This window comes from Flavobacterium celericrescens (assembly GCF_011392075.1).
GTDB lineage: Bacteria > Bacteroidota > Bacteroidia > Flavobacteriales > Flavobacteriaceae > Flavobacterium > Flavobacterium celericrescens.
Genome location: NZ_JAAJBV010000008.1, coordinates 1 through 57,671 on the forward strand (window position 1 = coordinate 1; position 57,671 = coordinate 57,671).

Annotated in this window: 52 protein-coding genes and 1 tRNA gene; 31 read left to right on the top strand and 22 right to left on the bottom strand. The window is 31.1% G+C overall.

Going from position 1 to position 57,671, the window contains the following annotated elements:
* Both G4L40_RS10585 and G4L40_RS10590 read left to right on the top strand, forming a co-directional pair.
* A partial coding sequence (locus G4L40_RS10585) for an HYR domain-containing protein (RefSeq protein ID WP_166237170.1) occupies positions 1-2,648 on the top strand: 2,648 nt, incomplete at its 5' end.
* Positions 2,649-2,677: 29 nt separating this feature from the next.
* Positions 2,678-3,562: a PorP/SprF family type IX secretion system membrane protein gene (locus G4L40_RS10590; RefSeq protein ID WP_166237171.1), complete on the top strand. Its 885-nt coding sequence runs from the start codon at positions 2,678-2,680 to the stop codon at positions 3,560-3,562.
* Between the two features lie 121 nt (positions 3,563-3,683).
* Here the strand turns inward: G4L40_RS10590 and G4L40_RS10595 are convergent, their stop codons facing one another.
* The 3 genes from G4L40_RS10595 to G4L40_RS10605 form a co-directional block, all read right to left on the bottom strand.
* Complete coding sequence (locus tag G4L40_RS10595; protein ID WP_166237172.1) at positions 3,684-5,354, bottom strand: RluA family pseudouridine synthase; 1,671 nt, start codon at positions 5,352-5,354, stop codon at positions 3,684-3,686.
* A 77-nt stretch (positions 5,355-5,431) separates the two neighbouring features.
* Positions 5,432-7,600 carry a S9 family peptidase gene (locus G4L40_RS10600; protein WP_166237173.1) on the bottom strand — a complete coding sequence of 723 codons (2,169 nt, stop codon included), beginning with the start codon at positions 7,598-7,600 and terminating at the stop codon, positions 5,432-5,434.
* Positions 7,601-7,704: 104 nt separating this feature from the next.
* On the bottom strand, positions 7,705-8,907 hold the full coding sequence (locus G4L40_RS10605) for an aminotransferase class I/II-fold pyridoxal phosphate-dependent enzyme (protein WP_166237174.1): 1,203 nt from the start codon (positions 8,905-8,907) through the stop codon (positions 7,705-7,707).
* A gap of 173 nt (positions 8,908-9,080) precedes the next feature.
* On the opposite strand from G4L40_RS10605, the gene G4L40_RS10610 reads away from it, so the two are divergent.
* Positions 9,081-9,533, top strand: a complete 453-nt coding sequence (locus tag G4L40_RS10610) for an Lrp/AsnC family transcriptional regulator (RefSeq protein WP_207785372.1) — start codon at positions 9,081-9,083, stop codon at positions 9,531-9,533.
* Between the two features lie 101 nt (positions 9,534-9,634).
* On the top strand, positions 9,635-11,038 hold the full coding sequence (gene lpdA, locus G4L40_RS10615) for a dihydrolipoyl dehydrogenase (protein WP_166237176.1): 1,404 nt from the start codon (positions 9,635-9,637) through the stop codon (positions 11,036-11,038).
* Between the two features lie 225 nt (positions 11,039-11,263).
* Here the strand turns inward: lpdA and G4L40_RS10620 are convergent, their stop codons facing one another.
* The 6 genes from G4L40_RS10620 to katG form a co-directional block, all read right to left on the bottom strand.
* Positions 11,264-11,863, bottom strand: coding sequence for a hypothetical protein (locus G4L40_RS10620; protein ID WP_166237177.1), 600 nt, complete (start codon positions 11,861-11,863; stop codon positions 11,264-11,266).
* A 257-nt stretch (positions 11,864-12,120) separates the two neighbouring features.
* A complete protein-coding gene (locus G4L40_RS10625; RefSeq protein WP_166237178.1) occupies positions 12,121-12,498 on the bottom strand; it encodes a DoxX family membrane protein in 378 nt (125 codons plus the stop codon).
* Between the two features lie 100 nt (positions 12,499-12,598).
* On the bottom strand, positions 12,599-12,856 hold the full coding sequence (locus G4L40_RS10630) for a DUF6952 family protein (RefSeq protein WP_166237179.1): 258 nt from the start codon (positions 12,854-12,856) through the stop codon (positions 12,599-12,601).
* A gap of 84 nt (positions 12,857-12,940) precedes the next feature.
* A complete protein-coding gene (locus G4L40_RS10635) occupies positions 12,941-13,249 on the bottom strand; it encodes a thioredoxin family protein (RefSeq protein WP_166237180.1) in 309 nt (102 codons plus the stop codon).
* 75 nt (positions 13,250-13,324) lie between these two features.
* On the bottom strand, positions 13,325-13,960 hold the full coding sequence (locus G4L40_RS10640; RefSeq protein ID WP_166237181.1) for a peroxiredoxin: 636 nt from the start codon (positions 13,958-13,960) through the stop codon (positions 13,325-13,327).
* A gap of 251 nt (positions 13,961-14,211) precedes the next feature.
* Entirely contained in the window at positions 14,212-16,392 is a 2,181-nt protein-coding gene (gene katG / locus G4L40_RS10645) for a catalase/peroxidase HPI (RefSeq protein ID WP_166237182.1), read from the bottom strand.
* Between the two features lie 235 nt (positions 16,393-16,627).
* On the opposite strand from katG, the gene G4L40_RS10650 reads away from it, so the two are divergent.
* Complete coding sequence (locus G4L40_RS10650) at positions 16,628-18,559, top strand: amino acid permease (RefSeq protein WP_166237183.1); 1,932 nt, start codon at positions 16,628-16,630, stop codon at positions 18,557-18,559.
* Between the two features lie 315 nt (positions 18,560-18,874).
* On the opposite strand, the gene G4L40_RS10655 is transcribed toward G4L40_RS10650, so the two are convergent.
* Positions 18,875-20,503 (bottom strand): acyl-CoA carboxylase subunit beta, encoded by a 1,629-nt coding sequence (locus tag G4L40_RS10655; protein ID WP_166237184.1) that lies wholly within the window; start codon positions 20,501-20,503, stop codon positions 18,875-18,877.
* Positions 20,504-20,662: 159 nt separating this feature from the next.
* Here G4L40_RS10655 and G4L40_RS10660 point away from each other — a divergent pair, with 159 nt between their 5' ends.
* Both G4L40_RS10660 and G4L40_RS10665 read left to right on the top strand, forming a co-directional pair.
* The gene (locus tag G4L40_RS10660; RefSeq protein WP_166237185.1) at positions 20,663-21,304 is read left to right on the top strand and encodes a DUF47 domain-containing protein; all 642 of its coding nucleotides are present in this window, start codon (positions 20,663-20,665) and stop codon (positions 21,302-21,304) included.
* Positions 21,305-21,328: 24 nt separating this feature from the next.
* Positions 21,329-22,660: an inorganic phosphate transporter gene (locus G4L40_RS10665; RefSeq protein WP_166237186.1), complete on the top strand. Its 1,332-nt coding sequence runs from the start codon at positions 21,329-21,331 to the stop codon at positions 22,658-22,660.
* Here the strand turns inward: G4L40_RS10665 and G4L40_RS10670 are convergent.
* Positions 22,653-23,315: a spermidine synthase gene (locus G4L40_RS10670; protein WP_166237187.1), complete on the bottom strand. Its 663-nt coding sequence runs from the start codon at positions 23,313-23,315 to the stop codon at positions 22,653-22,655. The two genes, G4L40_RS10665 and G4L40_RS10670, sit on opposite strands and share 8 nt — an antisense overlap.
* Positions 23,316-23,372: 57 nt before the next feature.
* On the opposite strand from G4L40_RS10670, the gene G4L40_RS10675 reads away from it, so the two are divergent.
* Both G4L40_RS10675 and G4L40_RS10680 read left to right on the top strand, forming a co-directional pair.
* Positions 23,373-23,933, top strand: a complete 561-nt coding sequence (locus tag G4L40_RS10675) for a 1-acyl-sn-glycerol-3-phosphate acyltransferase (RefSeq protein ID WP_166237188.1) — start codon at positions 23,373-23,375, stop codon at positions 23,931-23,933.
* Positions 23,934-24,037: 104 nt separating this feature from the next.
* Positions 24,038-25,072, top strand: coding sequence for a hypothetical protein (locus G4L40_RS10680; RefSeq protein WP_166237189.1), 1,035 nt, complete (start codon positions 24,038-24,040; stop codon positions 25,070-25,072).
* A 52-nt stretch (positions 25,073-25,124) separates the two neighbouring features.
* Here G4L40_RS10680 and G4L40_RS10685 read toward each other — a convergent pair whose 3' ends face one another.
* Positions 25,125-25,586, bottom strand: coding sequence for a helix-turn-helix domain-containing protein (locus tag G4L40_RS10685; protein WP_166237190.1), 462 nt, complete (start codon positions 25,584-25,586; stop codon positions 25,125-25,127).
* A gap of 301 nt (positions 25,587-25,887) precedes the next feature.
* On the opposite strand from G4L40_RS10685, the gene G4L40_RS10690 reads away from it, so the two are divergent.
* Genes G4L40_RS10690 through G4L40_RS10700 form a run of 3 tightly spaced genes read left to right on the top strand, consistent with a single transcriptional unit; the run spans position 25,888 to position 28,133 of the window.
* On the top strand, positions 25,888-27,042 hold the full coding sequence (locus G4L40_RS10690; RefSeq protein ID WP_166237191.1) for a M14 family metallopeptidase: 1,155 nt from the start codon (positions 25,888-25,890) through the stop codon (positions 27,040-27,042).
* Between the two features lie 57 nt (positions 27,043-27,099).
* Complete coding sequence (locus tag G4L40_RS10695) at positions 27,100-27,579, top strand: Lrp/AsnC family transcriptional regulator (RefSeq protein ID WP_026726210.1); 480 nt, start codon at positions 27,100-27,102, stop codon at positions 27,577-27,579.
* 44 nt (positions 27,580-27,623) lie between these two features.
* Positions 27,624-28,133, top strand: coding sequence for a DinB family protein (locus G4L40_RS10700; protein ID WP_166237192.1), 510 nt, complete (start codon positions 27,624-27,626; stop codon positions 28,131-28,133).
* 36 nt (positions 28,134-28,169) lie between these two features.
* Here G4L40_RS10700 and G4L40_RS10705 read toward each other — a convergent pair whose 3' ends face one another.
* The 4 genes from G4L40_RS10705 to aroB form a co-directional block, all read right to left on the bottom strand.
* Positions 28,170-28,529 (bottom strand): DNA primase, encoded by a 360-nt coding sequence (locus tag G4L40_RS10705; RefSeq protein ID WP_166237193.1) that lies wholly within the window; start codon positions 28,527-28,529, stop codon positions 28,170-28,172.
* An 87-nt stretch (positions 28,530-28,616) separates the two neighbouring features.
* Positions 28,617-29,591 carry a deoxyhypusine synthase family protein gene (locus G4L40_RS10710; protein ID WP_166237194.1) on the bottom strand — a complete coding sequence of 325 codons (975 nt, stop codon included), beginning with the start codon at positions 29,589-29,591 and terminating at the stop codon, positions 28,617-28,619.
* A gap of 14 nt (positions 29,592-29,605) precedes the next feature.
* Positions 29,606-31,012 (bottom strand): type III PLP-dependent enzyme domain-containing protein, encoded by a 1,407-nt coding sequence (locus G4L40_RS10715; protein ID WP_166237195.1) that lies wholly within the window; start codon positions 31,010-31,012, stop codon positions 29,606-29,608.
* A 294-nt stretch (positions 31,013-31,306) separates the two neighbouring features.
* Entirely contained in the window at positions 31,307-32,374 is a 1,068-nt protein-coding gene (gene aroB, locus G4L40_RS10720) for a 3-dehydroquinate synthase (protein WP_166237196.1), read from the bottom strand.
* Between the two features lie 94 nt (positions 32,375-32,468).
* Here aroB and G4L40_RS10725 point away from each other — a divergent pair, with 94 nt between their 5' ends.
* Complete coding sequence (locus G4L40_RS10725) at positions 32,469-33,635, top strand: proline dehydrogenase family protein (protein WP_166237197.1); 1,167 nt, start codon at positions 32,469-32,471, stop codon at positions 33,633-33,635.
* 343 nt (positions 33,636-33,978) lie between these two features.
* On the opposite strand, the gene G4L40_RS10730 is transcribed toward G4L40_RS10725, so the two are convergent.
* From G4L40_RS10730 to porX, 5 genes are all read right to left on the bottom strand, one after another.
* Positions 33,979-34,053 (bottom strand) — tRNA-Val (locus G4L40_RS10730).
* An 82-nt stretch (positions 34,054-34,135) separates the two neighbouring features.
* The gene (locus tag G4L40_RS10735; protein ID WP_166237198.1) at positions 34,136-34,522 is read right to left on the bottom strand and encodes a DUF4258 domain-containing protein; all 387 of its coding nucleotides are present in this window, start codon (positions 34,520-34,522) and stop codon (positions 34,136-34,138) included.
* Positions 34,523-34,596: 74 nt separating this feature from the next.
* Positions 34,597-35,793, bottom strand: a complete 1,197-nt coding sequence (locus G4L40_RS10740; RefSeq protein ID WP_166237199.1) for an alanine dehydrogenase — start codon at positions 35,791-35,793, stop codon at positions 34,597-34,599.
* A gap of 90 nt (positions 35,794-35,883) precedes the next feature.
* Positions 35,884-36,297 (bottom strand): tRNA (adenosine(37)-N6)-threonylcarbamoyltransferase complex ATPase subunit type 1 TsaE, encoded by a 414-nt coding sequence (gene tsaE / locus G4L40_RS10745; RefSeq protein WP_166237200.1) that lies wholly within the window; start codon positions 36,295-36,297, stop codon positions 35,884-35,886.
* Positions 36,298-36,338: 41 nt separating this feature from the next.
* A complete protein-coding gene (porX, locus tag G4L40_RS10750; RefSeq protein ID WP_166237201.1) occupies positions 36,339-37,892 on the bottom strand; it encodes a T9SS response regulator signal transducer PorX in 1,554 nt (517 codons plus the stop codon).
* 135 nt (positions 37,893-38,027) lie between these two features.
* Between porX and G4L40_RS10755 the strand changes: the two genes are divergently transcribed.
* The 8 genes from G4L40_RS10755 (at position 38,028) to sucD (ending at position 45,558) form a co-directional block, all read left to right on the top strand.
* Entirely contained in the window at positions 38,028-39,263 is a 1,236-nt protein-coding gene (locus tag G4L40_RS10755) for an HD domain-containing protein (RefSeq protein ID WP_166237202.1), read from the top strand.
* 121 nt (positions 39,264-39,384) lie between these two features.
* Positions 39,385-40,404 carry a UDP-3-O-(3-hydroxymyristoyl)glucosamine N-acyltransferase gene (lpxD, locus tag G4L40_RS10760; protein ID WP_166237203.1) on the top strand — a complete coding sequence of 340 codons (1,020 nt, stop codon included), beginning with the start codon at positions 39,385-39,387 and terminating at the stop codon, positions 40,402-40,404.
* Between the two features lie 18 nt (positions 40,405-40,422).
* Positions 40,423-41,811: a bifunctional UDP-3-O-[3-hydroxymyristoyl] N-acetylglucosamine deacetylase/3-hydroxyacyl-ACP dehydratase gene (locus G4L40_RS10765; protein ID WP_166237204.1), complete on the top strand. Its 1,389-nt coding sequence runs from the start codon at positions 40,423-40,425 to the stop codon at positions 41,809-41,811.
* 6 nt (positions 41,812-41,817) lie between these two features.
* Positions 41,818-42,606 (top strand): acyl-ACP--UDP-N-acetylglucosamine O-acyltransferase, encoded by a 789-nt coding sequence (gene lpxA, locus G4L40_RS10770; protein ID WP_166237205.1) that lies wholly within the window; start codon positions 41,818-41,820, stop codon positions 42,604-42,606.
* Between the two features lie 34 nt (positions 42,607-42,640).
* Positions 42,641-43,207 (top strand): elongation factor P, encoded by a 567-nt coding sequence (gene efp, locus G4L40_RS10775; protein WP_026725820.1) that lies wholly within the window; start codon positions 42,641-42,643, stop codon positions 43,205-43,207.
* Positions 43,208-43,306: 99 nt separating this feature from the next.
* A complete protein-coding gene (locus tag G4L40_RS10780; RefSeq protein ID WP_166237206.1) occupies positions 43,307-44,248 on the top strand; it encodes a UDP-3-O-(3-hydroxymyristoyl)glucosamine N-acyltransferase in 942 nt (313 codons plus the stop codon).
* Entirely contained in the window at positions 44,238-44,600 is a 363-nt protein-coding gene (locus G4L40_RS10785; protein WP_166237207.1) for a hypothetical protein, read from the top strand. The genes G4L40_RS10780 and G4L40_RS10785 overlap by 11 nt, the downstream gene beginning before the upstream one ends.
* Before the next feature lie 85 nt (positions 44,601-44,685).
* Positions 44,686-45,558 (top strand): succinate--CoA ligase subunit alpha, encoded by an 873-nt coding sequence (sucD, locus tag G4L40_RS10790; RefSeq protein WP_166237208.1) that lies wholly within the window; start codon positions 44,686-44,688, stop codon positions 45,556-45,558.
* 64 nt (positions 45,559-45,622) lie between these two features.
* On the opposite strand, the gene G4L40_RS10795 is transcribed toward sucD, so the two are convergent.
* A complete protein-coding gene (locus G4L40_RS10795) occupies positions 45,623-46,807 on the bottom strand; it encodes a cytochrome-c peroxidase (RefSeq protein ID WP_166237209.1) in 1,185 nt (394 codons plus the stop codon).
* Between the two features lie 138 nt (positions 46,808-46,945).
* Here G4L40_RS10795 and fabG point away from each other — a divergent pair, with 138 nt between their 5' ends.
* The 10 genes from fabG (at position 46,946) to G4L40_RS10845 (ending at position 57,585) form a co-directional block, all read left to right on the top strand.
* Positions 46,946-47,692 carry a 3-oxoacyl-[acyl-carrier-protein] reductase gene (gene fabG / locus G4L40_RS10800; protein ID WP_166237210.1) on the top strand — a complete coding sequence of 249 codons (747 nt, stop codon included), beginning with the start codon at positions 46,946-46,948 and terminating at the stop codon, positions 47,690-47,692.
* 73 nt (positions 47,693-47,765) lie between these two features.
* Positions 47,766-49,793, top strand: a complete 2,028-nt coding sequence (locus G4L40_RS10805) for a hypothetical protein (protein WP_166237211.1) — start codon at positions 47,766-47,768, stop codon at positions 49,791-49,793.
* An 84-nt stretch (positions 49,794-49,877) separates the two neighbouring features.
* On the top strand, positions 49,878-51,836 hold the full coding sequence (locus tag G4L40_RS10810; protein WP_166237212.1) for an LTA synthase family protein: 1,959 nt from the start codon (positions 49,878-49,880) through the stop codon (positions 51,834-51,836).
* A 155-nt stretch (positions 51,837-51,991) separates the two neighbouring features.
* Entirely contained in the window at positions 51,992-52,429 is a 438-nt protein-coding gene (locus tag G4L40_RS10815) for a thioredoxin family protein (protein WP_166237213.1), read from the top strand.
* Positions 52,426-53,409: an FAD:protein FMN transferase gene (locus tag G4L40_RS10820; RefSeq protein WP_166237214.1), complete on the top strand. Its 984-nt coding sequence runs from the start codon at positions 52,426-52,428 to the stop codon at positions 53,407-53,409. The genes G4L40_RS10815 and G4L40_RS10820 overlap by 4 nt, the downstream gene beginning before the upstream one ends.
* Positions 53,410-53,411: 2 nt before the next feature.
* Positions 53,412-53,621, top strand: coding sequence for a DUF4266 domain-containing protein (locus tag G4L40_RS10825; protein WP_166237215.1), 210 nt, complete (start codon positions 53,412-53,414; stop codon positions 53,619-53,621).
* A gap of 9 nt (positions 53,622-53,630) precedes the next feature.
* Entirely contained in the window at positions 53,631-55,070 is a 1,440-nt protein-coding gene (locus G4L40_RS10830) for a DUF3570 domain-containing protein (protein ID WP_166237216.1), read from the top strand.
* Between the two features lie 10 nt (positions 55,071-55,080).
* A complete protein-coding gene (locus G4L40_RS10835) occupies positions 55,081-55,740 on the top strand; it encodes a response regulator transcription factor (protein WP_166237217.1) in 660 nt (219 codons plus the stop codon).
* Positions 55,733-57,133 carry a sensor histidine kinase gene (locus G4L40_RS10840; RefSeq protein ID WP_166237218.1) on the top strand — a complete coding sequence of 467 codons (1,401 nt, stop codon included), beginning with the start codon at positions 55,733-55,735 and terminating at the stop codon, positions 57,131-57,133. Before G4L40_RS10835 ends, G4L40_RS10840 begins: the two co-directional genes overlap by 8 nt.
* Before the next feature lie 74 nt (positions 57,134-57,207).
* A complete protein-coding gene (locus G4L40_RS10845; RefSeq protein WP_166237219.1) occupies positions 57,208-57,585 on the top strand; it encodes a hypothetical protein in 378 nt (125 codons plus the stop codon).
* Positions 57,586-57,671: the final 86 nt, after the last annotated feature.

Consider the following 57,671-nt stretch of genomic DNA (forward strand, 5'->3'; position numbering starts at 1 on the left):
TCGTAGCACCAATTGCTATCAATACAACTACTAATACAGGTTGTACAACAACAGGCTTGGTATTAGGAAATGCTGTAACTACAGACAATTGTTCGGTAGTTAGTGTAACAAATGATGCACCAGCAGCCTTCCCATTAGGAGTTACCACAGTAACATGGACGGTAGTTGATGGCTCAGGAAATACAGCTACAGCGACACAGTTAGTTACAGTAAGTGATGCTACTTTACCAACCATCACTGCACCAGCTGCAGTTAATGTAACTACGGATACAGCTTGTACAGCAACAGCAGTAGTATTAGGTAATGCAGTAACAGCAGACAACTGTTCGGTAGCAAGTGTAAGTAATGATGCACCAGCAGTGTTTGCATTAGGAACTACTACAGTAACATGGACAGTAGTTGATGGCTCAGGAAACACCGCTACAGCGACACAATTAGTGACAGTAACGGATGCAACAAATCCAACAATTACAGCACCATCAGCTATTACTTGGCCAGCAAACATTGGATGTTTTGCAGTGAACGTGATGTTAGGTACACCAGTAACTACAGACAACTGTTCCGTAGTAAGTGTAACTAATAATGCTCCTTTTGTATTCCCTATAGGAAATACAACAGTAACATGGACAGTAACTGATAATTCAGGAAATGTATCTACCGCAACACAAATCGTAACAATTGTAGATACTGTAGCTCCATTTATCGTAGCTCCAATAGCTATCAATACAACAACAAATTCGGGTTGTACAGCAGTAGGATTAGTATTAGGTAATCCAGTGGTATTAGACAACTGCTCGGTAGTTAGCTTAACGAATGATGCCCCAGCAGCCTTCCCATTAGGAGTTACCACAGTAACATGGACAGTAGTTGATGCATCTGGAAATATAACAACAGCTACACAATTAGTAACAGTTATTGATACTACTTTACCAACAATCACCGCACCAGCTGCTGTGAATACAATAGCTAACTCGGGTTGTGCAGCAACAGGAGTAGCTTTAGGTACACCAGTAACAGCAGACAACTGTTCGGTAGCAAGTGTAAGTAATAATGCTCCTACAGCATTCCCATTAGGAACTACTATAGTAACTTGGACAATTGTTGATGCATCAGGTAATGTAAATACAGCGACACAATTAGTAACTGTTACAGATACAACGATGCCAATCATTACAGCACCAACAGCTATAACTGTAGCGACAAACAATGGATGTTATGCCGTAAATGTTGTATTAGGAACACCAATAACTTCAGATAACTGTTCTGTGGTAAGTGTGACTAACAATGCACCAGCTTTATTCCCATTAGGAACTACAACAGTAACTTGGACAATAGTAGATGGTTCTGGTAACACAGCAACTGCTACTCAAGTAGTAACGGTAGAAGATAATGAGTTACCTACTATCGTAGCACCAATTGCATTAAATGTAACTACAAACACAGCTTGTACAGCAACGGGAGTTGTTTTAGGTAATCCAGTAGCAACAGACAATTGTTCTGTAGTTAGTGTGACAAATAATGCACCGGTAGCATTCCCATTAGGAGCTACAACTGTAACTTGGACGGTAGTTGATGGTTCAGGAAATATAGCAACTGCTACACAATTAGTAACAGTGACAGATGCAACAGTTCCAACAGTATTAACACAGCCTATTACTATTGCTTTAGATATCAATGGTCAGGTAAGTATTACAGCAGCAAACGTTAACAATGGTTCATTCGATAATTGTGCAATAAGTACAATGAGTGTAAGCCCATCAAGTTTTACATGCGCGAATGTAGGAACTAATATAGTTACATTAACAGTAACTGATGTTAATGGTAATACTGCAACAAATACAGCTATTGTAACTGTTATTGACGCAATTTTACCAACAGTTATTACTCAAAATATTAATATAGAGTTAGATAGTTTTGGGGATGCATCAATTACTGCAGATATGATTGATAATGGATCATTTGATAATTGTGGAATTGCAAGTATTTCGGTAAATGTTTTAGACTTTAATTGTAATGATTTAGGTGCTAATACAGTAATATTGACAGTAACTGATGTTAATGGAAATATAGCAACTGGAACAGCAATTGTTACTGTAGTGTCTACAGCAGATGATAATGATCAAGATGGAAGCAATGATAATTGTGATGATGATGATGATAATGATGGAATAGCAGATGAAGATGATAATTGTCAATTCGTTAATAATCCAGACCAAGCAGATAATGATCAAGATGGTATGGGTGATATTTGTGATGACGATGATGATAATGATGGAGTATTAGATACAGAAGATAACTGTCCATTTATATACAATCCTGGTCAAGAGGATAGAGATAATGACGGTATTGGTGATGTATGTGATACTATTGAGATCAATATTTCGGAAGCTATTACTCCTAATGGAGATGGAATTAATGATACTTGGATGATTTACAACATTCAAAGCCATCCAAATAATACTGTTAAAGTATTTAATCGTTGGGGTGACCTAGTATTTAATGCTAGAGGTTATCAAAATGAATGGGATGGACATTACAAAAACCGTGACCAATCTTTACCAGATGGAGGTTCATATTACTACCAAATTGATTTGGATGGAAATGGAACTGTTGATTATGATGGTTGGTTATATATCTCTAGAAAATAATAGTGTCACATTAGGAAATGAAACAAATTATGAAAAAAACAATTATTCTATTAGGCCTACTGCTTTTAACAAGCAGTAGCCTATTAGCTCAGCAAGAAAGTATGATTACTTTCTATAAAAGTCATTTAAATTTGGTAAATCCGGCATTTGTAGGCGCGGATGATACTGCTAGTTTTCAGTCATCAATAAGACAGCAATGGACAGGGATTAAGGATGCTCCTTCAACCCAAGCGGTATCTTTTATGACTCCATTAGGAAATAAAAAATTAGCAATAGGTATTTCTTATATTCATGATAAAGTATTTATTGAAAAACAATCTTTTGTGGCTATTGATTTCTCATATCAAGTAAAACTTTCAGAAAAGTTAGATTTGTACATGGGTATTAAAGCAGGAGGAAACAATTATGAAGTAAATACAGAAGGACTAGAAACTTATAATGTAATTGCTGACCCAAGTTTAGCATCAATTTCAAGATTTAATCCAAATGTAGGAGTAGGTTTTTACTTAAAGCATAACAAATTCTATTTATCATTATCAACACCAAGAATGTTGAATACTGAGCGTGCTAAAAATGAAGATGGTTATGCAACAGTATCTACAGATAGAGTACACTATTATGTATCTGGAGGATATAATTTTATGTTGAGTTCAACGGTTGACTTAGTTCCATCATTTATGGTCCGTTATGTAAATGGAGCACCTTTTTCAACAGATTTTACAGCCACAACTATTTTTGATGAAGTATTTCATTTAGGAGCAACTTACCGTACTGATAAATCTTTAGCTGGTATGGCTCAAGTAAGAGTTAGTAAGAAAATGATGTTAGGTTATGCCTACGAATATAGTCTAAGAAGTGAACTTTTAGGTAGAGCCAATGGTTCGAATGAATTTTTTATAAAGTTTAAATTTTAGTGATTTAAACTCATAATACTGAAAACTGTTTAGTTGATTTATTTATTTAATTAACCGCTACCCTCAATTGATTTATTCAGTTGGGGGTAGTTTTTTTAATCTAATTAAAATATAAAGAATTTTAGAACTCAGCTGCTTTTTGAATTGTGATTTCTTCTTTTGAAATAGGATGCATAAATGTTAAGCATTCAGCATGCAAATGTAGTCGATTGGATTTTGTACCATATAAGTCATCACCAACAATTGGCGTATGCAAACCTAATTCATGTGAAGCATGAACTCTAAGTTGATGCGTACGTCCTGAAATAGGGTAGAAGTATATGCGTGTGTTGTTATTTTCTATAGCTATTACTTCCCATTTTGTTTGTGCAGATTTGCCATGTTCATAACAAACTAATTGTCTAGGTCTGTCGTCTAAATCTACTCGAAGTGGTAAATCAATTGTTCCTTCTTTTTTATGAACAATTCCATCTAATAAAGCTACATAACGTTTTTTAATAGTTCGTTTGATAAATTGACTTTGCAATTGTTTATAGATATCTTCATTTTTTGCAATTAACAATAAACCAGAAGTTGACATGTCTAAACGATGCACAATTAAAGGACCAGTTGCATTTGGATAGCGCGCTTTTATTCTAGCATAAACAGAATCGGAGATGATTTTACCCGGAACGGATAAAAATTCTGCGGGCTTGTTTACCACTAATAAGACTTCATCTTCGTATACAATTTCAATATCTTTTCCTTCCGCTGGATTTTCTTGAAATGGATTTATATCCATATCTATTTCTTTTAACATATGGGAAAGTAAAATAGGTTCACACTTACTTTTACATGCAGGATAAAATTGTTTGTGTTTTCTAATTTCTGATTTTGGTGATTGTCCCCACCAAAATTCTGCCATAGCAATAGGCTTTAATTGATGCTCGAATGCATAATGCAGTAATTTTGGAGCAGCACATTCACCAGCTCCAGCAGGTGGATTGTTGTTAAATATTTCTCCAATACTTTTTCGTTCGCCATATTGGTTTAAAAAAGAATATTCCGCAAAAAGTTGTTGTTGTAACGCTCCTGATTTTTGTCTCCGAAGCTCTTTTAAATCATTGATTTTACTTTCAAATATTTCTAATTCTTTGGCAACATTCTCTTTTTGGAAGTTCCAATATTTAGTCATTTTTTTTAGTAAAATACTTTCCTCTTTACTGGCTTCACTTAATTGCTTTTGAAGTGCTTTATATGATTCAAATGGTAATGATAATTCTGCTTGAAGTCGTTGTGCATCACGAAGCTCTTTTTGTTCTTTAATGTGTTGCTTTTGGTTTTGAATATCGTTTGTTGCTTGAAGTAATGTTTTTTTTACTTTTTCAAGAAGTGATATATATTCTGTCGATTGTTCTAATTGTTCAATTTGACGATTAATTGAATTTAAGATTTCTTCTTCTTTTCTAAAAAAGCCATCTTCGTGCAACATGTCAAAAATGGTAGGAACAAAAAAGGGAAGGTGATTTACATTTGCAAGCTTTCCTGAAAAAGCCCATAAATATCCCAATTCTCCTTTTCTATTTTGGCAAACCAAAACACCAAACATTTTTCCAATAATTAAACCTTCTTGATTTTCTTGTAAACCAAAATTATGTTCAAAATCTGTTTGTGATTCTAAATAATCTTGTAATTCTTGAGCCGCAATTTTGCTTAATGTATGCGGTTCATAATAAAATGGAAATGTGAACTTTTCGGGTAATTCTATACCAGAAATATCTGTTTTGAATTTTTGAAATAAATTAGTTACCATTACGCAAAGGTAATACAAATAAAAAAGTTGGTTGCGTAACACACAACCAACTTTTCTATAAACTAATAATTTATTTTTTATTTCAAATGCACATCAAAATAATCAGCAATTTTAGCATACATATGAATTCTATCTTTTCCACTTACATTATGTTCGTGATTAGGGTATAAGAAATAATCAACTTGTTTTCCAGCTTTGATACATGCTTCAATAAAGTTCATACTGTGTTGTTGTACTACTACAGGATCTTGAGCACCGTGGATAACTAATAATCTTCCTTTTAAGTCTTTTGCTTTATTTAACAAAGAAGTTTTTTCATATCCTTCAGGATTTTCTTGTGGCATATCCATATAACGTTCTCCGTACATGATTTCATAGTATTTCCAATCAATAACTGGACCACCAGCAACACCAACTTTAAATACATCGGAATGATTTGTCATTAATGAAGTGGTCATGAAACCACCAAAACTCCATCCAAAAACTCCAATTTTATCTGCATCAACAAATGATTTAGATTTTAAGAATTCAATTCCTTTCATTTGATCGGCCATTTCGTTTACACCTAAATTTCTATGAGTAACTTCACAGAATTTTTTTCCACGAGAATCACTTCCTCTATTGTCTAATGTGAAAACAACATAGCCTTTTTGAGCCATGTAGATATCAAAATATCCAGCACCACCTAACCAACGATTATTGACTAATTGTGCGTGAGAACCACCATAAACATATACCATAACAGGATACTTTTTAGTAGCATCAAAGTTGGCAGGATAAATTAATCTTCCGTTCAATGGCGTTTTTCCATCAGGAGAAGTTAAGGTCACGAATTCAATTTTAGGTAAATCAATTTTTCCTGTAAAAGGATTTTCAGCTTTCACTAAAGTAGTATTCGCCATTTTATTTTTGATATTTAAAATGGAAATCTCATTAGGAGTAGTTAAGTTACTATATTGATCTAAAATCATAGTTCCATCAGAAGAAACAGAAGCTGTATGAGTTCCTGAAATTGTAGTTAACTGAATTGTTTTTCCTGATTTTAAATCTACTTGAAACAATTGGCGGTCTAGTCCGTTATTGGTTGTTCCAATATAATTTATTTTTGTATTTGAAGTATCGAAACCTAAAACTTCTTTTACAATTACATCTTTGAAGCCTAAGTTTTTTAATAGTTTACCTTCGGTATTATACAAATACATTTGGTTGAAGCCAAAGAAATCAGTTTGATAAATAAACTGTGAAGGATTATTAGGAACAAAAGTTAAAGGATGTTGTGGCTCAACCCATGTTGATGCTTTTTCTTCAAATAATGTTTTTACAAAGGCACCTGTTGTAACATCATATTTGTTGAATTTCAAATGGTTTTGTTCACGATTTAAAACACCAATAAAAATATGTTTTCCTGTAGGTTCCCATGAAACCATTGTTAAATATTGTTCTTTTGGTTCACCTGTTTGAATGGTTACTTTTTTTCCTGACGTTACATCATAAATTACTAAAGTTACATTCTCACTGGTCATCCCTGCCATTGGATATTTTAAATCTTTATTAGTAGCTTCACGCTCATTCCAATTGGTTATAGGATAATTTGCGACCATGCTTTCATCTTTACGATAAAAGGCCAATTGAGTTCCTTTGTTGTTCCACCACATACCTCTATCAATCCCAAATTCTTGACGGTGTACATAATCTGAACCATTTACAATTGCTTTGTTTTCGTCATTTGTTACATCAATAACTTTTCCAGATGGAGTAGTAATTTTAATGTTGTTGTCTAATAACCAAGCAACGTTATTGTTTGAGGCAAATTTTGCCTGCGCACCTTCATTAGAATAAGAAATAGCAGATGTGATTTGTTTTGTAACTACATCATAAGTTACTTTATAATTGTTTTTTTTGCCAGCAATTTCAGTTTCAAAAGTGTTAGAAGTTTTCCATTCTATTGCAAATGGGAATGTTCTAAGAGTAAATTCGTCAGCAGTTAATTTTGATTTTAAAGCGGATTCAAACTCGGTTTTTGTAGCTAAATTTGTTGCATTCCATCCGTTAGAAGCACTTTTTTCAACAAGAGTAGAAAAATCGGAGCTTAAATAAGTAATTGACTTTGAGTCTTTTCGCCATTGTTGAGCGGTTTGAGTTGTTGGAGCATATTTTCTTGGTCCAAAAACTGTTTCTTCAATGGTTAAATTTTGCGCTACTGCAAAACTTCCAACCAATAGAAAACTTAGGATATATTTTTTCATTACAAATAAATTATTTTTGTATTAGTGTTTAAAATCAAATATTTGTTACAAAAAAAATCCGATTCATTGCTAAATCGGATTTTTGAAAATTTATTTGGATAGAATTATAAAACTCCTAATTCTACCATACATTGTTTCATCATTTGGTAAGTTCTTTCAATATCGTTATCTAAACCAATTGAAAAGCGAATTAAACCATCAGTTAAGCCCATTTCTGCTTGTTCTTCTAATGGAATTTCTGACGAAGTTGAAGTTCCCGGAGCACTGAATAATGTTTTGTAAAATCCTAAACTCACTGCTAAATAGCCTAAATTTCTTTCTTGCATTAATTCCATTAAAGCGTTGGCTTTGTCTAAAGTTCCTACATCAATTGTCATCATACCTCCAAAACCATATTCTGGATTAATCATAGTTTTATAAATTTCATGACTTGGGTGACTTTTTAATCCAGGATAAACTGTTTTAATTCCGTCAGCTTCAAATTTATTTGCCAAATACATTGCATTGTGGCTGTGTTGTTTCATTCTGATGTGTAATGTTCTTAAGTTTTTCATCACTGAAGCCGAACGCAAACTATCCATTGTTGGACCTAAAAGCATACTCGCTCCGTCGTTTACATTTTTCAAACTGTTAATGAATTCTTGAGAAGCACAAACCACACCACCAACTGTATCGCTACTTCCGTTGATGTATTTTGTAAGTGAATGAATCACGATATCTGCGCCTAATTTTCCTGGAGCAACTGATAATGGGGAAAACGTATTGTCGACTACTAATTTAATATTATGTTTTTTAGCAATTTTAGCCAATGAAGCAATATCAGCAACTTCTAACAACGGATTACTTACAGTTTCGCAGTATAAAACTTTAGTATTTGGAGTGATAGCTGCTTCAACTACGTCTAATTTTGTAATATCTACAAAGGTAGTTTTGATGCCCATTCTTGGAACAAAATTTTTCAAGAAAGCATACGTTCCACCATAAATAGTTCTACTTGAAACGATATGGTCACCATTTCCACACAATTGCAAAAGAGTAGGAGTGATAGCACCCATTCCAGAAGCCGCAACATTAGCCGATTCTGTTCCTTCCATAGCAGCTAATGCTTTATCTAAGTATAGATTACTTGGTGAAGAATGACGTGAATATAAGTAACAACCTTCTGCATTACCTTCAAAAGTATCGAACATGGTTTTAGCAGAAAGGAAAGTATAGGTAGAACTGTCTGAAATAGATGGATTTACACCACCAAATTCGCCAAAATATTGTAAATCTTGTATGCGGTCAGCTGGATTGAAATTTTTCATAACTTTGAGGTTTAGTTGTTTAATCGTTATCAAACATCCGAAATACTAATTTATTTTTCAATAGTTTTGTTTAAAATTAGTTTTTTATTCACTAAATAGTTATTTTTGTAGAAAATAAAACTAAAAATATCCCTAAAAGTAATCTTAAACAATAATCACTTATACTTTAATTGATGGATGCAATCGACAAAAAATTATTAGGCTTACTCCAAGAGGATACTAAAAAAACAACTAAAGAATTATCGATGGTTTTAAATCTTTCGGTAACTGCTGTTTATGAACGTATTAAAAAGTTAGAACGAGAAGGCGTAATTAGCAAATATGTTGCTATTTTAGATCGAAATAAAATTGAGAAAGCATTTGTTGTATTTTGTCATATTAAATTAATTCAGCATACCAAAGATTTGATTCATACATTTGAAAACGAAGTTGTTAAACTTGATGAAGTTTTGGAATGTTTTCATGTAAGTGGTGATTATGACTATATCTTGAAAGTAAATGTAAAAGATATGGATGAATATCGTGAATTTATGGTAACTAAACTAACTGGATTACAACATATTGGTAGTACACACAGTTCGTTTATGATTGGTGAAGTTAAAAACACAACAGCTTTTACTTTGTAAATTAGCTATAATAATTTACCAATTTATCTGTAAATAATTAATTCAAAAAGCGTTACTTTTGTATCCGAATTTAAGTCAAACTACAAACTTTATATAAAATCATGAGTCAATTTGATGTAACCATTATTGGTTCTGGCCCTGGAGGATATGTTTCAGCTATCCGTTGTGCCCAATTAGGTTTTAAAACTGCTATTATTGAAAAATATTCAACTCTTGGAGGAACGTGTTTAAACGTGGGATGTATTCCATCGAAAGCATTATTAGCATCTTCTCATCATTATGAAGAGTTACAACACTTTGCAGACCACGGAATTGAAGTTTCGGGAGATGTAAAAGTGAATTTAGAAAAAATGATTGCTCGTAAACAAGCAGTTGTAGATCAAACTTCGGGTGGTGTAAAATTCTTAATGGATAAAAACAACATCACAGTTTTCAATGGAGTAGGTTCTTTTGAAAGCGCTACTTCTGTAAAAGTGACTAAAGAAGATGGTTCTTCAGAAATCATCGAATCAAAAAATATTATTATTGCTACAGGTTCTAAACCATCTAGCTTACCATTTATCAAATTAGATAAAGAAAGAATCATTACTTCTACTGAAGCTTTGAAACTGAAAGAAGTTCCAAAACACTTAGTAATTATTGGTGGTGGTGTAATCGGTATCGAATTAGGTCAAGTATATTTACGTTTAGGAGCTCAAGTTTCTGTAGTAGAATTCATGGACAGAATTATTCCAGGAATGGATGCTGCTTTGTCAAAAGAATTGACTAAAGTGTTGAAAAAACAAGGCATGAAATTCTACACATCTCACAAAGTACAATCAGTTGAAAGAGCTGGAGATGTTGTAACTGTAAAAGCAGAAAACGCTAAAGGAGAAATCATCACATTAGAAGGTGATTATTCATTAGTTTCTGTGGGTCGTCGTCCTTATACAGATGGATTAAACGCTGAAAAAGCAGGAGTAAAAATTACCGAAAGAGGTCAAATCGAAGTAAACAATCATTTACAAACTTCAGCTTCTAATATTTATGCAATTGGTGACGTAGTTCGTGGAGCGATGTTAGCACACAAAGCAGAAGAAGAAGGTGTTTTAGTTGCTGAAATTTTAGCGGGACAAAAACCACATATCGATTATAATTTAATTCCTGGAGTGGTTTATACTTGGCCAGAAGTTGCAGCTGTTGGTAAAACAGAAGAGCAATTAAAAGCAGAAGGTGTTGCTTACAAAGCAGGAAGTTTCCCATTCAAAGCTTTAGGAAGAGCTAGAGCAGGAGGAGACACTGACGGATTTGTAAAAATCTTAGCCGATACCAAAACGGATGAAGTTTTAGGAGTTCACATGATTGGAGCAAGATGTGCCGATTTAATTGCAGAAGCGGTTACAGCAATGGAATTCAGAGCAAGTGCAGAAGATATTTCAAGAATGTCTCATGCACACCCAACTTTTGCAGAAGCTATCAAAGAAGCAGCATTAGCAGCAACTGATAACAGAGCATTACACGTGTAAAACAATAAATGTCATCCTGAGCTTGTCGAAGGATAAAAATCCCAAATTCAATTGAGTTTGGGATTTTTTTATACTTTAAAATGACGAGTAGTTATAAATAGCTTTTTAAGTTGATTTTTAACGTTTTGTGGCTTAGCGACTGTTGCGAAGTTCGGAACGATTTATTTTCTATTAAAGATAAATATTTTTCGTGAAGAAGAAACGTCAAGGTAACAAGCTATCCAGTTATTGCTTCAAACCGCTGTTAGTGGCTGTTTTTGTTATCATTTTTTTCATGTGATCAAAATCAAATTTTAAACTATAAAATGTCGAATCAGATATGATTTTATTGCATAATTCTTTGTATTTGTCAGGACTATATTGACGTGTAACTGTTCCACTTGGGTGCGTTGCTCCATATTCCATAATAATTCCTATTGAATCAACTATAAAATAGTTTGATGGATGATCAAGAGTATATTGATATTTTTTAATCTCAATTTCTTTCCCTTTAAATTTGATAAACTTATTATCTAACAAAAGTAAATTCTCATTATTCATCTTGACCGAATCATTAAAAAAAACTAACGAGTCAATTCGACTGTAGTATTCATATCTATAGACATAAGTAGTTTTTTTTGGGGAACTTATTTTTTTTACATACAGCGATTTGGTTCCAAAATATTCTTTACCGCTATACTCACCAATTTGGGATTTATATTCTAAAATAATAGATTTATCAACTTTTTTATTTTCTTGATTTTGTCGATTAGATTTATCAATGCATGATGTAAAAATGCTAAATATAAAAGAGGATATAATGATGTTGTATATAGATATTTTCATAATTAAATTATTTCGCACCGATTAGTTTAGAAATTTTCTGGTGATATGAATAGAAGTGAAAATAGCCACTAACTTGTTTATATGTATGACAAAATCATACTTAGCTACCCAATTTTGGGTATATATGTCTTACAAATGTCCGTTTTATCTTTTTTCAAAAATAATAAAAAAATCTATCGAAATATTAGTAAAAATAAAATCTTATAAACAATAGACCTCTAGCTGAGTTTGGTAATTTTTATTTAATTATTTTTTAGTTATGGCTTTACAATTTCTTTAAAACCATCCCAATTAGCGTAAATTAAAAACACATTGGCAAATAAAATTGCTGCAGCCATTGGAATATCGGTACCAGTTACAACCACGTGAATTAGAAAAATATTGATGCTTATTGGTAATAAAATAATAGTTCCTAGTCGAACAAACTTACCGCTTACTAACATTAATCCGGCTAATAATTCAATAGCTTTTGCTACTGGAAAAATGTATTTTGAAGCCATAAAACCAGCCATTAGCGTAGCTAGATCTCCTGTAGGAGCAGGTTGTTCTGGACCAAGTTTGAAAAAATAAGAAATAGAAGCAAAAAGCATCATAGCTCCTAAAAGAACACGAACAATAATAGTTGCAATTTTCATAATTTGAATAGTTTTTGGTTAGTATTTCAAAGATATGAAAAATGTTTAATAAAAAAAGGTTGCCTAATTTGACAACCTTAATTATTTCTTTTTCAATATGTTATTTATCAATGGAACCTAATACTCGCTTCATAAAATCATTCAAAGCAGTTTTTTTATCAGCACCATTTTTTATCAATTGATGTACTTCAAGCGCACCATACATATTTGATATTAGTTCGCCAATTACATCTAATTCCTCATCTTTTAATGACGAAACTTCACATAGATTCTCTAATACTTCAATAGTTTCTACTAAATAATCCTGATCGTTATCTTCAATAAATTGAGTTAACTGTTTTATAACGGGTAATTTCATAATTATCTTTTGTTTCAAGTTTAAGGTTTCAGGTTGTTTTTAGTTTTATTTACAAACTCGAAACTTGAAACCTGAAACTTATAATTAAACTACTTCATTTACTAATTCTGCTAAAACTTCAGCTTTGTTAGTTTGCGTTTGATTTACTAATACTCCATTTTTAAAAGTAGCAAATGTTGGTAAATTATCCACTTTTGCTAATTTTCTTGATTCAGGAAATTTTTCAGCATCTACAATTAAAAAAGGAATACTCTCGTTTTGTGAAGCCATCATTTTAAATTTTGGTTTCATTATACGACAATTCCCACACCATGAGGCAGCATATTGCACAACAACTACTTCATTTGAAGCTATAATTTCAGCTAAATTATCTTGTTCTATTTCTGTAAACATTTTTTTTTAGTTTAAAGTTTCAGGTTTCAAGTTCCAAGTTGAATAACCTGAAACCTGAAACTTGAAACAAAATTATTAATGAGAAGCTAAATAAGCAGCAGTACTATTTCTATCAGCATTCATTGCTTCTTTTCCTTCTTCCCAGTTTGCTGGACAAACTTCACCTTTAGTTTGCACGTGAGTATAAGCATCAATTAATCTTAAGTACTCATTTACATTTCTTCCTAATGGCATATCGTTTACACTTTCGTGGAAGATTTTTCCATCTTCGTCAATTAAATAAGTTGCTCTAAAAGTTACGTTTGAACCTTCTAAGATTTCATCATTTAAATCTTCGTTATAAACCCATTCTGAATCTAATATATCTAAAGCAGCTGATAAATTTCTGGTTGTATCTGCTAAAAGTGGGTAAGTTACACCTTCGATTCCACCATTGTCTTTAGCAGTGTTTAACCAAGCAAAGTGTACTTCGTTTGTATCACATGAAGCACCAATAACCGTTGTGTTTCTTTTTTCAAATTCTTGTAAAGCAGCTTGAAAAGCGTGTAATTCTGTTGGACATACAAAAGTAAAATCTTTTGGATACCAAAATAAAACTACTTTTTTCTTGTTGTTTACCGCTTCTTCTAAAACGTTAATTCTTAAGTTGTCTCCCATAAATGAGATTGCGTCTACTGTAATGTTTGGGAATTTTTTTCCTACTAATGCCATGATTTTTTATTTAAATTATTGTTGTTTTTCTGAGTGCGAAATTACAAATAGAATGTTTAATAAAACATGATATTTATTATATTTTTAAATATTTATATAGATAAAATTTATGATAAAAAATCTTATGAAAATTAATGATTTAGGATAAAATATTATTTTTGAAAAATTACATTAAGAATAAGTAGTCATAAAAAAATAATACCATCAAAATGATGGTATTATAAGGGAATAATAATAATTTATTACTGTTTTTATTTCAAATCAAATCGATCTAAATTCATTACTTTAGTCCAAACTTTTACAAAATCTTGAACAAATTTTTCTTTGTTATCATCTTGAGCATATACTTCTGCATAGGCTCTTAAAACAGAATTAGAACCAAAGATTAAATCTACTCTTGTAGCGGTCCATTTAGTTGCACCTGATTTTTTATCAACAATATTATATAAATTTTCACCAACCGGTTTCCAACTATAATTCATATCAGTAAGGTTCACAAAGAAGTCATTGGATAAAATGCCTTCATTATTGGTAAAAACACCATGTTTCGTTCCATTAAAGTTAGTACCAAGAACGCGCATTCCACCAATTAAAACAGTCATTTCAGTAGCGGTTAATCTTAATAATTGTGCGTTGTCTAACATTAATTCTTCTGGTTTTACTACATAATTTGATTTCATAAAGTTTCTGAAAGCATCATTTGTTGGTTCTAAAACTTCGAAGGATTCTACATCAGTCATTTCTTGCAACGCATCGCCTCGACCAGCATGAAATGGAACTTTTATATTATATCCGCCTTCTTGAGCTGCTTTTTCAACAGCTGCACTTCCGCCCAAAACAATTAAATCAGCGATGCTTACTTTTTTACTTAAACTTGTTTGAATTTCAATTAATTTATTTAAAACTTTTTGCAATCTTTCTGGTTCATTGGCTACCCAATTTTTTTGCGGTTCCAATCGAATTCTTGCACCATTTGCACCACCTCTAAAGTCTGAACCTCTAAATGTTCTGGCACTATCCCAAGCCGTGTTGATTAGTTCAGTTCTTGTTAATCCGCTGTTTAATATTTTTATTTTTAAATCTTCTATTTCAGCATCAGATAAAGTGTAATCTACTGTAGGAATTGGATCTTGCCAAATTAAATCTTCTTTTGGTACATCTGCTCCTAAATAACGCTCTTTTGGACCTAAATCTCGGTGCGTTAATTTAAACCAAGCTCTTGCAAATACTTCAGAAAAATAAGCAGGATCTTTATAAAATCGCTCTGAAATTTCTCTGTAAGTTGGGTCCATTTTCATTGCCATATCAGCATCAGTCATAATAGGATTTCTTCGTACTGATGGATTGTGTGCATCAAATGGTTTGTCCTCTTCTTTAATATTTATAGGTTCCCATTGCCAAGCACCAGCTGGACTTTTCTTTAATTCCCAATCATAGTTTAATAGCAAATAAAAATATTCATTATCCCATCGAGTAGGGTTAGTAGTCCACGAGCCTTCTAAGCCACTGGTTACAGTATCAGCACCATTTCCATTGCCTTTTGGATTTAGCCAACCAAAACCTTGATTTTCTATTTCTCCTGCTTCTGGTTCAGGGCCTAATTTTGATGCATCTCCATTTCCGTGTGCTTTTCCAACAGTGTGTCCACCTGCGGTTAAAGCTACAGTTTCTTCATCATTCATTGCCATTCGCTTGAATGTAATGCGAACATCATGTGCTGTTTTTAATGGGTCGGGTTGTCCGTCGACTCCTTCAGGATTTACATAAATTAATCCCATCATTACTGCTGCGAGAGGATTTTCTAAATCTCTTTCTCCTGAATATCTACTGCCTTCGCTTCCTGTTTTTGCTAACCATTCTTTTTCAGCGCCCCAGTATACATCTTTTTCTGGATGCCAAATGTCTTCACGACCTCCAGCAAATCCGTATGTTTTCAATCCCATAGATTCATAAGCCATATTTCCAGCTAAAATCATTAAATCTGCCCAAGAAATTTTATTTCCATATTTCTTTTTGATTGGCCACAATAGTCTTCTGGCTTTGTCTAAATTTCCATTATCTGGCCAACTATTTAGAGGTGCAAATCTTATGTTTCCTGTTCCTGCTCCGCCACGACCATCTGAAATTCTATAGGTACCTGCAGAATGCCAAGCCATACGAATCATTAAGCCTCCATAGTGACCCCAATCGGCTGGCCACCAATCTTGACTGTCATTCATGAATGCTTTTAAGTCGTTTTTTAAAGCTTCTAAATCTAATTTCTTGAATTCGTCAGCATAATTAAATTTTTCACCTAAGGGATTTGTTTTAATATCATGTTGATGTAGAATGTCTAAGTTCAGCGATTTTGGCCACCAATCTTGATTGGAAGTTCCTTTTGATGCCAAATTTTGATGAAATGGGCATTTGCTAATGTCTTTTGAATTTTCCATAATAGTTTGTTGATTATTTGATTATTGTGTTATAAAATTGATTTATTTTCAATAAATAAAATTTTGATTTAACAAATTTACAAAACTGTTCTGATGGTACTATAGACAATTTATGTTTATTTCTTATTTAAGAATAGATTTTAGTTATATCTTCAAATAATGTTTTTTTATTTGTTCTAAATAATAAAATCCTATATTTGTTTTTCGTAAATTTTATACAAACAACCTATTAAATATGAATTTTTCTAATTTATTCAGAAGAAAAACTGTTGATGATATTCTAAAACAAGTGGCAAAAAATGATGCAGACGGACATCATTCTTTAGGGAAACACTTAACAGCTAGAGATTTAACAGCTTTTGGTATTGCAGCTATTATAGGTGCAGGAATTTTTAGTACAATTGGAAAAGCAAGTGCTGATGGAGGTCCGGCCGTAATTTTCTTATTTATTTTTACAGCGATTGCATGTAGTTTTGCGGCGTTTGCTTATGCAGAATTTGCTTCAATGGTACCTGTTTCAGGTAGTGCTTATACATATTCTTATGTTGCATTTGGAGAAATCATTGCTTGGATAATTGGTTGGGCTTTAATTATGGAATATGCTATTGGTAATATTACGGTAGCAATATCATGGAGCGATTATTTTACTGGTTTGCTCGAAAGTGGAGGACTGCATTTGCCCCAATGGATTCAAATGGATTATTTAACAGCTTCAAAAGGGTTTGAAGAAGCAACGGCATTAATGAATGGCGGAAAATCTTTCGAGAATTTATCGGATGGTTTAAAATCTGCTTATACTGCTTGGACAACAGCTCCAACACTTGGAAGTTTTCATATCGTAGCAGATTTACCTGCATTGTTAATCATTGTTATCATTACTTGGTTAGTTTACAGAGGAATGAAGGAATCTCGTAATGCAAGTAATTTAATGGTTGTAGTAAAGCTTTGTATTATATTATTAGTTATCGCGGTTGGGATATTTTATGTAGATACAGCAAATTGGGATCCATTTGCACCTAATGGAGTAGGTGGAATTTTAAAAGGAGTTTCTGCTGTATTTTTTGCTTACATTGGTTTTGATGCTATTTCAACTACAGCTGAAGAATGTAAAGACCCGCAACGTGATTTACCAAGAGGTATGATGTGGGCAATTATTATATGTACAATTTTATATGTAATAATCGCTTTAGTGTTGACGGGTATGGTTAATTACTCGGATTTAAATGTGGGAGATCCATTAGCATTTGTTTTTGATAAGCTAGATTTAAAATGGATGTCAGGTATTATAGCTGTTAGTGCCGTTGTAGCAATGGCAAGTGTATTGCTTGTATTTCAAATGGGACAACCTCGTATATGGATGAGCATGAGTCGCGATGGATTATTACCAAAGCGTTTCTCTAAAGTCCATCCAAAATACAAAACGCCTTCATATGCAACCATTGTTACAGGTTTTGTAGTTGCTGTTCCTGCGTTGTTTTTGAATTTGACTATGGTTACTGATTTATGTAGTATTGGAACATTGTTTGCTTTCGTATTGGTTTGTGCTGGGGTTTTGGTTTTGCAAAATAGAACTGATATTCCACGAGGAAAATTTAAAACACCTTACGTGAATTCTAAATACGTGTTTCCATTGTTAATTTTTATAGGAATTTCAATTGCCTTTACAGTCAATAAGGAGGCTACAATGGGATTTATTACGAATGAAAAACAAATAAATGATGCAGCAACAATTGTAACTTCTTTGGAAGAATCGCAAACAAAAGAGGTTTTGACTTATTTGCAAGAGAAGGCTTTAGTAAAAGAAGCTAATGCAGATTTGGAAGAAGTATTAAGTAAGTTTTCTGAAGATGAAGTAGTATATAAAAATATTGTTGATTCATTGCCAATTGATAATGCTATGAAGTATGAGAGTGGTTTTACGTTATTCAAGCACAAAATACCGATGTGGATATTTTTGATATCATTAGTAGCATTTGCTGTTTGGTCATGGAGACAAAATCTTTCATTAATTCCATTACTTGGATTAGTTAGTTGTTTATATATGATGGCAGAATTGAGCGTATGGAATTGGATTTACTTTACTATTTGGTTACTAATAGGCTTAATTATTTATTTTGGATTTAGTCGCAAAAACAGTAAATTGAATTTAAAAAATAATATAAAGTAGTATAAAAAAATCCCGATTTAGTCGGGATTTTTTATGTAATTAAGTTTTATTTTTATAAGTAATTTATAGAGTAAAAAAGTGATATAGACTCCTATAATAAAAGTAATAATTATGTTTAATAAGTTAGGTTCATCATGATATCCTTCATAGAATAGTCTATATAGCCATGAAAATTTTGGAAATCTATATTCTAATGTATTTCCATTATCGATAAATATTATATCATAAATGCAAGTGTTAATCAATATTGCAATTGGAACACCAGAAAAAAAAGAAAATAATACAATTATTATGTTTCTATGAATATTTGACATTTTACACCTGAATTACACCTAAATTAAAAGTTTTTTCAATAGGAGCGTGGTTTGCGGCTTCAATGCCTATTGAAATCCAATTTCTGGTTTCTAATGGGTCAATAATCGCATCTGTCCATAATCTCGAAGCAGCATAATATGGAGAAACTTGTTCGTCGTATCGTGCTTTTATTTTATCAAATAACGCTGCCTCTTTAGCTTCATCAATAACTTCACCTTTTGCTTTTAATGAAGACGCTTCAATTTGTGCTAATACTTTTGCCGCTTGTGTTCCGCCCATTACAGCTAATTCAGCACTTGGCCATGCAAATATTAGTCTTGGGTCGTAAGCTTTTCCACACATTGCATAATTTCCTGCACCATAAGAATTACCAACAATTACCGTGAATTTTGGGACTACTGAATTTGCCATTGCATTTACCATTTTAGCACCATCTTTAATAATTCCTCCATGTTCAGATTTTGAACCAACCATAAAACCAGTAACATCTTGTATAAAAACCAAAGGAATTTTCTTTTGGTTACAATTAGCAATAAAACGCGTTGCTTTATCTGCAGAATCAGAATAAATGGCGCCACCAAATTGCATTTCACCTTTAGCCGTTTTTACAATTTTTCGTTGGTTTGCTACAATTCCTACTGCCCAACCATCTATTCGAGCGTAGGCAGTAATTAGTGTTTTTCCATAATCACCTTTGTATTCATCAAATTCTGAATTATCAACCAAACGTTTGATTATTTCATACATGTCATATTGATCGGCACGTGATTTGGGTAAAATACCATAAATATCTTTTGGCTCGAGAGTAGGCTTTTCAGCTTTTACACGATTGTATCCCGCTTTGTCAAAATCTCCAATTTTGCCTACAATATTTTTAATTCTATCTAAAGCGTCTTTATCATCTTTAGCTTTATAATCTGTAACACCCGAAATTTCACAATGTGTTGTTGCTCCTCCGAGTGTTTCATTATCAATTGTTTCTCCAATGGCAGCTTTTACTAAATAACTTCCAGCTAAGAAAATACTTCCAGTTTTGTCTACAATCATGGCTTCATCGCTCATAATAGGTAAATAAGCACCACCTGCAACACAACTTCCCATTACAGCGGCAATTTGTGTGATTCCCATGCTACTCATGTGTGCATTATTTCTAAAAATACGACCAAAATGTTCTTTATCAGGAAAAATTTCATCTTGCATTGGTAAATATACACCAGCAGAATCTACTAAATAAATAATAGGTAATCTATTTTCCATTGCAATCTCTTGCGCACGAAGGTTCTTTTTTCCTGTTATTGGAAACCAAGCACCTGCTTTTACAGTTGCATCATTTGCAACCACAATACATTGTTTTCCTGAAATGAAACCAATTTTAACAACCACACCACCAGATGGACATCCACCATGCTCTTTATACATTCCATCACCTACAAAAGCACCAATTTCGATACTTTTTGATTTTTCATCTAATAGATAGTCAATACGTTCACGAGCAGTCATTTTACCTTCTGCATGCAGTTTTTCAATTCTTTTTTCTCCACCGCCTAATTTAACTTGGGCAAATTTTTTGTTTAAATCAGAGAGTAAAAGCTTGTTATAATCTTCGTTTTTATTGAAATTAATGTCCATTTGGGTTTTGTTGTTTTATTGGATGGTAAAAATAAGAAAACGTTATCGAAAAAATATAATATTTTTAAATCTTAAATTTAATAACTTCTTATTATTGTTAAGTTAATGATAATTTAACATTGAGAAATTACTTTTGCACTGAATTTAAACACAAATAAAATGTCATTAAACAATATTTTTCAGTTTTTTGTTCCGAAAGATAAAAAGTTCTTTCCACTTTTCGAACAAGCTTCGGCAAATTTAATTTTATTAGCAGAAACCTTACATGAAGCAGTGAATGCTCCAAAAGGTGAAAGAGAAAACTACTTTAAAAAAATTGACGAATTAGAAGCTAATATTGAAGAAATTACTCACAAAACAAACATTGAATTGAGTAAAAATTTTATTACTCCATTTGATAGAGAGGACATTCACGCATTGATTAAATCAATGGACAATGTTGCAGATTTTATGCAAGGAGCTACAAGTAGAATGCGTTTATATCAAGTAGAGAAAATCACAAAATCGATTAGAAAATTAACAGAAATTAATTTAGAAGCTTGTCAATTAATTGGTGTTGGTATCAAAGAATTAAAAGATATGAACCACAAAGCTATTAAAGATGCTTGTAAAAGAATCAATAAATTAGAAAGTAAAGCTGATGTAGTTTTTGATAAAGCTGTAGCTGATATTTTTGAAAACGAAAGCGATGCTAAAAACATTATCAAATACAAAGAAGTATTGTCTGCCTTAGAATCTGCTTCAGATAAATGTAAAAGTGTTTCTAACGTAATGGAACAAATTTCTGTAAAACATTCATAATAGTTTAATTTTAAAAAACCCATTATGGATTTTACATTATTAATTATAATCATATTTTTAGCCTTAGTTTTTGATTACATCAATGGTTTTCATGATGCCGCAAATTCGATTGCTACAATTGTTGCTACAAAAGTATTAACGCCATTTCAAGCGGTACTTTGGGCTGCATTCTTTAATTTCTTAGCTTATTGGGTATTTGGTTTTGGTGTTGCAGATACAGTTGCTAAAACAGCTCATACAAGCAGTATTGATTTAACAACAATTTTAGCGGGAGTTATTGCTGCTATCATTTGGAATATTATCACTTGGTTAAAAGGAATTCCATCGTCATCATCTCATACACTTATTGGAGGTTTTGCTGGTGCTGCAATTGCTCATGGTTTATCAAGTGTTACAGATCCTGAGCATGCAGGTTTTAAAATTGTAAACTGGTTCAAAGCCGCTAAAGAAGGTGAATTATTGCCTTCAGGTGTAGTAATTGTAATTTTATTTATTGTATTTGCGCCATTGTTAGGGATGATAATTTCTTACTGTATTTCTCTTTGGTTGATGTATTCTTCTAAGAAAAATATTATGCCTAAAGTATTTACGGTTGCATTGATGTTATTGGTTGCTTGGTTTTTATATTCAGTTATGATTCCTTTTGAAGAAATCAAAAAACCTAGATTTGAAAGTGAATTTTGGAGTGTTATTACAGAACCACATAATATTAAATGGTTTTTAGTGGCATTTATTTTCTATAGTTTAGCGGTCTTTAACTTGATTTTTAGTAGTTTATCTACTGCTAAAGCAGAGGCTGTTTTAAAGAAAATGCAATTATTATCTTCAGCAGCCTTTAGTTTAGGACACGGAGGAAATGACTCGCAAAAAGTTATGGGTATTATTGCTGCAGCTGTAGCGGTTTATATCAAATCGAATCCAAATATTGATTTATCTGCTGGATGGTTAGACTTAAATGTAGTTTTGCCTTCAGAAAAAGATGGTGTTAAAATTGACGGTGTAATGCCAGGTTGGATTCCATTAACTTGTTATACAGTAATTGCTTTGGGAACGTTGAGCGGTGGATGGAAAATTGTTAAAACAATGGGTTCTAAAATTACGAAAGTGACTGCTTTTGAAGGTGTTGTAGCAGAATCTGCGGGTGCTTTAACATTATTCACTACTGAACATTTCAAAATTCCAGTATCAACAACACATACAATTACAGGTTCAATTATTGGAGTAGGAGTTACTAAAAGAGTTTCAGCTGTTCGTTGGGGAGTAACTGTCAAGTTATTGTGGGCATGGGTTTTAACCATACCAGTTTCAGCTATTCTTGCAGCTTTAATATATTTCCTATTGAAAATATTTATATAATTTTTTGAATAATGAGGAGTTGATTAAACTCTTCAACATTTACTAAATTTATCACTTTAAATTCACTGCTATTAAATTTTGATTTAAAAGCAGTGAATTTTTTTTCGTAATCATTTAATATCATGAAATTAAATAAGATATAACCATTTAATTCAAGTGATTTTTTAATATTATTAATAAATTTTTCTTCGAATAAAAAATCAGGCATATTGCTATCTTCAAATATATCAATGATGATTAAATTATATTTAACATCATGTTCTTCGATATGTTTTTGGGCATCATCGATAATAATAGTTACATTTTTATATTGATTAAGGCCAAAATACGTATTTGCAATCTTTATTACTTCTGCATCGATTTCTACACCCGTAATCGAACCTTTATAGCCAATATCTTCAATTAATGTTTTAATAGCACTTCCGCCTGCTACACCTAGTAATAGAACAGATTTCATCTCTAAAATAGTTTTATAACCAATTTGTTGAAATCCTTTTCTTAATACTTTTTCTAAACTACCATATGAATAATTCGTATGTTTTGAATCTAATACAAGCTTACCATTATTCCAGGTAACCTCTAAATTAGAGCTAACAGTTGATTGAGTTTCGTAAATTTTTATAGGCAAAAAATAACTTAATAATTGCTTAATCATGAAGATTTTATTTGTAATCGTAAATATAATTTTAATTTTGCCTTAAATTCATATCCAATGAAACAAATTTTATACAAATTTATTTTCTGTACACTATTAGGCTGGAAAGTTGTAGGAACAATTCCTTTTGAACTTAAAAAATGTGTTTTAATTGCAGTTCCGCATACTAGTTGGTGGGATTTTTTTCTTGGAATTTTTTCTCGAGGTATATTGGATATGGAAATCAATTATGTAGCAAAGAAAGAACTATTTGTTTTCCCTTTTAATTATTTTTTTACATGGACAGGAGGAACACCTTTGAATCGCCAAAAAAACGAAAATAAAGTTGATACAATTGCTAAAATATTTCAAGAAAAAGAAGTCTTTAGATTAGCAATAGCTCCAGAAGGAACAAGAAAAAAAGTATCCGAATGGAAAACGGGCTTTTATTATATGGCACTTAAGGCAAACGTACCAATTATACCTGTTGCATTTGATTATGGTAAAAAGCAAGTTGTTTATCATGCTCCTTTTTATCCAACAGGAAACATTGACGCTGATATTAAAATTTTAGAAGCCTATTATGTTGGTGTAGTGGGAAAAAAACCTGAATTAAGCTATATACCTAAGAATAATTAACTTGTATATCTTTGTAATTTGAATGTTTAAATTTTTTTTTTTAATTTTTTGAAAACCATTTCATATAGTTTTTCGTAAATGAGAGAAATTTAAAACTTTCAACAATGAGAAAACTATTTTTACCCTTAGCATTTTTAGCAATTTCATTTGCTTCATGTAATGATGATGATTCAATGGTTGCAACAGATCCAGAACCAATTGATACTACTCCAACACCAGCAGTAGAATTGAAATTATTCACATCGAGTAATACTTCTGGAAGCATCTCTTTTACAGATTTATTGTCACCATCACCAAGCCCAAAAAGCTTTGCAGTAGCTTCAACAGATTCAGATGGAATTTTTTATGATCCATTTAAAGATCAAGTTATTCAAGCTTCAAGAACAAACAATAGAGTTGAAGCATATTCAGGTTTTAGAAATTCAATCATTGCATCTGCCACTTCATTAAATTTTGCATTTTCTTCTACTTCAGATTTTACAAATGCAAGAGAAATTGCAGTTTCTGGAGATAAAGTAGTGGTTACTCAAGACCAAAATGCAGGGAATTCAAACACAAGTAAATTTTATGTCTACCAAAGAAATAATGACGGTTTTTCGTTATTAAATACTTATACGGTAGATATTAAATTATGGGGAATTCATTTAGAAGGAAATACTATGTATGCAATTGCTGATAACACTAGTGATTTGGTAGTATATAACAATTTCTTTGCAAATGCTACTGGAACAATTACTGCTTCAAAAAGAGTTACTATTGAAGGCTTGGTAAGAACTCACGGAATAACCTATTCAAATCAAGATAATGTAATGGTTCTCTCTGATGTAGGTTTGGCTTCAAGTGCAACAGATGGTGGATTGATAATTATTAATAATTTTTCTTCTGTTTTAAATGCTACTGCTAATATGGGAACAATTGCTATGAATAACCAAATTAGAATTTATGGGCCAAATTCATTATTAGGAAATCCAGTTGACGTTGCATACGATTTTGTTACAAATGATATTTACGTTGCAGAACGTTTAAATGGTGGTGGACAAGTATTAAAATTTTCTTTTCCAACAACTAATGGAGATTTTGCACCACAAACAGCTAGAACAGAAGCTGGTGTAACAGCAGTATATTTATTAAGAAGATAAAGTATGTTAGTAATTTAATTTTAAAAAAGCTCTTATAAATTAGAGCTTTTTTTTATGGAATGTAGTTTTTAAAAGTGCCATCTTGATAAAAAATAACAATACGCTCTATATTATTTGTTGATGATGGAGGAGTTATTTTATAATCAGAATCTGTGTGCTGTACATTTTTTTCAAAATTTTTATTTGGTACAGCCGAAAATAGATCAGGTGTTTCTAATTCATTTTGAATGATTGGCTCTTCAACAACAGGATTATTGGTTGTCTCAATATTTGTAATTTTATCATCTGATTTTGGAAATGTTCCTTTTCCATTTAATATCCAGTACAAATCCACTTCTGGAAAAACTTCAATTACTTTGATGATAAAATCAAGACTAGGTTTATTTCTGCCTGAGAGTAGGTGAGACAAACTAGAGCGTTGCACATTAATCTTATCCGCAAATGCAGAGGCAGATAGATTGTAATAATCGAGGATTATTTCTAAACGTTTAATAAAGTCATCTATGTTTACCATTGTAAATAAGGTTAAAAAAGAAACAAATTACAAATGTAAACAAAAATAAATCAATCTACAAGTTTACAAATGTAAAATAGTCTTTTTTAGTTATTTTTTGAATTTAATTAATGAATTGTAAAACACTAATAAACAATAATTTATTATATATATTTATTTTTAATCAATTTTGTAAACAGTTTCTGTGTACATTGAGTTTAATTCCGAATTTACATGTTTACAAAAGTAATAAATATGCTTCTTTTACATGTTTACAATTGTAAATATAAAGTTGTTTACATTTGTAACATAATAAATAAACATGAATAGTTTACAAATAGCAACAGAATATTTAGAGTCTAGTTTGAATGGAAAATACATTCATTTAGAAACTATTTTACCTTTATTAAAATCATTTGAAAGTGTATTTGAAATTTCTGAAATAGGAAAATCAGTTCAACAAAGAAGTATATATCAAGTTAAAATTGGTACAGGAAAAACTAAAATTTTGATCTGGTCTCAAATGCACGGTAATGAACCAACGACCACAAAAGGATTGTTTGATTTTTTTAATTTCTTAGCGTCAAATTCTATTGAGTCTATTCGAATTAAGAGTCAATATACTTTATTGTGTGTTCCAATGTTAAATCCAGACGGAGCTTTTGCTTATACTCGTGAAAATGCTAATGCAGTTGATTTAAATAGAGATGCTTTTTCAGCTACACAACCAGAAATGAAGCTATTGAAGGCTTTATATGAAGACTTTCGACCAGATTATTGTTATAATCTACATGATCAACGTACTATTTTTGGTACGACTGGACTAAATTTACCAGCTACAATATCTTTTTTAGCGCCTGCTTTTAATGAGAATAGAGATTATAATGTAGTGCGATTAAAAGCGATTTCGATAATCAATAGAATGAATGATGCTTTATCGCAATATATTCCTAATCAAATAGGTAGATTTGATGACAGTTATAACGTGAATTGCACTGGTGATTATTTTACAACTCAAAATACACCTACAATTCTTTTTGAAGCTGGGCATTATCCTAATGATTATATAAGAGAAGAAAGTAGAAAATATATTTTTGTTGCGCTTTTAAGTTCGTTTTTTGATAATTACGAAAACGTTGTAGTTGATAACGAATTGCAAAAATATTTGAGAATTCCTCAAAATAATAAATGTTTTTTTGATTTTATTTACAAAAATGTCAAAATTATTGATAATAGTGTTGAAAAAATAATTAACTTTGCAGCACAATATCAAGAAATTTTAGTTGATGATGAGATTCATTTTGAAGCTATTATTTCTAAAATATCAGATTTAGAGAATTATTCTGGACATGTTGAATATGATTGTGAATCTTTGCTTTTTTCTTCTGAAGGGAAAAATAATCCAGAAATAGGAGTAAAAGCAACGTTTACATTAAATAATTTAATCAAATTTAACAACGGTGTGAAAATAATTTAATAAATTTGCTTAGGTATTGATAAAAAAACAATAATTTAACATTTATTATAAGCACTTATGAGTAAGTTTCGTTTAGATGAAGTAGATCATCAAATTTTAGACATGTTAATTGATAACACAAGAGTTCCATTTACAGATATTGCTAAAAAGCTTTTAATTTCTGCTGGAACAGTTCATGTTAGAGTAAAAAAAATGGAAGATGCTGGAATCATACAAGGTTCGTCATTGACATTAGATTATGAAAAATTAGGATATTCTTTTATTGCTTATGTAGGGGTATTTTTGCACAACACTTCTCAGACTAAATTTGTTTTAGAAAGAATAAACCAAATTCCTTTTGTAACAGTTGCTCATGTAACTACTGGGAAATTTAATATTTTCTGTAAAATAAGAGCAAAAGATACTAAACACGCTAAAGAAGTTATCTTCATGATTGATGATATTGAAGGTGTTTACAGAACAGAAACTATGATTTCTTTAGAAGAGAGCATCAATGATAAAAAAAGATTGATGCATACAATTTTTAAAGAACTTTAATATAGTAAGCCTCTGAGAAGAGGCTTTTTTTATATCTTTAAAATATGAAAAATTTACAATCAAATGAATTTGCACCATATTATGCAAATTATATTAAATTAGTAGCTGAGCAAGATATTGTCAAAGGATTGAATGTTCAAAAAGAAGAATTGATTCATTTTTTTAAATCAATTCCAACTTTTAAGCAAGAGTATAGTTATGCTGAAGGTAAATGGACAATCAAAGATATATTGTTGCATTTAATTGATGCAGAAAGAGTTTTTGCTTACAGAGCACTTCGCATTGCGAGAAACGACTCAACTGCTTTACCAGGCTTTGAAGAAGATGATTATGTGATATTTGCTAATGCTAATCAACGCGAATTTGAAAGTCTTTTACAAGAGTATAAATTGGTCAGAGAAGCTACGATTGCATTATTTGAAAGTTTTAATGAGGAAGCGTTATTAAGATTAGGTATGGCTTCAGATTGTAGTGTTTCAGTAAGAGCAATTGGCTACATTATTCTTGGACATGAATTGCATCATAAGAATGTAATATTAGAACGATATTTATAAAAGAAAAGGGAATTCATTTGAATTCCCTTTTTATTTTTAATCTTCGTCATCCAAATCTTCTGGATCATCAGAATCGTTTGACATTTCTTCGTCTTCTTCTTCCTCTTCATCGTCTTCGATGTCTAATTCTTTCAGACCAGCAATTTTGTCAACTACAACTTCTTCTTCGATAATATCGTCTTCGTCATAATTTTCAATTCTGTCTGATAATTTTGTGCTCACTTTTACTAAAAATATAGTGTCTGAAGTACGTACTTCTACAGCTTCAACTGTTTCATTTTTAGCGTTTTTAAAGCGAATGATGTCTGAATCATCATAGCCGTCAGGAAATTTCTCAACTAGTAAGGTTAAGATTTCATTTGTTAATTTAGCGTAATCAACAATAACTCTTTTCATTGGGTAGTTTTTAATCTTGTAATTTCGTCAAATGTAATATCCTTAACTTATATTTTCAAGTAAATTGAAATATTTTTTTCAAAAATTTTACCAACCTAAAATGTAAGCAAACATTAATGGTGCAACTATCGTAGCGTCAGACTCTACGATAAATTTAGGTGTATGAATATCTAGTTTACCCCAAGTGATTTTTTCGTTTGGAACTGCTCCAGAGTATGAACCATAACTTGTAGTTGAATCAGAAATCTGGCAAAAATAGCTCCAAAACGGCACATCGTGCATTTCCATATCTTGGTATAACATCGGAACAACACAAATAGGGAAGTCTCCAGCAATTCCTCCACCAATTTGGAAGAAACCAATTCCTTTACCCGCACAATTTTTTGGATACCAATCTGCCAACCACATCATGTATTCGATACCACTTTTCATTGTAGTTGCTTTAAACTCACCTTTGATGCAGTAAGAAGAGAAAATATTACCCATTGTACTATCTTCCCATCCTGGAACAACAATTGGTAAATTCTTTTCAGCTGCGGCTACCATCCATGAATCAGCAGGATCAATTTCGTAGTATTGTTTTAATACACCTGAATTAATCATTTGATACATGAATTCATGTGGAAAATAGCGTTCTCCTTTAGAATCTGCATTATTCCAAATATCATATAAATGCGATTGTAATCTTCTAAAAGCTTCTTCTTCTGGAATACAAGTATCAGTTACGCGATTGTAATGATTTTCTAATAAATCCCATTCTTCTTGTGGAGATAAGTCTCTATAATTTGGAACTCTTTTGTATGAATTATGAGCTACCAAGTTCATGATATCTTCTTCTAAGTTAGCTCCAGTACAAGAAATAATATGTACTTTATCTTGACGAATCATTTCGGCTAATGATTTACCTAATTCAGCTGTACTCATAGCACCTGCTAACGTAATCATCATTTTTCCGTTGTCTAATAAATGCTCTTCATAACCTTTTGCTGCGTCTACTAAAGCGGCTGAGTTAAAATGAAGATAATGTTTTTCAATAAACTGGCTAATTGGTCCTTTGCTCATTATTTCTTATTTTATTATTCTTTCTTTTTATTATATCCTAAAATTTCTAGTACTTCTTCGGCTCTTTGTTGTTCAGAAAATACTTCTGTCGCAATTATTCCGTTTTTGTCTTTATCTATTAAAATGTGTTTTGGTTGTGGTAAAATACAGTGATGTAACCCGCCAAAACCACCAATAGTTTCTTGATACGCTCCAGTGTTAAAGAAACCAATATATAAAGGTTTTTCTTTGTTGTATTTTGGTAAATAAACAGCGTTCATGTGTTGTTCAGAATTGTAATAATCGTCTCCATCACAAGTTAATCCTCCTAAAAGTACTCTTTCGTAAGTATCATTCCAACGATTAACTGCCATCATAACAAAACGCTTGTTGATTGCCCATGTATCTGGTAGAGTGGTAATAAATGAAGAATCAATCATGTTCCAATTTTCTCTATCATTCTGTTTCTTTTGGTATAAAACTTGGTATAAAGCACCGCCAGATTCTCCAACAGTAAACGAACCAAACTCAGTAAATATATGTGGTACAGCTACTTCAGCATCATCACAAGCAATTTTAATTTGATTAAGAATTTCATCCACCATATATTGGTAATCATAATCAAAAGCTAATGAATTTTTGATAGGGAAGCCTCCACCAATATTTAAACTATCTAAAGAAGGACATTCTTTTTTCAAAGCGATGTACACTTTCATACATTTTAATAACTCATTCCAATAATAAGCTGTGTCGCGAATACCTGCATTGATAAAGAAGTGTAGCATTTTTAATTCTACTTTCTTGTTTTCTGCAATTTGTTTTCTGTAAAAAGGAACAATATCTTTATATCCAATTCCTAAACGAGAAGTATAGAACTCAAATTTTGGTTCTTCCTCAGCAGCAATTCTAATTCCAATTTTAAATTTACCATCAATTTGTTCTTGTAACAAATCTAATTCTTCAAAATTATCAATAACTGGAATGGTGTTTTTGTGTCCGTTATTGATTAAACGAGCAATATTAGTTACATATTGATCGCGTTTAAATCCGTTACAAACGATAAAAGTGTTTTTATTGATTTTGCCTTGCTCCATTAAATTTTCAACAATATCAATATCAAAAGCAGATGAAGTTTCAATATGAATGTTGTTTTTTAATGCTTCATTTAAAATGAATTCAAAATGAGAACTTTTAGTGCAATAGCAATAAAAATATTTGGCATCATAATCATGTTTTTCCATGGCATTTCTAAACCACATTTTTGCTTTGTTGATGTTTTGAGAAATCTTAGGCAAATAAGTAAATTTAAGGGGTGTGCCATATTCTTCAACCAATTTCATCAAGTCAATTCCATGAAATTGAAGATTATCTTTGTTTAAAGTAAATTCTTCTTGAGGGAAATAAAAAGTTTGATTGATTAAGTCGTAATATTTAGTGTTCATTTTAAAATTTTGGATTTAAATAATTAAAAGTGTGTTAATGATTATCAATCACAATTTTCAAACTCTAATATTAGCATATCGAATAGGGAGTTTTTCGCTAAACATCTTCGATAATTGGAACAAATCAATAATATGAAATGAGAAAATAGAAAAAATAAATCGCTCAATAATAGAGATGTCTGCATTTCTATTATTCAGTTTTCTATTGCGATTTGTTTGATTTTTATTTTCTTTCATTCGGGCAAAGTTAAAAAATAAAATAGCTAAAACTGAAAAGATTGCCTAAAAAAATGACTAGGCGTTGTAATCTTCAAAAGCTTTGTATATCAATGCATTATCTACTTCTTGGTTAATTTTTATTTTGCCTATACCATCAAGTAATGCAAATTGCACTTTTCCAAACTCATTTTTCTTGTCGTAAATTAATAAATCTATGATTTTTTCTATTTCTAATTTCGAAAAATCTATGCGGTCAAAAATATCGTTGATGATGTATTTAATTTCGTGATATTCTGCATTGCTTAACAAGTCTTTTTCTTTAGAAATATAGCTTTCTAATATCATTCCAATAGCTACAGCTTCACCATGAAGAAGATTTTTTTTAGCCTCGTTTTCTAAGAAATAACTTTCGATAGCATGACCAAGAGTGTGTCCAAAATTTAATGATTTTCGAATGCCATTTTCAGTTAAATCTTCACAAACTATATTGTTTTTTATTTGAATAGATTGATGAATTAATACGTTTAAATCCTCTGTATTCAAATCTTTTAGATTTTTAAATTTATCCCAATATGTTTTGTCAAAAATCAAACCATGTTTCAGCATTTCTGCTAAGCCTGAACGCATTTCGTTTTGAGGTAAAGTATTTAAAAATTGGGTGTCAATTAGTACAGCTTTCGGTTCGCGGATAATTCCAATTTGATTTTTTAAATTTCCTAAATCTACACCATTTTTTCCGCCAATAGAAGCATCTACCATTGAAAGTAGTGTTGTAGGGATGTTTACAAAATCAATTCCTCGTTTGAACGTGCATGCTACAAATCCTCCTAAGTCTGAGATTACACCGCCACCAAGATTTAAGACAATACTTTTTCTATCGCCACCTAGTTCAGATAATGCACTCCAAACTTCAGTGCAAGTAGCAATGTTTTTATGAATTTCGCCAACTTCTAATTCGATGATTTCAATTTCAATTTCGGTGGCTAAATTATTGAGAAAATGTGGCAAACAATATTGCGAAGTATTCTCATCAACAAGAATAAATATTTTAGAATAATGAGAAGGAATTAGCAGGGAAGCTAAAGTTTCATATCCTATAGAATCAAAATAAACGCTATAATTATTGGCTGTGATTGTTTGCATGTGAAAGCTTGAATTTTATTGCAAAATAAGGTAAAATTTATTTAAAATTCGTAAAAACTGATGTATATTTGTGTCGCTTTTTATCAAAAATATCATGAATAAAATATTTGACAATACACAAGTTGCTTTTTCTTTAAAAAGTGACACAGAGCTTGAAAGAGCTTATTTTCTTTTTAAATTAATTGCAAGTCAACCACTTGTAAAAATAGGTACAGCAGTAACAAATTTTGCCTTAAAAGCACATTTACCAGTGGAAGGGTTGATTCGTTCTACGGTTTTTGACCATTTTTGTGGTGGTGTGAATGAAGTAGATTGTTTAAAAGTAGTAGATAAAATGTATACCAAAGGTGTGTCTTCTGTTTTGGATTATTCTGTTGAAGGAAAAGAAGAAGAAGCGCAATTTGATGCCGCTCTAGAAATGACTTTAAAAACCATTGAGTTTGCTAGAGAGCGTGAAGCTATTCCATTTGCAGTTTTTAAACCAACAGGTTTTGGGCGTTTAGATTTATATGAAAAAGTAGGTGAGAAGGCTGTTTTAACTGTTGCTGAGCAAGAAGAATGGAGTAGAGTAATTGCTCGTTTTGACTTAGCTTGTAAAACTGCATATGAAAAAGATGTTTTATTGCTAATTGACGCTGAAGAAAGCTGGATGCAAGACGCTGCAGATGCTATTGTAACAGATATGATGCGCAAATATAATAAACAAAAAGCTATTGTTTTCAATACGTTACAAATGTATCGTTGGGATCGATTGGATTATTTGAAACAATTGCATGAGCAAGCAAAAACAGAAGGTTTTTACATAGGAATGAAATTGGTTCGTGGCGCTTATATGGAAAAGGAAAATGAAAGAGCTGCCGAAAGAGGTTTAAAATCTCCAATTTGTATTTCTAAAGAAGCTACAGATATTAACTATGATGCAGCAGTGTTGTATATGGTTGAGAATATTGATAAAATGGCCATTTTTGCTGGTACGCACAATGAAGAAAGTTCGTATAAATTAATGCGATTATTAGAAGAAAAAGGTATTACAAGAGATGACAAACGCATCTTTTTTGGGCAATTATTAGGAATGAGCGATAACATTAGTTTTAATTTGGCCGAAAACAAGTATAATGTTGCAAAATATTTACCCTTTGGCCCTGTAAGAGATGTGATGCCATACTTGATAAGAAGGGCTGAAGAAAACACCTCTGTAGCAGGACAAACCAGCAGAGAGCTTACACTTATTAAAAAAGAAAAAGAACGCAGAAAGTTATAAAAAGAAAATCCCGCCATAGCGGGATTTTTTATTTGTTTTAAGTGCGGATTTAGTAAGTGGAAGTTTATTTCTAATTAAAGATAAACGTGAATTTTTGCGCTTTTTTCGAATTAGCGCAAAATAGCTGTTGGTGGTAGTTACAATTTTCCTCCAAGTTTATAATAGATTTGTTTAAAACTATATTTTTCAATTTTCCTTTATGTTGAATTTTAAGTTCAAATTTAAGTTTAGCATAATTTGTATAATAAAAACTTGAAATTTGATTTTCTACTTTTTCATTTTTAAATAACCACAAAGTATAAAAACAAAAAAAGCACTTCCATAAGAAGTGCTTTAATTTTTGTGGGCGATGAGGGGTTCGAACCCCCGACCCCCTCGGTGTAAACGAGGTGCTCTGAACCAGCTGAGCTAATCGCCCCAATAAGTTGCTTTACTATTACTGTATTGCGAGTGCAAATATACAAGGATTATTTGTTTTTGCAAGCGTTTTAAGAAAAAAATTACTTTTTTTCTATCTTTTCTAAGAGTACTTTGTTGGTGTAATTAACCATGGTAATGGTAATGTCTTCATTTTTAGAAGTTTTACCTTCAATTAGATATATTTTGCCTTTGCGATAAGGTTCGTTACTTTTTTCAAAATCTACATCTCCATAGGTTAAACTATTCTTGATATCTTCCATCGTAACCCATTTTTCGTTTAACGATTGTTTCGCAAGTGAATCAATTTCTAATGATTTACTACGCAAGTCTTTTAAAACACGACAATTGGGTAAATAACAAAATTCAACTCCACGACTGCTAGCTTTGGCTTTTAAAAACCACATTACAAAAACGCCTCCTAAAAGCAATCCAAATAAATAATAGGCTAAACGAAACTGAAACTTCATAAGATTTTAATTTGCGCAAATTTAGTATAAATTATACACATAAACACGAAGATTAGTTTGTGATTTGAAGTATTTTAAAAAACAATCAAGTTAATATCTCTGTGTTCTAAATTAAACCAATCGGCAATAGCTTTGTTGGTTAATAAACCATGATAGCTATAGATGCCGTTTTTTAAACCTCTATTGCAACGAATTGCACTTTCAATACCACCATCTTCAGCAATGTGCAACAAGAAAGGAGAAATAATATTGCTTATCGACATAGAAGCTGTTTTGGAATAACGTGAAGGTATATTCGGTACACAATAATGAATCACTCCGTTTTTGATAAATGTTGGTTTTTCGTGTGTAGTTACTTCAGAAGTTTCAAAACAACCGCCAGTATCAATACTAACATCAACAATTACAGCACCTTTTTTCATGTGTTCGACCATGGTTTCGGTAACGACAATTGGTGCGCGATTTTTTCCTTTCATAGCACCAATGGCTACATCGCATCGACGTAAGGCTTTTAAAAGCGATTTATCCTGTATAGTTGAAGTAAATATTCGTTGATTTAATGTGTTTTGTAATCGGCGTAATTTGGTAATTGAATTATCAAATACTTTAACGCTTGCGCCTAATCCTAGAGCGGTTCTTGCAGCATATTCGGCAACTGTTCCGGCACCAATGATAACCACTTTTGTAGGTGGAACTCCCGTAATATTTCCAAATAATAATCCTTTTCCAATGTTTTCGCCAATCATTAATTCAGAAGCGATTAAAACAGAAGCTGTTCCTGCTATTTCAGATAGTGATTTTACAGCTGGATAAGAACCATCTTCGTCTTTTATGAATTCAAAGGCTAATGCTGTAATTCTTTTTGAGGCTAAGGCTTCAAAATATTCTTTTTTCTGTGTTTTTAATTGAATTGCAGAAATGACAATAGTTTGTGGATTCATTATTTCAATTTCTGCTAGAGTGGGTGGCTCAACTTTTAAAATCATTGGGCAACCTAGTACTTTTTTTGTGTCTTGGGTTATTTCGGCACCAGCATCACTATATTCTTTATCGCTATAACTTGAACTTTCTCCAGAACCTGCTTCTATCATTACGCGATGTCCGTGAGAAACTAAAGAAGAAACCGCATCAGGTGTTAAACAAATACGACGCTCTTGATAAGATGTTTCTTTTGGAATTCCAATAAATAATTCGCTTTTATGTCTAGCAACTTCTAGCTTCTCTTCTTGCGGAAGTAATTGAGATTTTGAAAAAGGACTATAAATAGACATAGCGATTGATTTTTTGATGCGCCAATTTAGTAATAATTTTAAACTTAAGAAAATAGAAATTAGAAAAAAGAAAATAGATTTTGAAAATGTTTAATTTTTCAATACCAATTCTCTTTTTCCATCTGCCATAACCTTTATTGAAATACTAGCGTGGTCTATAGGAATTAAATTTGGTGTTTTTTCTGGCCATTCAATAAAACACCAATTGTCAGAATAAAAATATTCGTCTAATCCCATATCATAACCTTCTTCTTCAGAATTTAAACGATATAAATCGAAATGATATACAATCTCACCATTAAAAGTATGATATTCGTTAACTAATGAAAATGTAGGACTGCTCGAATTGTCTTGAACACCTAATTCTTTGACTAATTCTTTAATCAACGTTGTTTTTCCAGCGCCCATTTGCGCGTGAAATGTAATTACTTTTTTTAAGGAAGGCGTGGCTAATATTTGTTTAGCTACGTTTGTGATTTCGTCTAATGAAAAAATTATCGTCATATTTATTTATAACTTTACTGAACACTTATAACTGAATACTCCTAACGCGGTTCTAATACTAAAAAAGGAATTACCATTTCTTCTAATGAAATTCCGCCATGTTGATACGTATTTCGGTAATAACTCACATAATGATTGAAGTTGTTTACATAAGCTAAAAATAAATCGTTTTTAGCGAATATAAATGAACTGCTCATGTTTAGTGCTGGAAGCCCAATTTTTTTAGGATCTTTCACTGCAAAAACATCTTTGTCTTCATAGGTTAAACTTCTTCCAGTTTTATATCGAAGGTTTAAGCTCGTATTTTTATCACCAATTACTTTTGATGGGTTTTTGCAATTTATGGTTCCGTGGTCTGTGGTTAGAATTAATCTAAAGCCTTGTTGTTGGGCTTGTTGAATCATATCTAACAAAGGAGAATTCTTGAACCAGCTCACAGTTAAAGAACGATATGCTTTGTCATTTGAGGCTAATTCTTTTACCACATCCATTTCGGTTTTTGCATGGGAAAGCATGTCTACAAAGTTGTAAACTATAGTTGTTAAATCATTGTTTTTTAATGATTTGAAGTTGTCTGCTAATTTTTTTCCTGAAGCAAAATTGGTAACTTTATAATATTCTTGTTTAATGTTTAATCCTAAACGTTTTAATTGTTCGGTTAAAAAATCAGCTTCGTGTAAATTTTTTCCACCTTCATCTACATCATTTTTCCAATATTGTGGAAATTTCTTTTCCATTTCCAATGGTGTTAATCCAGAAAAAATTGCATTTCGAGCATATTGTGTTGCGGTTGGTAGAATAGAGTAGTAGCTCACTTCTTTTTCTAACTTGTAATGATTATTAACAATGCTTTCAAACGCTTTCCATTGATCATAACGCAAGTTGTCAATTACAATAAATAAAATAGGTTTGTCTTTTTTTCGAATTTCTGGCGCAACTAATTCACCAAAAATTTCATGAGAAAGTACGGGTTTGTCTGCTTTTGGCGTGAACCAATCTTCGTAATTTCGTTCAATGAATTTTCCAAATTGTACGTTGGCTTCTACTTTTTGGCTTTCTAAAATCTCAACCATACTTTGGTCTTCAATATTTTCGAGTTTAAGTTCCCAAAATAATAGTTTTTTGTACAATTCTACCCAGTCTTCATAGGTGCGAACCATTGCCATATCCATCGCAATTTTTCGGAATTCTTTTTGATAATCTAAAGTTGTTTTTTCAGAAACTAAGCGCGAATGGTCTAAATTTTTCTTTAAACTCAATAAAATCTGATTTGGATTCACAGGTTTTATCAAATAATCGGCAATTTTAGATCCTATGGCTTCTTCCATGATATATTCTTCTTCACTTTTGGTAATCATTATTACAGGAATAGAAGATTTTTTTTCTTTGATTTCAGCCAAGGTTTCTAAACCACTTAATCCAGGCATGTTTTCATCTAAAAAAACAATATCAAAGTTCTCGTTATCAAATAAATCAATAGCGTCTTGTCCATTATTACAAGTGGTAACATGGTAATTTTTCTTTTCTAAAAAAAGTATATGTGGTTTTAATAAATCAATTTCATCATCCACCCAAAGTATTTTTATTTGGCTCATTTTTCCTGAATTTGTGTGCAATTTACTATTTATTAAACGACGATTGTATTAAAATTAGTATAAATTTTTGGAATAGTTTTAAACAATTCGGTTTGGAAAAAATACTTACATTTGTTATCCAAAAAAATCAATCCTGTGAGCCAGACTAACAAACTCAAAATATTTAATGATCCTATTTATGGATTTATTACCATTCCCAATACTCTAATTTACGATTTAATTCAACATCCCTATTTTCAACGATTACGTCGTATTTCACAAATGGGAATGTCGTATTTGGTTTATCCTGGAGCGCATCATACTCGTTTTCACCATGCGTTAGGTTGTATGCATATTATGCAAAAAGCCGTACAAACCCTTAAATTTAAAGGAGTTTCCATATCTTCAGAGGAAGAGAATGCTTTATATATTGCTATTTTATTACATGATATCGGGCATGGTCCGTATAGTCATGCCATGGAGCATAGTATTGTGGAAGAAGTGCATCATGAAGAATTGTCGTTACTTTTTATGGAGCAACTAAACAAAGAATTTGACGGAGAATTAGCTTTAGCAATTCAAGTTTTTAAAGGTGAATATCATCGTAAATTTATGCTGCAACTAATTTCTAGTCAGTTAGATATGGATCGAATGGATTATTTAAAACGTGATAGTTTTTATAGTGGTGTAGCTGAAGGAAACATCAATAGTGATCGATTGATTCAGATGATGAATGTGCAAGACGATGTTTTAGTAATTGAAGAAAAAGGAATTTATTCTGTAGAAAAATTTTTGGTGGCAAGAAGATTGATGTATTGGCAAGCTTATTTGCATAAAACGAGTGTTGTGGCTGAATTAATTTTGACAAAAATTCTAAAACGAGCTAAAGAATTGACACAAAAAGGATTAGTGCTACCATGTAGTGAATCTTTACAGTTTTTTATGCAACATAAAATTTCGTTGGAAGATTTTGATAAAAATGTATTGGATAAGTTTTCATATTTAGATGATTATGACGTGATGGGAGCAATAAAATCGTGGCAATTTAATGATGATTATGTGTTAAGAAATTTATGTCGCATGATTCTAAATCGTGATTTGCTAAAGATTCAAATAACTGAAGATAAACCAAACAAAGAGAATATGTTAGGTTTAAAAAATAAATTCATAAGCAAAGTGTCAATTTCTGAAAAAGAAGCAGATTATTTTGTATTTAAAGGAAAGCTAAAAAATCAAGCATATAGTAAATCTAGCGAACCAATTTATGTCTTAAAAAAAGACAAAACAATTGAAGATGTCGTAGAAGCTTCAGACCAAATGTACTTGAAAGCATTATCCAAAGAAGTGACTAAATATTACATTTGTTTTCCAAAAGTCGTATTAGAATCTTAACATTTTAATTTAATTTTATATTTTTGCCCATATAAAACACTCAAATTTGTATATTTGATAGTTTTGAGTCGTTTTATATTTACCATTTCGTTTTAATTACGGAATAAACATTATTATTTAAATGAAATTTACAGCAGCGCAAATAGCAGGTATTTTAGAAGGTGAAGTAGTAGGTAATCCTAATGCAGAAGTTTATAAATTATCTAAAATAGAAGAAGGTACTGAAGGTTCTCTAACGTTTTTAGCCAACCCAAAATATATTAATTTCATTTATTCTACAAAAGCTACGGTTACAATTGTGAGTAACACTTTTGAACCAGAGCAAGAAATTACAACTACACTTATCAAGGTTGAAGATGCTTATAAGTCATTTTCAAAATTATTAGAATATTACAATCAAGTAAAATTGATGAAATCAGGAATTGAGCAACCATCGGTTATTTCTGAAGGTGTTACATATGGTACTGATTTATATTTAGGTAGTTTTTGTTATGTTGGAAAAAATGTAACCATTGGAAATAATGTAAAAATTTATCCAAATAGTTTTATTGGAGACAATGTTACAATAGGAGACAATTGTATTTTCTTTGCAGGTGTTAGAATTTATTCAGAAACTGAAATAGGTTCTAATTGCACAATCCATTCTGGAACTATTGTTGGTTCGGACGGCTTTGGATTTGCACCACAAGAAGATGGAACTTATAAAAAAGTACCGCAAATTGGAAATGTTATAATTGAAGATGATGTTGAAATTGGCTCTTGTTCAACTATTGATAGAGCTACTTTGGGTTCAACAATTATTAAAAAAGGAGTAAAATTAGACAATCATATACAAGTTGCACACAATGTTGAGATTGGTGAAAATACTGTAATTGCAGCACAAACAGGTATTGCAGGATCAACCAAGATTGGTAAAAACTGTATGATTGGTGGTCAAGTTGGAATTGTAGGACATATTACAATAGGTAATGGGGTGAAAATTCAAGCGCAATCGGGTATTGGAAAAAGTTTAGCTGATGGAGAGGTAGTACAAGGAAGTCCAGCATTCAATTATGGTGATTTTGCAAAATCATTCGTACATTTTAGAAATTTACCTAAAATTGTTTCAGAATTAGAAGAAATCAAAAAACAACAACAATAAATAAAAATAGAATAAATCATGATTAAACAAACAACCATTGCCAGTGAAATATCATTAACTGGAGTAGGATTACACACGGGGCAAGAAGTTACAATGACTTTCAAACCTGCGCCTATCAACAACGGTTTTACATTTGTTAGAGTCGATTTAGAAGGGCAACCAATTATTGAAGCTGATGCTAATTATGTAGTTAATACACAAAGAGGAACTAATTTGGAAAAATTAGGTGTTATGATTCAAACACCTGAACATGTTTTGGCAGCACTAGTTGGATGTGATTTAGATAACGTTATCATAGAATTAAACGCATCTGAACTACCAATTATGGATGGCTCTTCAAAATATTTTGTTGAAGCTATTGAAAAAGCGGGTGTTGTTGAGCAAGATGCGGAACGAAAAGTATATGTAGTTAAAGAAGTTATTACTTATACAGATGAAGCAACGGGAAGCGAAATAACGGTTATTCCTAGCGATCATTATTGTGTAACTGCAATGGTAGATTTTGGTACTAAAGTTTTGGGTACACAAAATGCAACTATGAAAAACATTACAGAATTTAAAAACGAAATTGCTGATTGTAGAACATTTAGTTTTTTACATGAATTAGAAAGTTTATTAAATAATGGATTGATAAAAGGCGGTGATTTAAATAACGCAATTGTGTATGTAGATAAAGAAATTTCTACTGAAACAATGGAAAATCTAAAGAAGGCTTTCAACAAAGAAAGTATCTCTGTAAAAGAAAATGGAATTTTAGATAATCTTACATTGCATTATCCAAACGAGGCTGCTCGCCATAAGTTATTAGATATAATTGGTGATTTATCATTAATAGGAACAAAAATCCAGGGAAAAATTATAGCTAATAAACCAGGTCATTTTGTGAATACGCAATTTGCTAAAAAACTTTCTAAATTAATCAAAATAGAAGAACGTAATAACGTACCTTCTTATGATATTAATAAAGAGCCTGTTTTAGATATTCATGGTATAATGAATTTATTGCCACATCGACCACCATTCTTATTAGTAGATAAAATTTTAGAACTTTCCGATACTCATGTAGTTGGTTTAAAAAATGTAACAATGAACGAAGATTTCTTCGTTGGGCATTTTCCAGGTGCACCAGTAATGCCTGGAGTTTTGCAAGTTGAAGCAATGGCGCAAACAGGAGGAATTTTAATTTTAAGTACTGTTCCAGATCCAGAAAATTACTTAACTTATTTTATGAAAATAGATAATGTTAAGTTTAAAAATAAAGTCTTACCAGGCGATACATTATTCTTTAAATGCGATTTAATTTCTCCAATTAGAAGAGGAATTTGTCACATGCAAGCATATGCGTATGCAAACGGAAAGTTAGTTTCAGAAGCCGAATTAATGGCACAAATTGTTAAAGTTAAATAAAGACATATGAATCAACCATTAGCTTATGTGCATCCAGGTGCCAAAATAGCAAGAAACGTTGTAATTGATCCATTTACAACCATTCATAATAATGTTGAAATTGGTGAAGGAACTTGGATTGGTTCTAATGTTACCATTATGGAAGGTGCGCGCATTGGAAAAAATTGTAATATTTTCCCTGGTGCTGTAATTTCTGCTGTACCTCAAGATTTGAAATTTGGAGGAGAAGAATCATTAGCAGTGATTGGTGATAATACTACAATTAGAGAATGTGTAACCATTAACAGAGGAACGATAGCTTCTGGACAGACCAAGATAGGTAAAAATTGTCTAATTATGGCTACAGCTCACATAGCACACGATTGTCATATTGGAGACAATGCAATTATTGTTAATGGTGTTGCTTTAGCAGGACACGTTACTGTTGGAGATTATGCAATTATTGGAGGTTTAGCAGCCGTACATCAGTTTATTTCAATTGGTGAACATGCAATGATTTCTGGAGGAAGTTTAGTTCGTAAAGATGTTCCTCCATTTTCAAAAGCTGCAAAAGAACCTCTTTCATACGTTGGAATTAACTCTGTAGGATTGAGAAGAAGAGGATTTACAACAGAGAAAATTAGAGAAATTCAAGATATTTATAGAATTCTTTATCAAAAAAATTACAACACAACTCAAGCCTTAAGTATCATTGAAGCAGAAATGGAAGCAACTCCAGAACGTGATGATATCATTCAATTTATCAGAAATTCTTCTCGTGGAATCATGAAAGGATATACTGGAAGTTCAATTTAATAAATAATCAATACACAATAAAAATAAAAATAAAATGGCAAGTACATCAGATATTAGAAACGGATTATGCATCAAATACAATAACGATATTTACAAAATCATCGAATTTCTTCACGTAAAACCAGGTAAAGGACCAGCTTTCGTAAGAACAAAATTAAAATCGTTAACAAACGGAAAAGTATTAGATAACACATTTTCTGCAGGACACAAAATTGATGAAGTGCGTGTTGAAACACATACATTCCAGTATTTATATGCTGAAGGAGATCAATTTCACTTCATGAATAATGAATCATTCGAACAAATTACTTTAGATAAAAAAGTATTAGACGCTCCAGATTTATTAAAAGAAGGAACTAACGTAATGATTCAAATTAATGCTGAAACAGAAGCACCATTGTCAGTTGATATGCCAGCTTCGATTGTTTTAGAAGTTACTTATGCTGAGCCAGGAGTTAAAGGAAATACAGCTACAAATGCTACAAAACCTGCAACTGTTGAAACAGGAGCAACAGTAAACGTTCCGTTGTTTATCAATGAAGGTGATAAGATCAAAATTGATACAGCAACTGGAAATTATATGGAAAGAGTAAAAGAATAGTTTTTAATAATAAATGAAAAGTAATTAGTAAATAACCAATCAACTAATTACTTTTTATTTTTTTAAATTCACTATTTATTATTCACTAATCATTTATAAATGAAATTTTCAAAAACATATCCTCTTAAAGAAATAGCACAAATTATCAATTGTAATTTTGTGGGTGATGAAAATTTTCCAGTACTAGGTATGAATGAAATTCATGTTGTAGAATCTGGAGATATTGTTTTTGTTGACCATCCTAAATATTATGATAAAGCATTGCAATCAGCAGCAACTATTGTTTTAATTAACAAAGAAGTTGAGTGTCCAGAAGGTAAAGCGCTATTAATTTCTGATGATCCGTTTAGAGATTTTAATAAATTAACAAAGCATTTTAGACCTTTTATAGCTTCAAATATTGCTGTTTCTGATACTGCAACGATAGGACAGGGTACTGTAATTCAGCCAAACTGTTTTATTGGACACAATGTTCAAATTGGTAAAAATTGTTTGATTCATGCAAATGTTACGATATATGACAACACTATAATTGGTGACAACGTAATGATTCATGCAGGAACAATTTTAGGAGCTGATGCTTTTTATTACAAAAAACGCCCTGAAGGTTTCGACCAATTAATTTCTGGTGGACGAGTAGTTATCGAAGATAATGTTGGAATTGGTGCTTTGTGTACAATAGACAAAGGGGTTACTGGTGATACAACTATTGGAGCAGGAACAAAAATTGATAATCAAGTTCATGTGGGTCACGATACTGTAATTGGTAAAAAATGTTTAATCGCATCACAAACTGGTATTGCTGGTTGTGTTGTCATTGAAGACGAAGTAACTCTTTGGGGACAAGTAGGAACAACAAGCGGTATTACCATTGGTTCAAAAGCTGTAGTAATGGGACAGACGGGTGTAACTAAATCAATTGAAGGAGGAAAAACATATTTTGGAACCCCAATTGAGGAATCTCGTGAGAAATTAAAGCAATTGGCTAATGTGAAACGCATTCCTGAAATTATCGAAAAATTAAAGCAAAATGACAAATAGAGAAAAAATTGAATTTTTGTATAAAGAAGATGGAATTAGAGATAAAAAGTTTTTAGACACTTTAATCCATAATGATTTTAAACTAGAATGGGATAGCTCTTCAGGAAATTCTATTTTAGATAAAAATTTTATTTTAAATCTAAGTGAAGTTATTAATGCTAATTATGAAATTTCTTATTTTGAAATCTCACATCTTATAGAAGATAGCAATCAAATTGTAGTAAAATATAATCACAAAGTTGCTACGATTGAAAACCCAAAAGAAATTATGTTAATTGCAAAAGTAGTTGCCATTTGGTCTTTTCAAGATGGTAAAATCATCGATGGATATCTAATTAGCAAACCTAACTAAAAAAACACACTAAAAAATGCAACAGTATTTAGTAAAAAACTTATTTTTGCATCACAATTTTTAAACACAATTTAATTCATATATCATGAGCGTTTTAGTTAATAAAGATTCAAAAATAATTGTACAAGGTTTTACAGGTAGCGAAGGTACTTTCCACGCTTCTCAAATGATTGAGTACGGAACTAATGTAGTTGGTGGAGTAACTCCAGGTAAAGGGGGAACAATGCATTTAGAAAGACCAGTTTTTAATACTGTAAAAGATGCAGTTGAACAAGCTGGAGCTGATACATCAATTATTTTTGTACCGCCAGCATTTGCAGCTGATGCAATTATGGAAGCAGCCGATGCAGGTATCAAAGTTATTATTGCTATTACAGAAGGAATTCCAGTTGCTGATATGATTAAGGCAAATGATTATATCAAAGGTAAAAATTGTAGATTAGTTGGTCCAAACTGCCCAGGTGTAATTACGCCAGGTGAAGCTAAAGTTGGTATTATGCCAGGTTTTGTTTTCAAAAAAGGAACAGTTGGAATTGTGTCTAAATCAGGTACATTAACTTATGAAGCTGCTGACCAAGTTGTAAAACAAGGATTAGGTGTTACTACTGCTATTGGAATTGGTGGAGACCCAATTATCGGAACTACAACTAAACAAGCTGTTGAATTGTTAATGAATGATCCAGAAACTGAAATCATTATTATGATCGGTGAAATTGGAGGTCAATTAGAAGCTGATGCTGCTCGTTGGGTAAAAGCTGACGGAAATCGTAAACCAGTTGTTGGTTTTATCGCAGGTGAAACTGCTCCAAAAGGTAGAACAATGGGGCATGCTGGTGCAATTGTTGGTGGAGCGGATGATACTGCAGAAGCTAAAAAACGAATCATGAGAGAAAACGGAATTCATGTAGTTGATTCTCCAGCAGAAATTGGTAAAAAAGTAAAAGAAGTTTTAGGTTAATTCCTTTAAAATACAGATATAAAAAAATCCCGCAAAATGCGGGATTTTTTATTTTTTATCTTCTTTAATTAAAAGGATTTGACCACTTAGGATTTGTATATACATCACTTCCTGAAAGTGTTCTTAAAAAAGCAATCACTGCATTAACTTCTGTAGCTGTAAGATTAAGTTGTTGCCCAACACCTCCTGGAGTTAATCTTGGATCAAGATTCGTGTTGCCAGGTGCTAAATTTATAGTTCCATAATGACCTATAGCAGTTTGTAATGTAGTTATTACTCCGGTATGCATCATTGGCCCATTAGGAGTTCCATCTAATTTAACCAAATCACGTAGGGAAGGAGCACGAGTATTAGTTATATCTATTCCAGTTCCCGAAATTTTCCCAATAATTCCATTGTTTAATGTATTTGGGTCAATATCAAATTCTGGTGCTCTATGGCAACCGGCACAACCTAAACCGCCTGAAGTTCTAATACCATTTGCATCAAATACTGGAGGTGATAAGAATAAGTTTTTACCTTGATTTTCTTGAGGTGTAAAATTAGTAAATGGTTGGCCATCATTTGCTGCTAAAATTCTACCTGCATCATATTTTGAATCAAAGGATTGGATACTTCTTATAAATTGCGCCAATGCACTTTGAATCTTTACTTCAGTGATTTCTTCACTTCCATATACAAATTTGAAAAGTTCTTTATAGTAGCCAATAGAGCTTAATTTAGTTATTAAATCACTGAAGGCTAAATCTCCATTCTCACCACTAAATCCCATTTCTCCATGATCTTTAATAGGCATCGTAGTCTGTGTCTCTAAATTTAAAGCGCGTTCGTCCCAAAAAAATCTTGTTTCAGTGGCAAAACGGGTGTTTATTAAACGCATTGAATGTCTTCCTGTAGTTCCATTGACTCCTGTGCTAGCAATGTTTGTATCGCTAAAAGCATTTGCTTGTATGTGACAACTTGAACAAGATATAGTGTTGTTAGAAGATAAATTTTTGTCATAAAATAAGACACGACCAAGAGTTGCACCTTTATCTGTAATGCTATTTCCTAATGAATTATCTTTAATTATATAAGGAGGAATAGTTTGATTGGCATAATTTGCTAAATTTTCTAAATCTATTGATGAGCCAAATTCGGCTTCAATAAATGGGTAATCAGCAATGTCTTCATAGTTTTCATCTGAGCTATTGCTACATGAAGTTAATATAAAAATAGCCAAACATAAAGTTACAAGTTGGTTTTTCATATAGTTAGTTTTTTAAGTTAGTTTTTGTAAGACATCAATTATTAAAAAAGGTTTAATTAAAACCATCTTATTTTTTATACTTTAAATTATTCCTATATTTGAACTTTATTTGAAAACAAACTAACAAGTATATTTAATATGAAATTATTAGAAGGAAAAGTAGCTATTATTACTGGTGCTAGTCGCGGAATTGGTAGTGGAATTGCAAAAGTTTTTGCACAGCAAGGTGCAAGTGTTGCCTTTACATATAGTTCATCTGCAGAATCAGCAATGGCTTTAGAAAATGAATTAAAAGCTTTAGGTATTAAAGCAAAAGGATATCAATCAAATGCAGCAGATTTTAATGATGCTCAAAAATTAGTTGATGATGTAATTGCTGAATTTGGTACAGTAGATATATTAATCAATAATGCAGGAATCACAAAAGACAATTTGTTAATGCGAATGTCTGAAGAGGATTTTGATAAAGTTATTGAAATCAACTTGAAATCAGTTTTCAACATGACGAAAGCGGTTCAAAAAATCATGTTGAAAAACCGTAAAGGGTCTATCGTTAACATGAGTAGTGTTGTAGGAGTAAAAGGAAATGCGGGTCAAGCAAATTATGCTGCTTCAAAAGCAGGTATGATTGGGTTTACAAAATCGATAGCATTGGAATTAGGTTCAAGAAATATTCGTTGTAATGCAATTGCTCCAGGTTTTATTGAAACAGAAATGACTGCTAAGTTAAACGAAGATGTTGTAAAAGGATGGAGAGATGCAATTCCTTTAAAAAGAGGTGGTTCTCCAGAAGATGTAGCAAATGTTTGTGTATTTCTAGGCTCTGAAATGAGTGCTTATGTAACCGGACAAGTAATTAATGTCGATGGTGGAATGTTAACATAAAAGTAATTAGTGATTAGTGAATAGTAATTAGTAGGCTATTCACTAATTGCTATTCACTAATCACTTAAAAAAAATGACAACAAGCACAATTTTACTTCTTATCTTATCAGTAATTATTGCTGCTGGATTGTCGTTTTATCAATACTTATATAAAGTCAAAAATCAGTCAAAACTGTACTGGTTTTTGGCTTTTTTGCGCTTTATAAGTTTGTTTTCTATCTTTTTATTGTTAATTAATCCTATTATCAGTAGAAAAATCAACGAAATAAAAAAGACACCATTACCGATTGTTATAGATAATTCTAAATCAATTTCTGAATTAAAAGCAACTAAAGAAGCAAGCGAATTGCATCAAAAAATAGCTGATAATAAAGAAATTGCAGCAAAATATGATGTACAATTGTTTTCTTTTGATAACGAATTTGAACCATTAGAAGAATTAGATTTTAAAGGAAATCAATCACATATTGATGGTGTTGCTAAAAATTTAAAACAATTGTATAGAAATACAAATTATCCAGTTGTTTTATTTACAGACGGAAATCAAACTATGGGAAATGATTATGTGTTTAGTTTTCAAGAGAATACAAATGTTTTTCCAATTGTTTTAGGTGATACAACAACTGTTTTTGACTTGAAAATTAACCAAATAAACGTAAATAAATACGCATTTTTAAAAAACAAGTTTCCTGTTGAAGTGTTTTTACAATACAATGGAAATCAATCAATTTCAACAACTTTTGCTATTCAAAAAGGAAATCAAACCATTCATAAACAAACGGTTACTTTTTCAAAAGATAAAAAAGCACAATCTATTTCTGTTTTACTAAATGCTGATAAGGTTGGAATTACAAAATATAAAACTGTAATTTCTTCTAATGTAAAAGAAAAAAACACGTTTAATAATAGTAAAAATTTTGCTGTAGAAATTATCGATCAACGTAGTGAAATTGCTCTAATTTCAGATATCAATCATCCAGATTTAAGTGCTTTAAAACGTAGTATTGAGGTTAATCAACAACGTAAAGTAACTGTTTTTAAACCAAATGAAATCAAATCATTACAGAATTATAATATTTTAATTTTGTACCAACCAACTGCTTCTTTTAAGCCTATTTTTGAACAAAATAAAGCAGCACAAATAAATACTTTTATCATTACGGGTCTTTCTACTGATTTTAATTTTTTGAATCAATTTCAGAATGATTTATTATTCAAAATGTCAGCACAAAAAGAAGATTATTTAGCAACATTTGAATCAACTTTTAATCTATTTGCACAATCTAATATTGGTTTTGAAAACTTCCCGCCTCTAGAGCATAAATTTGGAACTATTGCAGCAAAAAGCAATCTAAATACTATGCTTACTGCCCGAATTAGAAACGTGCAATTGCAAAATCCACTGTTAACTTTTGCGGAAAATGGAAGTAAAAGAAATGCATATTTATTAGGCGAAAATATTTGGAAATGGAGATTGGAAAACAATTTAAACAAGAAATCTTTTGATGATTTTGATTTATTTACTGATAAAATTATACAGTTTTTAATAACCAATGCATCAAAAAAGAACTTAAACGTAACGTATGAGAGTTTTTATAATTCGGGCGAAAATATTGAAATAACAGCCGAATATTTCAATAAAAATTATGAATTTGACGATAAAGCTCAATTGACTATCCAAGTTGTAAACTTAAAGACAAAAGCTTCAAAAAAATACGATTTATTGAAATCAGCTACCAATTATAAAGTAAATTTAGACGGATTAGAATCTGGAAATTATTCGTTTAAAGTTATTGAAAAACAATCAAATACAAGTTTTTCAGGCGTATTTGAAGTGCTAGATTTTGATATTGAAAAACAATTTGTTAACCCTGATAAAGCTAGATTAGAACAGTTAGCGTCAAATACTAATGGAAAGATTTATTACACAAATCAAATAGAGAAATTAGCTAAATCGTTAATTGAAAATGAAAATTATATTCCAATTCAAAAAGAAACCATTAAAAAATCTCCACTTATTGATTGGACATGGTTGTTAGTATTTTTGATTGTATCACTTGGAGTAGAGTGGTTTGTGCGTAAATACAATGGCTTGTTGTAACTTAAGTAAATCTTAAGAATCAATTAAGTTGTCCTTAAGCATAATTTTTAACTGAAAAATGAAATTTGTTCAAAATTTCATTTTATGCAAATTAATTCATTTTTTTCTAAAAGATATGCTTTATTATTAGGCTTTTCTGGTTGGTTTTTGTTATTTTCTTTATTGCTTAGAATTGTATTTCTATTGTGGCAATTGAATGATTTAGATTTATCAGTTTTTAGTTTATTAAAAATTTTAGGAACAGGATTTCTTTTTGATGTAGGTGTTTTATCTTTTCTATTTGTTATTTCCAGCTTATATATTCTTATAATTCCACAAAAATGGATTGGGAGTACATTAGATAAAATAGCTATATATTTTGGTTTTTCATTAACCTTACTCATTTTTGTATTTACATTTTTTGCTGAAATTACTTTTTGGGAAGAGTTCAAATGTAGATTTAATTTTGTAGCAGTTGATTACTTAATTTACACATTTGAAGTAGTTCAAAATATACATGAATCTTATCCATTGTACATATTAATTCCATCTATGTTATTAATTACAGGATTTATTTTTTATTATTTCTGGAAAAAACAATTTTTCAATCTAACATTTAGTACTAAAGTTTCGTTTAAAAATAGATTTATCACGCTTCTTATTGCAATAGTTTTGATGTCTTTTTATATTGTTTTTGTAACTAATTCTAATGCAGAATGGTCAAAAAACAGATATAATAATGAAATTTCAAAAGCAGGAATTTATTCTTTCTTTGCAGAGTTGAGAAATAATAAATTGGATTTTAAAACATTTTATTCTTCAATCTCAGATGAAGAGGCTTTTCAGATAGTAAGAGATAATTTGCAAGAAGAAAATGCAAAATTTCTAACAAATGATTTTTCAATCAAGCGAAAAATAAAAGATAGTTTAAGTTCTGAAAATAAACCTAATGTTGTCTTTATTTTGATTGAAAGTATGAGTGCTAGCTTTATGTCAGAGTTTGGTAATGAAGAAAAAATTACTCCTTTTTTAGACAGTATTTCAAATCAGAGTTTATTTTTCAAAAACTTATATGCTACAGGAAATAGAACTGTAAGAGGAATGGAAGCAGTAACTTTATCAATTCCTCCAACGCCAGGTCAAAGTATCGTAAAGAGACCAAATAATTCAAATTTATATACCATATCAAATGTTTTTAAAAGTAAAAATTACCAATGTAATTTCTTTTATGGTGGAGATGGTTATTTTGACAACATGAATGCATTTTATGGAGGTAATGGTTTTGATATTTATGATAGAGGTAGAGGTAGTATTCTGAGTGATGCTATTAAAACTACTCGCCACAATATTGATGATAAAGAAGTTACATTTGAAAATGCTTGGGGTATTTGTGATGAAGATATTTATAATAAAATGATAAAGGTGGCGGATGAATATCATCAAAAAAAGAAGCCGTTTTTAAACTTTGTTATGACAACTTCAAATCATAGACCTTATACCTATCCAGAAAATAAAATTGATATTCCATCGGGAACAGGTAGAAATGGTGCGGTAAAATATTCTGATTATGCTTTACAACAAATGTTTGCTAAAGCAAAAAATAAACCTTGGTTTAAAAATACAATTTTTGTTTTTGTTGCAGATCATTGTGCTAGTAGCGCTGGTAAAGATGAAATTGATGTAAAAAATTATCAAATACCAGCAATTATTTACGGCCAAAATCTAATTAAACCTCAAGAAGTTACAAAATTATGTAGTCAAATAGATGTTTTTCCAACATTATTTGGACAATTGCATTGGAGTTATACATCAAACTTTTTTGGAACAAATGTTTTGTCTAACAATTATAAAGAGAGAGCTTTGATTGGTACTTACTTGAAATTAGCTTGTAAAACTAACAATAATGTTATGATATTATCCAATCAAAAAAATAATTCAAATTATACATGGAATTCTGTTTCGAATCATTTAAAAGTTGTTCCTATGAATAAATCAAAATTAAATGAAACCATTGCATGGTATCAAGCAGCAGATTATTTATATTTGAATGCTAAATTAAAATAAACTTAAAATTTGCTTAATCTCTTATGGAGAGTGCAATTTATTTCAATAAAAATAGTTTTTTTGTTAGTGATTAAAATAAAATACTTTTGGTAGGGTTTTTGGTTACTAAACTGTTATAACAACATAGTAATCCTTAATTAAATAAAAATAAAGAAATGAAAAAGATTTTATTCGGACTTTTGGTATTGGTTTCAAATATTGGTCTAGCTCAAGATTGGCAAACTGATTTTGAAGAAGCAAAAAAAATAGCTACAGAGCAAGATAAAAATATTATCATAGTTTTTTCTGGTTCAGATTGGTGTGCGCCATGTATAAAATTAGACAAAAACATTTGGCAATCTGAAGCATTTAAAAAGGAAGCTGCAGAAGAGTGGGTTTTAGTTAAGGCTAATTTTCCTAGAAAAAAAGCCAATGAATTATCAAAAGAACAAACAGAGCACAATAGAAAATTAGCAGAAAAATACAATATTGAAGGAAGTTTTCCTTTGGTTGTTATCTTGGATAAGAACGGAAAAGTTTTAGGAAAAATGGGCTTTAAAAACGTTTCGCCAGAAGAGTATATTAAAATGATTCACGCCTTTGAGAAAAAATGAGAATACTAACTGTTCTTTTATTTGTACTAATTAATAGTATTGCATTTGGTCAACAAGTTTTTAGAAAGAAAAAAAGCTTGTTGGGAAGTCCATTTGAAATAACTGTGGTTGCTACAGATTCTATTCAGGCTAATTCATATATTGATTTAGCAGTTTCGGAAGTTAAAAGAATTGAAAACTTAATTTCAGATTGGATTCCTACAACACAAATATCAAAAGTAAATCAAAATGCTGGAATTGTTCCGGTAAAAGTAGATTTAGAAGTATATGAATTAGTAGAGAGATCTATCAAAATTTCTAAATTAACATCAGGCGCATTCGATATCAGTTATGCTTCTATGGATAAAATTTGGAAATTTGATGGTAGTATGAAAGAAATGCCAACACCAGAAGCCATAAAAAAATCAGTTGAAAAAGTTGGTTATCAAAATATTATTTTAAATACAAAAGACACCACTATTTTTTTAAAAAACCAAGGCATGAAACTTGGGCTAGGAGGTATAGGTCAAGGATACATTGCTGATAAAATAAAAATAGTATTACAAGAAAAAGGTTGTACTTCGGGATTAGTAAATGTATCAGGAGACATTAACACTTGGGGCACACAACCCAATGGAGATGCATGGACCGTAGGTATTGTTAACCCGATGAATAAAAATAAAATTTTTGCAACGTTTCCATTAAATGATAGCGCGGTAGAAACTTCAGGAAGTTATGAAAAGTATGTAACTTTTAATGGAATACGTTATACACACATTATAGACCCAAGAACAGGTTATCCCGCAAGTGGCATTGTTAGTGTATCTGTTTTCGCTAAGCAAACGGAATTAGCTGACGCATTAGCTACAGGAATTTTTGTATTAGGTGTAGAAGTTGGATTAGATTTGGTTAATCAATTAAAAGGAATAGGCTGTATTATCGTAGATGATAAAGGCGCTATTCATGTTTCAAAAAATATAGACATCAAAAAATATCAATAATTATGAGAAAGATGATTTTAGCTATAATAGTTGTATTTTCAACTATTTCATGCAATTCAGTAAAAGAGTATGACAAGCAATATATTAATGACCCTGACATGAAATTATCGGCTAGAAGTTCTGAACGCTATGAAACTACTTTTCAAGTATATAGAGAAGCAGCTTCTGGAGCAAATGGAGGAAAAACTGGTGGTGGTTGTGGATGTAATTAAGAGTAAATTATGAAAAGTAAATTATTAATAGCCTTAGGACTAATTAGCAGCCTTGCTTTTTCGCAAGAAAAAGATTCGACGGATGTTGTATATAAAAAACGTGTTTTAGAAGGAATAGAAGTAGATTTTTTAGCTAGTTATTATAAACAAGATGGAATTCATTCCTCAGTTTCTGGTGGTATGGGTTCTGAGAAATTAACCGATTTAGCTTCAAATATAACAATCGCCATGCCATTGAATGATGACGATGTGTTAACTGTTGATGCTGGACTTTCTGCATATACTTCAGCTTCATCAAGTAATATCAATCCATTTAATGCTACAGGAGCTTCTGGTGGTGGAGACGACGACGACGATGATGACAAAGCTCCTGCTACAGGACCATATGGAACCCCGTGGCAAGCTTCTTCTGGTGCGTCAGCTCAAGATGTATTGGGTGCAGTAATGGTAAATTATAGTCACAGTAGTGATAATCGTAATTTTATTTGGAATGCTGATGTTGCTTTTTCAAATGAATATGATTATACTTCTATTGGTTTTGGTGGAGGTATGACTAAATTATTTAATGATAAAAACTCAGAAATTTCTTTAAAAGTTAATGTATATTTAGATCAGTGGAGACCAATTTATTCAACAGAATTACATGAGTATGCCAAGTATGGTGCGACTTTCCAAAATAATGGTTTTTTTAGTGGTGTAACTATTTTAGATCAAAATGGAAATGCTACCACAAGTTACTTGCCATCAGACTTTACAACCTGGAAATCTACTAATAGAAATTCCTATTCGGCTTCATTCGGATTTTCACAGGTAGCTACCAAAAAGATGCAATTCTCGTTATTCTTTGATATTCTGCAACAAGAAGGAATGTTATCAACTCCTTATCATCGAATTTACTTTGCCGATAAAGCAAATTATTACATTGGACAAGCACAATATATTCCAGATTATGAATCTACACAAAACAAAGGTGTATATCAGTTAGCTGATGATATTGAGCGTTTACCAAATACTCGTTTTAAGATTCCTGTTGGAGCACGTTTAAACTATTATTTGAATGAAAGATTGGCTGTAAGAACATATTATAGATATTATTGGGATGATTGGGGAATTACTTCTCACACTGCTAGTATTGAATTGCCAATAAAATTATCAGATAAGTTTACTGTTTTTCCAACGTATAGATATTATACTCAAGGAAATTCAAAATATTTTGCGCCTTACGAGACGCATTTGTCAACTGAAAAATATTATACATCTGACTATGATTTATCTACTTTTAATGCCAATCAATATGGATTTGGTTTAAATTATACAGATATTTTTACCAATGCAAAAATTTGGAAATTCGGACTTAAAAATATAGATTTTAGATTCAATCATTACGATAGAAATGATGGTTTAAATGCCAATATTGTTACTGTAGGAGTAAAATTTGTTGAACAATAGCAAATAAATTATGCACATTCTAATTGTTGAAGATGAAAAAGGAATTGTAGATTTTCTAAAACAAGGTTTAGAAGAGGAAGGTTTTACAATTTCAACCGCTACTGATGGTAAAGATGGACTTGAAAAAGCCTTGTCTTTACCTGTAGATTTAATACTTCTCGATTGGATGATGCCTAAAATGAATGGATTAGAAGTTTGTAAAGCTGTTAGAATTCAAAAATCAATTCCAATTATTTTTTTAACGGCAAAAGATACTGTACAAGAAACAATTGAAGGTTTGAAAGCGGGTGCTAATGATTATATCAAAAAACCATTTTCTTTTGAAGAATTATTAGAGCGCATAAAAATTCATTTTAGAATAAAGGATGAAGCAAAAATATTATCGCTTGGTAATATTACTTTAGACAAAAATAAATTTCAAGTTTTTGTGGATAATATTGAAGTTCCTTTGACCCAACGCGAATTTGAATTATTAGCTTATTTAATCAAAAATAAAGGGACCGTTTGTACTAGAAATAAAATAATTGAAGACGTTTGGGACATTCATTTTGAATATGATACGGGTGTAATTGATGTTTTTATGAATGCTATTCGTAAAAAACTAAATCTAACTAAAGATCAAGAATTAATTAAAACTATTAGAGGAGTAGGATATATTGCAAATGACTAATTTTTTTTCATTTTCATTTAGAAATAGAATTGCTTTTAATTATATTGTAAGTGGTTCAATTCTTATTGCAATAGTATTTTTATTTATTTATCACATAGTTAAATATAGTGTAAATCAGCATATAAATGAAGAAATTCAAGAAGAATTATACAAGCATTTAGATGATGTTACTACAGATTCAAATGATACTTATTTAATTCAAGTAGATCAGTGGAGAGCTCGCGAACACAACTCTATTAGTGTAAACCCTGTTTTTGTAGAGTTTTATGATAATAATAAACAACTTATTGATAGATCTCCAAATCTAAATACCTCTAATTTGAGACTTTTAGATGATTTTCATAATAATTTATTTATCAATTCAACACTAAATGGAATTCCTGTTAGACAAATTCAAACGGCTATCATAAACAAAAACAAAGTAGTTGGTTATCTTGTAATAGCAATGTCGTTAGAGGATTTTGAAATTGTCCAAATTTTAAAAAATATCCTTTTAATTTCGTTTCCATTAATCTTAATTATTCTCTATTTAATTGCTCGTTTTTTTGCAGGTAAAAGTATTAAACCTGTTAGTACAATTATAGAGACCTCTAGTCAAATTACAAAGGACAACCTACAAACCCGTATTCCTTTACCGGCAAATAAAGATGAATTATATGTTTTATCTCAAAATATTAATAATCTTTTAGATCGAGTTGAAAATGCAATAGAACGTGAAAAACAATTTACTTCAGATGCTTCTCATGAATTAAGAACACCTTTGGCAGTTATTAAAGGCACCATGGAAGTCTTAATTCGAAAGCCTAGAAACCAACAAGAATATGAAGAAAAAATCAACTTCTGCATTACCGAAGTAGATCGTTTGAATCATATGGTGGATCAATTATTGCTTTTGGCACGATTTGAAAACCAAAAACAAAATATTAAAAATGAATCTATTTATTTGAATGCATTAGTATTGGATAATCTAGCCCGTTTTTCAGAAAAAATAGAAGCAAAAAAATTGACAATTAAAACCAATTTTACTGCCGATTATCATTTACAATCGGATAATTATTTAATTTCAATTATTGTGAGTAATTTAATCTCAAATGCAATAAAATATACAGAAAATAATGGAGAAATTACCATTGGATTATCTCAAAATTCCAATGCAATATTGCTTTCTGTTGCCGATAATGGCATTGGTATTTCAAAAATAGATTTAGACAAAGTATTTAACTCTTTCTATCGTTCTGATAGTACAAATCAAGCTAAAATTAAAGGCACAGGATTGGGACTTTCAATCGTAAAAAGGCTTTGTGATTTGCTTAAAATTGAAGTTTCGGTTTCAAGTGAATTACAGGTTGGAACAGTATTTAATTTAAGTTTTCCTTTAGCTAAACTTAAGTAGTTCTTAAGCTATTTCTGTATACTATTTATTATTTTTGTGTTGTAATTCTTTTAAAGAAGTTTATTCTTTTTACAATGAAAAAAATAATTGTCATTTTTCTAATATCTGTATTCATGTGTGCAAACACAGCGATAGGACAATTATTGAAAATTCCAAATTTGATAGAGCATTACAACGCACACAATAATGAATTGGCATCCGATTCAATTTCTTTTATTGATTATATTATTTCACATTATTCTGCTAGCGCTGAAAAAAACCACGATCATCAAGATTTACCTTTTAAAACAGTAGATAATTCTACAAATTTATTATTTACGTTTTCCATTATTACCACAAATCAAATTCAAGTTTTAAAGCCTTTAATTTCTATTAAAAAGAAATTTTTTTATAATAAATCTTTTAAATCCAAATTGATTACTTCAATTTGGTTACCGCCTAAGTTGTTCTAATTTTTTTTAAATAAATGGATTCATTTTATATGGATTCAATTGTGTTTATCTTAAAAAGATAAATGTTGTTTTATATATTAAAATTT

Coding starts and splice junctions, on each gene's coding strand:
- G4L40_RS10590 (WP_166237171.1), top strand. CDS start 2,678: ATGAAAAAAACAATTATTCTATTAGGCCTACTGCTTTTAACAAGCAGT.
- G4L40_RS10595 (WP_166237172.1), bottom strand. CDS start 5,354: ATGGTAACTAATTTATTTCAAAAATTCAAAACAGATATTTCTGGTATA.
- G4L40_RS10600 (WP_166237173.1), bottom strand. CDS start 7,600: ATGAAAAAATATATCCTAAGTTTTCTATTGGTTGGAAGTTTTGCAGTA.
- G4L40_RS10605 (WP_166237174.1), bottom strand. CDS start 8,907: ATGAAAAATTTCAATCCAGCTGACCGCATACAAGATTTACAATATTTT.
- G4L40_RS10610 (WP_207785372.1), top strand. CDS start 9,081: ATGGATGCAATCGACAAAAAATTATTAGGCTTACTCCAAGAGGATACT.
- lpdA (WP_166237176.1), top strand. CDS start 9,635: ATGAGTCAATTTGATGTAACCATTATTGGTTCTGGCCCTGGAGGATAT.
- G4L40_RS10620 (WP_166237177.1), bottom strand. CDS start 11,863: ATGAAAATATCTATATACAACATCATTATATCCTCTTTTATATTTAGC.
- G4L40_RS10625 (WP_166237178.1), bottom strand. CDS start 12,498: ATGAAAATTGCAACTATTATTGTTCGTGTTCTTTTAGGAGCTATGATG.
- G4L40_RS10630 (WP_166237179.1), bottom strand. CDS start 12,856: ATGAAATTACCCGTTATAAAACAGTTAACTCAATTTATTGAAGATAAC.
- G4L40_RS10635 (WP_166237180.1), bottom strand. CDS start 13,249: ATGTTTACAGAAATAGAACAAGATAATTTAGCTGAAATTATAGCTTCA.
- G4L40_RS10640 (WP_166237181.1), bottom strand. CDS start 13,960: ATGGCATTAGTAGGAAAAAAATTCCCAAACATTACAGTAGACGCAATC.
- katG (WP_166237182.1), bottom strand. CDS start 16,392: ATGGAAAATTCAAAAGACATTAGCAAATGCCCATTTCATCAAAATTTG.
- G4L40_RS10650 (WP_166237183.1), top strand. CDS start 16,628: ATGAATTTTTCTAATTTATTCAGAAGAAAAACTGTTGATGATATTCTA.
- G4L40_RS10655 (WP_166237184.1), bottom strand. CDS start 20,503: ATGGACATTAATTTCAATAAAAACGAAGATTATAACAAGCTTTTACTC.
- G4L40_RS10660 (WP_166237185.1), top strand. CDS start 20,663: ATGTCATTAAACAATATTTTTCAGTTTTTTGTTCCGAAAGATAAAAAG.
- G4L40_RS10665 (WP_166237186.1), top strand. CDS start 21,329: ATGGATTTTACATTATTAATTATAATCATATTTTTAGCCTTAGTTTTT.
- G4L40_RS10670 (WP_166237187.1), bottom strand. CDS start 23,315: ATGATTAAGCAATTATTAAGTTATTTTTTGCCTATAAAAATTTACGAA.
- G4L40_RS10675 (WP_166237188.1), top strand. CDS start 23,373: ATGAAACAAATTTTATACAAATTTATTTTCTGTACACTATTAGGCTGG.
- G4L40_RS10680 (WP_166237189.1), top strand. CDS start 24,038: ATGAGAAAACTATTTTTACCCTTAGCATTTTTAGCAATTTCATTTGCT.
- G4L40_RS10685 (WP_166237190.1), bottom strand. CDS start 25,586: ATGGTAAACATAGATGACTTTATTAAACGTTTAGAAATAATCCTCGAT.
- G4L40_RS10690 (WP_166237191.1), top strand. CDS start 25,888: ATGAATAGTTTACAAATAGCAACAGAATATTTAGAGTCTAGTTTGAAT.
- G4L40_RS10695 (WP_026726210.1), top strand. CDS start 27,100: ATGAGTAAGTTTCGTTTAGATGAAGTAGATCATCAAATTTTAGACATG.
- G4L40_RS10700 (WP_166237192.1), top strand. CDS start 27,624: ATGAAAAATTTACAATCAAATGAATTTGCACCATATTATGCAAATTAT.
- G4L40_RS10705 (WP_166237193.1), bottom strand. CDS start 28,529: ATGAAAAGAGTTATTGTTGATTACGCTAAATTAACAAATGAAATCTTA.
- G4L40_RS10710 (WP_166237194.1), bottom strand. CDS start 29,591: ATGAGCAAAGGACCAATTAGCCAGTTTATTGAAAAACATTATCTTCAT.
- G4L40_RS10715 (WP_166237195.1), bottom strand. CDS start 31,012: ATGAACACTAAATATTACGACTTAATCAATCAAACTTTTTATTTCCCT.
- aroB (WP_166237196.1), bottom strand. CDS start 32,374: ATGCAAACAATCACAGCCAATAATTATAGCGTTTATTTTGATTCTATA.
- G4L40_RS10725 (WP_166237197.1), top strand. CDS start 32,469: ATGAATAAAATATTTGACAATACACAAGTTGCTTTTTCTTTAAAAAGT.
- G4L40_RS10735 (WP_166237198.1), bottom strand. CDS start 34,522: ATGAAGTTTCAGTTTCGTTTAGCCTATTATTTATTTGGATTGCTTTTA.
- G4L40_RS10740 (WP_166237199.1), bottom strand. CDS start 35,793: ATGTCTATTTATAGTCCTTTTTCAAAATCTCAATTACTTCCGCAAGAA.
- tsaE (WP_166237200.1), bottom strand. CDS start 36,297: ATGACGATAATTTTTTCATTAGACGAAATCACAAACGTAGCTAAACAA.
- porX (WP_166237201.1), bottom strand. CDS start 37,892: ATGAGCCAAATAAAAATACTTTGGGTGGATGATGAAATTGATTTATTA.
- lpxD (WP_166237203.1), top strand. CDS start 39,385: ATGAAATTTACAGCAGCGCAAATAGCAGGTATTTTAGAAGGTGAAGTA.
- G4L40_RS10765 (WP_166237204.1), top strand. CDS start 40,423: ATGATTAAACAAACAACCATTGCCAGTGAAATATCATTAACTGGAGTA.
- lpxA (WP_166237205.1), top strand. CDS start 41,818: ATGAATCAACCATTAGCTTATGTGCATCCAGGTGCCAAAATAGCAAGA.
- efp (WP_026725820.1), top strand. CDS start 42,641: ATGGCAAGTACATCAGATATTAGAAACGGATTATGCATCAAATACAAT.
- G4L40_RS10780 (WP_166237206.1), top strand. CDS start 43,307: ATGAAATTTTCAAAAACATATCCTCTTAAAGAAATAGCACAAATTATC.
- G4L40_RS10785 (WP_166237207.1), top strand. CDS start 44,238: ATGACAAATAGAGAAAAAATTGAATTTTTGTATAAAGAAGATGGAATT.
- sucD (WP_166237208.1), top strand. CDS start 44,686: ATGAGCGTTTTAGTTAATAAAGATTCAAAAATAATTGTACAAGGTTTT.
- G4L40_RS10795 (WP_166237209.1), bottom strand. CDS start 46,807: ATGAAAAACCAACTTGTAACTTTATGTTTGGCTATTTTTATATTAACT.
- fabG (WP_166237210.1), top strand. CDS start 46,946: ATGAAATTATTAGAAGGAAAAGTAGCTATTATTACTGGTGCTAGTCGC.
- G4L40_RS10805 (WP_166237211.1), top strand. CDS start 47,766: ATGACAACAAGCACAATTTTACTTCTTATCTTATCAGTAATTATTGCT.
- G4L40_RS10810 (WP_166237212.1), top strand. CDS start 49,878: ATGCAAATTAATTCATTTTTTTCTAAAAGATATGCTTTATTATTAGGC.
- G4L40_RS10815 (WP_166237213.1), top strand. CDS start 51,992: ATGAAAAAGATTTTATTCGGACTTTTGGTATTGGTTTCAAATATTGGT.
- G4L40_RS10820 (WP_166237214.1), top strand. CDS start 52,426: ATGAGAATACTAACTGTTCTTTTATTTGTACTAATTAATAGTATTGCA.
- G4L40_RS10825 (WP_166237215.1), top strand. CDS start 53,412: ATGAGAAAGATGATTTTAGCTATAATAGTTGTATTTTCAACTATTTCA.
- G4L40_RS10830 (WP_166237216.1), top strand. CDS start 53,631: ATGAAAAGTAAATTATTAATAGCCTTAGGACTAATTAGCAGCCTTGCT.
- G4L40_RS10835 (WP_166237217.1), top strand. CDS start 55,081: ATGCACATTCTAATTGTTGAAGATGAAAAAGGAATTGTAGATTTTCTA.
- G4L40_RS10840 (WP_166237218.1), top strand. CDS start 55,733: ATGACTAATTTTTTTTCATTTTCATTTAGAAATAGAATTGCTTTTAAT.
- G4L40_RS10845 (WP_166237219.1), top strand. CDS start 57,208: ATGAAAAAAATAATTGTCATTTTTCTAATATCTGTATTCATGTGTGCA.